This window comes from Micromonospora sp. NPDC049274 (assembly GCF_040678875.1).
Taxonomy (GTDB): Bacteria; Actinomycetota; Actinomycetes; order Mycobacteriales; family Micromonosporaceae; genus Micromonospora.
Genome location: NZ_JBFAQS010000002.1, coordinates 242,073 through 298,329, shown reverse-complemented (window position 1 = coordinate 298,329; position 56,257 = coordinate 242,073). Strand labels below are relative to the sequence as shown.

Here is a 56,257-nt window from a genome sequence, read left to right as displayed (position 1 = left end):
GGCTTCGCCGCGCCGGCGACCTCGATCCGCAGTCCGGGGGCCACCGCCGTCGCCGTGCGCAGGGCGCTCGGTGGGGCTGCCGCCGCGAGGCGTACGGCGCCGCCGATACCGATGTCGTCGGCGGCGACCGCCTGGCGGAGCGCGTCGACCAGGGGGCCGCCGGCCGGGGTCAGTTGCCCGAGCCAGGGCCGGCCCCGGCAGCACTGGGCCAGATCGCCGTGCTCGTGGCTGTCGTCCGGGTGGTCACGGATGAAGTCGGCGAGCGCGACCAGGTGGGACAGGTCGCCGTCGCGTAGGTGCCGCAGCCGGTGCGCGGTGTGTACCGCGCAGTCGAACGACGGATCCCGGGCCAGCGCCCGCTCGGTCCACTCCAGCGCCTCGTCGAGTCGGCCGATGTCGGCGAGGGTGCCGGCGATGTCGGCGTAGACGGCCAGGTCGTCGGGGTCCAGGTCGACGGCCCGGCCGAGCGCCGCGAGGGCGTCGCGGGTCCGACCCGCGCTGCGGTACGCGTACCCGAGCCAGACCTCGCCCATCTTCGACGGCTGGCACCGTACTCCCCGGCTGGCCCAGCGGATCGCCAGCGCGACCTCGCCGAGCCGCCGGGCCAGCGCGGACGCCGCGCCCAGCAGGAGGCCGTGCTCGGGGTGCACGGTGGCGGCGTTGCGGGCCAGCGTGAGGTACGGCGTGAGGGCCGCCCGGCCGGCCCGTGGCACCGGGTCGGTCAACGCCGCGCAGACCTGCATGAGGACGCGGGCGATGTGGTCCGGCGCCAGCCGTTCGACAAGCTCGGAGGCGGTCACCCACGGCACGCCCGCCCACTCGGTGCCGGGGGCGTGGCCGGTCGCCGCGGCCAGCAGCTCCAGCCCTTCGGCGGGGCGACCGGCGGCGGCCAGCAGGTGGGCGCGGGCGACGACCGCGCCCACGAAGGTGTGGTGGCTGATCGGGAAGAGGTCGAGCCCTCCGCCGTCGGCCGCGGCGAGGCGGGCCAGCGTCTCGTGCACCTCGGGCAGGGTGGGCGCCCGCGCCAGCGCGCCGGCGAGGTGGCCCGCGGCGTGGTGCAGGTCACCCTCGTCGAGTGCCAGCCGGGCGAGGGCCAGCTCCTCCGTCGCGGAGAGCGCGGGGTCGTCCCTTCCCTCGGGCACGGTGTCCTCTCGTCGCAGCTAGCAGACAGCGGGGCCAGCGTAGTTGATATTGAGATGATCAAGTGATCAACTGCGCACTCCTGCTCGAACAATTGCTGCTGCCGACTTTACCGTGCAAGACTGAGCAGGAAACGCGCGGCAATCGCGCACGAGGGGAGCGTTCGTGACACGTCCAGGGTCCGGAATGGCCGCCGACATCGACGAGCAGCCCGCCGGCTACGCGCGCCTGCTCGACAGCGCCAACGCCGCGGCGATCGCCCGGGTGGCGGCTGTCGTGGCCGAGCGTCGACCGCGACACGTGGTCTTCACCGCCCGGGGCACCTCCGACCACGCGGCCCTCTACGGGGCGTACCTGACCGAGATCCGGCTCGGCCTGCCCGCCGGGCTCGCCTCGCCGAGCGTGGTCACCCTGTTCGGTGCCCGCCCCGACCTGTCCGACGCGCTCGTCGTCGGGGTCAGCCAGAGCGGTGGCTCACCCGACCTGGCCGAGGTGCTGCGCTCCGCGCGGGCCTCCGGCGCGCTCACCCTCGCGGTGACAAACGCCCCCGGCTCCCCGCTGGCCGAGACTGCCGAGTTGAGCATCGACATCGCCGCCGGGCACGAGCGGGCGGTGGCGGCGACGAAGACGTACACCGCCGAACTGCTCGCCCTGCTCATGCTCGTCGAGGGCATCCGCGCCGGCGACGGCGTGCTGCCGGCGGGCGAGCGGGAGGCGCTCGCCGCGCTGCCCGACCTCGCCACCAGGACGCTCGCCGACGACACCCCGGCCCAGCTCGCGCCCCGCTACCGCTTCGCCCGCCAACTGGTCACCACCGGCCGTGGGTACGCCTACCCGACCGCCCGTGAGGCCGCGCTGAAGCTGATGGAGACCTCGTACCTGCCGGCGCTCGCCTTCTCCGGCGCCGACCTGCTGCACGGTCCGCTCGCGATGACCGACCCGGAGGTCCCGGTGCTCGCCGTGGTCGGCTCCGGCCCGGGTGGCCGCTCGATGGGCGAGGTGCTGCCCCGTCTCGGCGAGAGGCGCGCCGACGTGGTGGTCGTCGGCTCGGCCGACGTGCCGGGCGCCACCCGCCTCGCCGTCCCCGAGGTGGACGAGCGGTATGCGCCACTGCTGGACATCCTGCCGTTGCAGCGCCTCGCGCTCGCGTTGGCACTGACCCGTGGCGAGGACCCGGACGCGCCGCGCGGCCTGAAGAAGGTCACCGCGACGATGTGAGGCGCGGCGCGGCGTGGCACCCTGGTCACCGTGTCCACGCTGCGCGACCTCGCCGAGGAGCACACCCATCTCCGTCCGGCCGACATCGACCACCTGCACCGCATCGCCGGCGACTGGCAACTGCTCTCCGATCTGTCCTTCGCCGACCTGCTGCTCTGGGTGCCGGTCGACGCCGAGGGCACGTTCCTCTGTGTCGCCCAGGTCCGTCCGACGACCGCGCCCACCGCGTACCAGGACGATCAGGTGGGCCGGATCATCGGCGGCTCGGAGGTGGCCCACCTGGGGGTCGCCTACTCCCAGGGGCGGATCTGGCGGGAGGGCGACCCGGTCTGGTACGGCGACGTGCCGGCCCGACACGAGGCGATCCCGGTCCGGCTGCGCACCGCCGACGGCGAGGCCGGCGAGGTGATCGCCGTGGTCGGCAGGGACACCAACCTCTCCACGGCGCGTACGCCCAGCCAGCTGGAACTCAACTACCTGACCACCGCCGACGACCTCGCCCAGATGATCGCGGACGGCACCTTCCCGCCGCCCCGGCACCCGGGCGAGACCACCTCCGCCCCCCGCGTCGGTGACGGCCTGGTCCGGCTGGACGCCGGTGGCAAGGTCACCTACGCGAGCCCGAACGCGCAGTCCGCGTACCGACGGTTGGGCTACGCCTCCCACCTGGTGGGGGAGGATCTGGCCGCGCTGCACCGCCGGCTGGCGGGCGACCCGCTGGACGGCACCGAGGCGGCGAACGGCATCCTGGCGGCGTTGCGCGGCGAGGCGCCGCCTCGGCGGGAGATCGACGCACGGGGGGCCACGATGCTCACCCGGGCGCTGCCGCTGATGCCGGCCGGCGTGCCCATCGGCGCGCTGGTGCTGGTGCGGGACATCACCGAGGTGCGTCGCCGGGACCGGGCACTGATCACCAAGGACGCCACCATCCGGGAGATCCATCACCGGGTGAAGAACAACCTCCAGACGGTGGCCGCGCTGCTGCGGTTGCAGGCCCGCCGGGTCGCCATGCCGGAGGCCCGGGTCGCCCTGGAGGAGTCGGTCCGTCGAGTCGCCTCGATCGCCCTCGTCCACGAGACGCTGTCGATGTCCAGCGACGAGGCGGTCGAGTTCGACGGCATCGTCGACCGGGTCGCCAGCGCGGCCACCGAGGTCGCGGCAACCGAGGTGAGCGTCGGCATGCGCCGTCGGGGCAGCTTCGGCGTACTGCCGGCCGAGATCGCCACGTCGCTGGTCATGGTCCTCAACGAACTGCTGCTCAACGCCGTCGAACACGGCTTCCCGCCGGCCGACGAGACGGACGACGCACCCCCGCCCCCCAGCACGGGCGTGGTACCGGCCGCCGTTGCCGAGGTCGATCCGTCGGCGCGACCCGAGGTGGTGGTCTCGGCGCACCGGTTCCGCAAGATGCTGCACGTCTCGGTGACCGACAACGGGCGCGGGCTGCCGCCCGAGTTCGACGCCGAACGCGGCAGCCGGCTCGGTCTCCAGATCGTGCGGGCCCTGGTCACCGGCGAGCTGCGCGGCACCATCGAGCTGCGCGCGGGCGCCAAGGGCGGCACCGAGGCCTTGCTCGTCGTCCCGCTGGCCCGCAACGCCCCGGACGGCCGCTCACAAGGCTGACGGGCCGCTGTCGACCTCTCCCCGGCCACGCGCCCCTTGGCCGCCGACGGCCCGCGCGCCGGCTGCTTTTCGGGCCCGCCTGCCATCGCCCTGGCGTGTCTCCGTCCGGACGCACCTGCGCTGGTGAGCGGTATACCTGTGAGTCATAAATATGACTCACAGGTATACCGCTCACCACCGTGCATGGGTCGGGCGCGGTCGAGGGCGGTGCACCCGCGTCGGACCGCGCGGGTGTGGGGTCAGCGTCCGGGACGGCTGGTCAGCAGGGCAACCGTCAAGCCGGGGCGTTGCCAGACCTGGGCGACTGTGAAGTCTGCGCGCAGCGCATCGCCCTTGACGCCCGGCACGTCGGCCAGCGGCTCGGCGTGCCGGCCGGCGACGACCAACCACACCCGTGACGTTCCGACGAGGCACTGTGCCGGCTGCGGACACTCGGCTGCCCACAGGTCGCCCCGGCGGACCTCGTCCTCGGTGACCAGGACGTCCCGTGGTGGGGCGTCGAGGTGGTACTCGATGCCGAGGTCGAGGAAGAGCCAACTGTGCCGCGGTGAGTAGACCACCGCGTCGCCAGGCCGTTGGCCCGCGCCGATCACGTGAGCCGCGCCCGAGTAGTCCACAGGCGCGTTGCGCGGCCACTCGTGGGTCCGCCGCAGCGCGGCCTGGTCGGGCAGGCCGAGCAGCGCGGCCAGGACCACCACGACGACCGCGGCCGGCGCCGCGACCGCGGCCAGCGCCGCGCCCGCCAGCAGGCACGCGAACGGCACGACGAAGACCAGGTACCGAGCAACCCACAGGGGTACGACAGTGCCGGCGGCGAAGAGCAGCAGGACGGGCAGCAGCACCGCGCTCACCGGCAGCAGGGCACGCCGCCCGAGCCGGGCAGCGCCCAGCGCGGCGACCCCGACCAGCAGACCGCCCACCACGCTGCTCTGGGCCACGCCGCCGGGCAGCGCGCTCAGGTCGTCCAGCCGGGCCAGGCTGACCCAGTTGAGCTGTCGGGACTGTTGGGTCCGGGCCTTCAGCAGCAACGGACCGGCCAGCAGCGCCACCGGAATCACGGCGACCACCCACCACCACGCTCGCCGGTCCCGGTCGGCGGAACCGTGGTTCGGCATGGTGTCGTCGCCCGGCGTGGTGTCGGTGCCCGGCGATGCGACGCCCGCCGCTGCTGGGCCACGCCACCAGGTGACCAGCACGAGCAGCGCGTGCGCGGCCAGCACGGTGAGCGCGATCAGGTGCGTGAGCCCGAGCGCGGCCACGGCGGCGGCGTACCCGGCCCAACGGACCCACCCCGGTCGCCGCAGCGCCGTCACCAGCAGCAGGGTGGCGAGCACCGCGAGCGCGGTGGCCAGGGCGTACGGGCGAGCCTCCTGGCCATAGCGGGAGGTGCTCGGCAGCACCGCGAACAGCAGCCCGGCCAGGAGACCGGTGCGCCTGTCGACGAGCCGCGCCCCGAGCACGGCGAGCAGCCCCGCGGCGACGGTCATCGCCAGCACGGCCGGCGCGCGGAGGGCGATCGTGGAGTCCCCGAAGACCGTGGTCCAGACGTGCATCAGCAGGTAGTACGGCCCGGTGGCGGCGTCGATCGTGCCGGCCAGACGAGCCAGGTCGCCGGGTGAGCGGGTGGCGGCGCTCCAGGTCGCCAGCTCGTCGCGCCAGAGCTGCGCCGACCCGAGCCCGGTCAGGGTCACCGCCAGGGTCAGCAACGCCGGGGTGAGCCACACCGGCAGGCGACGCAGGTGCTCCCACGCCGCCCCGGTCGACTCGGACAATCCGCCCACAGTCCGAGCCTGTCACGGAGATGGTCGTCGCGGGTGTCAGCCCCTCGGCCCGTGATGTGGGATCCAGCACGTGTACATTGGCCGGCCCCCATGTGGTGTGGCAGCATGGCCCGTATGACCGCCGCAGTCGTCCGCCGCTTCGTGGCTCGTCGCCACGTCGATTACGGCCGCGTGCGCAGCGCGATCTGTCCGGCCTACTGACGACGCCCGACCAATCCGTCTCGGGCGCGCTCCGCGCCGGCTGTCTGAAGACACCGTTGTCCCGCCCGCTTCGCGGGCCGGCCGCCGCGCCCCGCGTAGCCCGAGGCACAGCAGACAACGGAGGACGCCGCGATGGCGGTCAGCAGCATCCCGGCCCGTTCCGAGGACCCGACGGCCCGCCCGGCCCGGGCGCCACGCCGGCCCCGGGGTGAGGGTCAGTGGGCGCTCGGCCACCGCGAGCCCCTCAATCCCAACGAGCGGATCAAGAAGGACGACGACCCGCTCAACGTCCGGGCCCGCATCGAGAACATCTACGCGCACCGCGGCTTCGCCTCCATCGACCCGCAGGATCTGCGCGGCCGTTTCCGCTGGTGGGGCCTCTACACCCAGCGCAAGGCGGGCATCGACGGCGGGCGCACCGCCGTGCTGGAGCCGCACGAGCTGGAGGACGAGTTCTTCATGCTCCGGGTCCGCATCGACGGCGGCCAGCTCAGCCTGGCCCAGCTGCGGGTGGTCGCGGACATCTCCCGGGAGTTCGCCCGGGACACCGCCGACATCACCGACCGGCAGAACATCCAGTACCACTGGATCCGCGTCGAGGACATGCCGGAGATCTGGCGTCGGCTGGAGTCGGTAGGCCTGCAGACGACCGAGGCGTGCGGCGACTGCCCGCGAATCGTGCTGGGCAGCCCGGTCGCCGGGGTGGCCCGCGACGAGCTGCTCGACCCGACCCCGGCGATCGACGAGATCGTCGCCCGGTACGTCGGTGACAAGCAGTTCTCCAACCTGCCCCGCAAGTTCAAGACGTCCATCTCCTGGCTCGTCGACACCCCGTACGAGTCGAACGACATCGCTCTGCTCGGCGTCGACCACCCCGAGCACGGCCCCGGCTTCGACCTCTGGGTCGGTGGCGGGCTCTCCACCAATCCGATGCTCGCTCAGCGGCTCGGCGTCTGGGTGCCGCTGGCCGAGATCCCCGACGTGTGGGCCGGCGTGGTCGGGATCTTCCGCGACTACGGCTACCGCCGGCTGCGTAACCGGGCCCGGCTGAAGTTCCTGGTGGCCGACTGGGGCGTGGAGCGCTTCCGGGAGGTCCTGGAGAAGGAGTACCTGGGCCGTACGCTGCTCGACGGCCCCGCGCCGACCCTGCCGGCGAAGCCTGTCGACCACGTGGGCGTGCACGAGCAGGCCGACGGGCGGCACTACGTCGGTGCCGCCCCGGTGGTCGGGCGGGTGTCCGGCGGGCAGCTCGCCCAACTGGCCGACGTGGTCGAGGCGCACGGCAGCGACCGGGTGCGGCTCACCCCGTACCAGAAGCTGCTGGTGCTCGACGTGCCGTCGGAGCGGACGGAGTCGCTTGTCGACGCGCTGCGCGGCATCGGTCTGGAGGCCCGGCCGTCGGCCTGGCGGCGCGGCACGATGGCGTGCACAGGCATCGAGTACTGCAAGCTAGCCATCGTCGAGACGAAGGCCCGCGGCGAGGAGCTGGTGGCCCGGCTGGAGCAGCGGCTGCGTGACTTCGACGCGGACATCTCCATTCACATCAACGGCTGCCCGAACGCCTGCGCCCGCACCCAGGTCGCCGACATCGGCCTCAAGGGTCAGTTGGTGGTCGGCCCGGACGGCCGGCAGGTGGAGGGCTTCCAGGTGCACCTGGGCGGCGGCCTGGGCATGGCCCAGGGCCAGACCGCCGGGTTCGGCCGCAAGCTGCGCGGCCTGAAGACCACCGCCGAGGAGCTTCCGGAGTACGTGGAACGGCTGGCCCGTCGCTACCTGGCCGGGCGGAGCGCGGGCGAGACGTTCGCCAACTGGGTGATCAGAGTCGACGAGGAGGAACTGCGGTGAGCAGCGAGAACCGAGCGGCACCCCTGTACTGCCCGTACTGCGGCGAGGAGGACCTGCGGCCGCACGAGGCGGGGCACGGCGCCTGGGAGTGCCACGCCTGCGCGCGGGTCTTCTCGGTGAAGTTCACCGGGCTGCTCTCCCGGGCGGTGACCCGATGAGCCTCGTCTCCGCCGCGAGCCTGCGCCTGGTCGGCCCGGGCGCGCAGACGTCGACCGACCCGGCCGGACGCAGCCCGGACGAGCTGCGGACGCTTGCCGAGCAGGCTGCTCGGGACCTGGAGGGCGCACCCGCCCTGGAGATCGCCCGCTGGGCGGCGCAGACCTTCGGCGACCGCTTCTGCGTGACCAGCTCGATGGCCGACGCCGTCCTGGCCCACCTGGTGTCCCGGGTGGCCCCGGGTGTGGACGTGGTCTTCCTCGACACCGGCCTGCACTTCCCGGAGACGCTGCGGGTCCGCGACGAGGTGGCCCGGACGCTGCCGGTGAACGTCCGGTCCATCCGGCCCCGGCTCACCGTCGGCCAGCAGGACGGCCAGTACGGCCCGCGACTGTTCAACAAGTCACCCGACGACTGCTGCCAGCTGCGCAAGGTGGAGCCGCTGGAGCGGGCGCTGTCCGGGTACGACGCCTGGGCCGCCGGCCTGCGCCGGGACGAGTCGCCGACCCGTGCCAACACGCCCGTTGTGACGTTCGACGCGCGACGCGGCAAGGTGAAGGTCAACCCGATCGCGGCCTGGTCGCAGAAGGACGTGGACGCCTACATCGCCCGCTTCAACGTCCCGGTCAACGAGCTGTTCAAGCAGGGCTACGGCTCGATCGGCTGCTGGCCGTGCACCCGACGGACGACTGCCGGCGAGGACCCGCGGGCCGGCCGGTGGGCCATGTTCGAGAAGACCGAGTGCGGACTGCACGTCTGACCCCGTCATCGACGACCCCGACCGGCCCTGAGGCGGCCGGCGGGGCGGCCCCGGTGGTGCTTGTCGCCCACGGCAGCCGGGATCCACGAGCGGCCGAGGCCACCCGTGCGCTGGCCCGGGCGGTGTCGGCCGTCCGGCCCGGCCTGTCGGTGTGGGCGAGCTGGCTGGACCACACCGAGCCGGGCCCGACCGACGTGCTGCGGATGCTGGCCGAGGCCGGGCATGCGCGTGCGGTGGTCGTGCCGCTGCTGCTGACTGCCGCGTACCACCATCGGGTGGACATTCCGGCGGCCGTCGCCGCCGCGACGGAGGCCGGCCCCCCACTGGCGGTACGCGTGACCGACGTGCTCGGCCCGGCGGACGGAACGGTGGCGCCGGCGTTGCTGGCGGGGCTGCGCCGTCGACTCGGCGAGGTCGACCCGGGGCGCTTCGACGCGCTGGTGCTGGCCGCCGCGGGCACCCGGGACGCCCGGGCTCGCGGATCGGTGGGCCGGGTGGCGGACGCGCTCGGCGCGGAGTTCGGCGTGCCCTGCCGGGTGTCGTACGCCTCGGCGGCCCCACCGACGACAGGTGTGGCGGTGACCCGGCTGCGGGCGGCCGGCGCACGCCGGGTGGCGGTGTCCGCGTACTTCCTCGCGCCGGGCCTGTTCCACGACGCGGCGGCCGACTCTGCTCGGGCGGCCGGTGCGGTGGCGGTGGCGGCCCCGTTGACCGATGCGCCCGAGCTGGCCGAGCTGGTGCTGCGCCGGGTCGACGACCGGGGCGCGCTGACACCGACGGGCTGACGGTTCGGGACAGCAGTACGCCCCGGCAGGCGAACCCGCCGGGGCGTGCAGCTGTGTCGTTGGGGGATCAGGCGGAGTGAGCGCGCAGCACCCGGAGGCCGCCGCGCCGCTTCACAGCGCGCCGCTCCTCCTCGCTCATCCCGCCCCAGACGCCGGCGTCCTGACCCGACTCGAGCGCCCACTGCAGGCACTGGTCGGTCACGGAGCAGCGCCTGCAGACGGCCTTGGCCTGCTCGACCTGCAGGAGAGCCGGTCCAGACGTCCCAATCGGGAAGAACAGCTCCGGGTCCTCGTCGCGGCAGACAGCATGGTGACGCCAGTCCATGGCGGCAACACTCCTCATTCTGGATGGGTGGCAAACAATTGCTAGTCGTGCTTTTCCTATATGCATCAGCAGTGCCGGTGGTGACCGTTAGCGTCCGACCATTCGGCAGTGCGTGAGCAGGCGGTTAGCCTCGGGACCTGCTGGAACAGCTCAACCTGACGAGCATATCCAGGCAATGTCCCGGTAACTCAAGTTCGCTTGTGAATACTTTCACGAACGCTCGTGATGTCAAGGGTGACGCTCGGAAAAACTCCGGGCGGTGAGCAAGCCCACAACCCATTTGTCCGGGTTCCAGTACGTTCCTGGTTACCCGCCGTGCCACAGCCGAGGATCAATATAGTACAGTCCGCGTGACATTGCTGACATTTCCGGCACCTGCCCCTCGGTGTGGCGGCACCCGTCGTTGCGGTTGCGGTGCCGCGTCGACCAAGGGCAGTACCCGAGACCTAGCAGATTACTCTGAGTGCGGCCGGAATGGATGCGAATCTGACTTTCTCCCGCTCGCCGAGATAGTCGCCATCCAACTGGAACGCCTGTGGACGGCTGGAGAGCAGGGTGAACTCCGCCGTGTCATGGAGTCGTAACACCTGACGTCCGCGTGGATCCGGCTTGCGCGATGCGAACTGCGTCACTGTCCGTGTTGTGCTAGCCACCCGGAGCTGACGCAACGCCAACACGTCGAGTCCGAGGTCGAACGACGCCGACGGGTTCGGGTTGATCTCACGGTCGCCCAGGTACGTCCACGGGGCGGTGTTCTGGATGATGACCGTGGCCAGCTCGTCCTCGACCGCCTCGCCCGGGCGCTCCAGGCTGATCGCCGGGTGCCGCCGGTCCGAGGCGAAGAAGTACTGGCCCATGATCGAGCGCAGGTAGAGCCCGGGAGTGGAGACCCGTCCCTTCCGCCGGGCCTGCTCCACCCGGTGGATCACCGCGGCGTCCAGGCCGAAGCCGGCGCAGAAGGTGAAGTAGCGGTCGTCCGCGCGGCCCAGCCCGACCGTGCGCTGCCGGCCCAGGCGCAGCCCTTCGAGGATCATGCTGGTCGCCTCCGGCCATTCCCGGGGCAGGCCGAGCGCGCGGGCGAACACGTTCGTCGAACCACCCGGAACGGTGGCCAGCGCGGGCAGGCGCTCCGCCATCGAGGCGCCCGCGACGCCGGCCGGCGGGTCGGCCGTCATCAGGCCGTTCACCACCTCGTTCACAGTCCCGTCACCACCCAGGGTGACGACGAGGTCGACCCCCTCGGCGGCGGCCTCCCGGGCCAGCGCCATGGCGTGCCCCCGGCGACGGGTGTAGCGCACACTGAGGTCGACTTCGCTGCGCAGCGCCCGGACAAGCACGTCTCGGCTGCGTTCGCTGGTGGTGGTGGCCTTCGGATTGACCACCAGGACGGCCCGCATGGGCGGCACTGTACCTCTCGGTAGCCCGGGTATCGTGGCGCGCGTGACCATCGACTCGGCCCCGATTCCCGTCACCCTCCGCTGGGCGGTACGCCTGCTGTGGGCGGAGGCGGTCGCCGTCGGGCTGATCGCGGTCTGGTTGGTCTGGGCCGACCTCACCGCCACGACCACCGACCTCGCGTCGGCGTTGCTGGTGACCGCGTTCGCCGTCGGGGCGGCCGTCGCGCTCTGGGCCCTGGGTCGTGCGCTGCTGCGCCGACAGGCAGGCGCGCGGGCACCCGCGATCGTCCTTCAGCTCATGCTGCTGCCGATCGGCTGGTTCATGATCCAGGGCGGTCTGGGCTGGCTTGGCGTACCGCTCATGGCGCTCGGTCTGGGCGTCGGCTGGCTGCTCGTCAGCCCGCCCACGACGAAGGCCCTCGGTTTCGAGTGACCCGAGCGGGTCAGTAGCCGCCGGAGCGGCGGGTGAGCAACGAGATCGTCGCCCGGCCCTCGACGGCCGTGGCGGACGCCGACGTGGTCAGTGCGGTGAGCACCTTCCAGGCGAAGGACGCCTCGGCGGGCAGCGTCGCCCCGCGCACGGTCGGCACTGTCACCTCGACGGTCAGCGCGTCGCTGGTGACCGAGAACCGGCACTCCAACTCGGCGTCACGGGTGGCGATGGCGAGCAGCATGGCGCACGCCTCGTCGACAGCGATCCGCAGATCCTCGATCTCGTCGAGCGCGAACTGCAACCGGGCCGCGAGACCGGCGGTGGCGGTGCGGAGCACGCCGAGGTAACCGCCGTCGGCGGGCACCGTGAGGTGCACCACGTCGTCGTCGGTCGCTGGCTGGCCGGTCAGTTGAGTCACGCCTCATCCCCCCGGTCGGGGACTCTACCCGGTCAGTCGTTCGGGCGCGTGTCGGCGGCCTCCGCCTGAGCGGCCAGGCCGCGCAACGCGTTACCGCTGAGCCGGTAGGGGACCCACTCGCTCATCTGCTCGGCGCCGATGGAGGCGTAGAAACCGGCTGCGGGATTCCAGTCGATCATCCACCACTCCAGCCGCCGGTAGCCTCGTCGTACGCAGATGTCGGCAAGCGTGGCGAGCAGCAGTCGGCCCGCGCCGGTGCCCCGGGCCGCCGGCGAGACGTAGAGGTCCTCCAGGTAGATGCCGTGCACGCCGGCCCAGGTGGAGAAGTTGAGAAACCACAGGGCGAAGCCGACCGGCTGGTCGCGTCCGTCGACAGCGACGTGGCCGAAGAGGGCCGGAGCGTTCGCGAACAGCGCCGTGGTGAGCTGCTCGGTGGTGAGATGGCACTGGTCGGGGGCGCGTTCGTACGCCGCCAACTCGTGCACCATGGCGACGACGGCCGGCACGTCCTCGGGACGTACCGGCCGGATCGTCGGTGTGACCGGGTTGGTCACGCCTTCTTGGTCTCCCAGAAGATCTTCGCGATCTCGTCGATCTTCGCGAGGAGCTTGTCGGCGGTGGCCGGGTCGAGGCTGCCCTTGACGCCACCGGCGCCGGCGAGCTTGGTGGCCTCGTTGAACAGGGTGTGCAGGTTCGGGTACTTCTCGAAGTGCGGCGCCTTGAAGTAGTCGGTCCAGAGCACCCACAGGTGGTGCTTGACCAGCTCGGCGCGCTGCTCCTTGATGATGACCGCCCGGGTACGGAATTCCGGGTCGGTGTTGGCCTGGTACTTCTCGCAGATCATTTTGACCGACTCGGCCTCGATCCGGGCCTGGGCCGGGTCGTAGACGCCGCACGGCAGGTCGCAGTGAGCGCTCGCGGTGACGCGGGGCGCAAGGATGCGCGGAAGTCGCATCGGGATCCTCCATGGGAAGTTTGCGATGATCAAAGGCGACATTACTCCTGGGAATGCTCCCCGAACCGGATGGAGGTGAAACCAGTGCGCGCCGATCATCCGGAGGAGGCACCCCGACTGCGGGGTCCGCTGACAGCAGTCCTCGTGACCGGTCCCTCCATGGCGCCGACGCTGCGCCACGGCGACGCGGTGCTGGTCCGCCCGGGCGGACGCCCGATCCGGCCCGGTGACGTGGTGGTCGCGGTGTTCCGGACGCGCCCCGAGCTGCTGGTCGTGAAGCGGGCGGTACGGCCGCAGGACGGCGGCTGGTGGCTGCGCGGCGACAACGGTCTGGTCACCGACGACTCCCGGGCGTACGGAGTGGCCGACGTGCGCGCAAGGGTGGTGTTCCGCTACTGGCCCCGCCTCGGACGGGTGCCCCGTCGGCCGTTATGACCCTGCTCACATCCGAGGGGCAGTGCCGACACTATGCTCGGAAAGTGCCCGGGTGACCCCCCGCACCGCGTGCCACCGCTCGCCGCCCACCTCGCGGCCGGCCCGGCCGCCTCACATCTGCTCGACAGATCCTGGAGTCACCGCCATGTCTTCGTCCATCGTGGACCCCGCTGATCCCGTCTTCCAACTGCACCGGGGCGGCAAGATGGCCGTCGCCTCGACGGTTCCGCTCACCAGCCGCGAGGACCTCTCCCTCGCGTACACCCCTGGTGTCGCCCGGGTGTGTGAGGCGATCGCCGCCGACCCCGACCTGGCCGACGACTACACCTGGGCGTCGCACGCCGTCGCCGTCGTCACCGACGGGTCGGCGGTGCTCGGGCTCGGCAACATCGGGCCGCGCGCGGCGCTGCCGGTGATGGAGGGCAAGGCGGTGCTGTTCAAGCAGTTCGCGGGGGTGGACGCGGTGCCGGTCTGCCTGGACACCCAGGACGTGGACGAGATCGTCGCGGTGGTGCGGGCGCTGGCCCCGTCGTTCGGCGGGATCAACCTGGAGGACATCAGCGCGCCGCGCTGCTTCGAGGTGGAGCGGCGACTCGACGAGGCGCTGGACATCCCGGTCTTCCACGACGACCAGCACGGCACCGCCATCGTGGTGCTCGCCGCGCTGCGCAACGCCGCCACCCTGCTCGACCGCAAGCTCGGTGACCTGCGGGTGGCGGTGAGCGGCGCGGGCGCGGCGGGCGTGGCCGTGACGAAGATGCTCATCGCCGGTGGGGTCAACCCCGACCAGGTGGTCGTGTGCGACTCCAAGGGGATCATCGGCCGGCACCGCGGCGAGCTGACCGGCACCAAGGCCGAGCTGGCGGCGAGCACCAACGCCGACGGCCGCCAGGGCGACATCACCGAGGCGCTGCGCGGCGCGGACGTGTTGATCGGGGTCTCCGGCGGGCAGATCCCCGAGGCGGCGGTGGCTCAGATGGCCCCGGGCGGGATCGTGTTCGCGCTGGCCAACCCGACCCCGGAGGTGCACCCCGAGGTGGCCGCCCGGCACGTCGCTGTGGTCGCCACCGGGCGCAGCGACTATCCCAACCAGATCAACAACGTGCTGGCCTTCCCCGGGGTGTTCCGGGGCGCGTTGGACGCCCGGGCCACCCGGATCACCGAGGGGATGAAGGTCGCCGCCGCCGACGCCATCGCCGGCGTGGTGGCCGAGTCGCTGACCGCCGACGCGATCGTCCCGTCACCGCTCGACCCGCGCGTCGCCCCGGCCGTCGCCGAGGCTGTCGCCGAAGCGGCCCGCCGGGACGGAGTCGCCCGCCGCTGAGACGCGTGGGCCGGGGGCGCTCGGGCGCAGCACGCGCCGCCGGCCTGTCGCGCCGGGGCCCTCTCAGCAGCAAGGGCCCTTCTTAACGGGCGCTCAGCTTGTTACCGTGCCGATCATGCGTGCCGCCTTCGCCTCCCGTTTCGACGACGCCGATCCACTCGCCGCTCTCACCGTCGGTGAGCGGCCCGAGCCGACCCACCCGGAGGACGACTGGGTGACCGTGCAGGTGCGGGCCACCTCGCTCAACCACCACGACCTCTGGTCGCTGCGCGGGGTGGGCCTCACCGAGGCCCAGTTGCCGATGGTCCTCGGCTGTGACGCGGTGGGCGTGGACGTCGACGGCAACGAGATGGTCGTCTACCCGGTCGTCGTGACGCCTGGTGACCCGCGCGGGGTCTCCATCCTGTCCGAGCACTTCGCCGGGACGCTCGCCGAGCGGGTCGCCGTACCCCGGTCGAACCTGATCCCGCTGCCCGACGGCATGGCGGCGACCGACGCGGCGTGCCTGCCCACGGCCTGGCTGACCGCGTGGCGGATGCTGACCACCAAGGGCCGCGTCGCGGACGCCGACAGCGTGCTGGTGCAGGGCGCGGGCGGCGGCGTCGCCACCGCGGCCGTCGCGCTCGCCCTCGCGATGGGCAAGCGGGTGTACGCGACCAGCCGGGACGCCGCCAAGCGGGAACGGATCACAGCGCTCGGGGCGAACGCCCTGGAGTCCGGTGCCCGGCTGCCGGAGCGGGTCGATGTGGTGATCGAGACGGTGGGCGCGGCGACGTTCGACCACTCGTTGAAGTCGGCCGCGCCGATGGCCCGGATCGTGGTCTCCGGCGCCACCGCCGGCCACCAGCCGTCGGTCAACCTCCGCCGGGTCTTCGCCATGCAGCTGGAGATCCTCGGCACCTCGATGGGCACGCCGGGGGAGCTGTACGAGCTGCTGGCGTTCTGCGCCGAGAACGAGGTCCGCCCGGTGATCGACACCGTGGTTCCGTTCAGTCGGGTCGAAGACGCCTTCGCCCGCCTGCACTCCGGCGACGCCTTCGGCAAGATCGTCATCGACCACACCGCCTGACGCCCCGCGAAGATCCGCGCCACGTCGGGGAAACTGCTGTCTCCTGGCGCGCTGAGGCAGCACCATCCCTGATGTTGCGCGGATCGTGGGGATGCGGGTCAGAGGTGGTTGTCGAAGGTGGCGATGTCGCCCCGCGTCGCGTCGGTGGGGATCCGCTTCTTGGCCTCCGCGTCGCCGTACAGCGACCAGCGCAGGAACTCGATGGACGTGTCCGACACCACCCGCAGCGCGGCCTTGTCCTTGAGCATCGTCCGTCCGTGGTCACCCTTCGGCAGGCTCAGCATCGCCTTGGGCCAGGGCACCTTGTCGTACGCGGCCTTGCCCGCCGCGTACTCGACCACCTCGTCCAGCTCACCGTGCACGAACAGTTGCGGGGCGGCCGTCCCGGCGAACGCGGTACCCACGCCGAGCGCCGTGCCCGCGAACACCACACCCGCGTCCAGCCGTTCGTCCCGATTGGTGGTGAACAGCCCGATGGTGGTCACCCCGCCGGCCGAGTGCCCGGCCGCGGCCACCCGGTCGGCGTCCAACCGGCCCTGCAACGGGTCGTCGGCCCTGGTGTCCAGCGCGAGCACCTGGTCCAACGCGTACGACACGTCGGCCGGCTGGTTGAGCACGTCGAGGACGTTGTTGTCCGCGCCCGTCGAGGTGTGCGGGAACGTCGGCGCGGCCACCACGAAACCCGCCCGCGCCCACCGGGTCAGCAGCGTGGCGTAGTCGGCCGGCCGGCCGCCCAGGCCGTGGCTGAACATCACCACCGGAAACCGGCCGTGCGCCGGCAGCAACCCCGGCGTGACCGGGCCGTTCTCGCCGAGCGCCGGATACCAGATCCGCACCGGCAGCGGCCGGCCGTCGCGGTTCAGCTTGAGGTCGCGTACGCCGACGGGGTAGGGATTTTCCGGGGCGTGCCCGGCGGGGACCTGCGGCGTTGCCAGGGCGGTGGGCTCCGGCTCGGCAGGCGCCCGCCGCCCCGGGACGTCCGTGGAGCACCCGGCCAGACCGGCCAGAAACAGGGCAGAGATCAGCATGGTGAGGCTGACGCGACGCGGCATGAATCCGATTGTGCCCTGCCCGGCGGACCCGCCCGGTGGGCTTCGGCGCGCCGTGCCCCCCGATCACCCGACGCCGCGTACCGGTGCCTGACTCGTTCAGGCCGCGGCGCGGTCGGCGAGCGGGCGTCGCCGCAGCGCCGTGTCGGTCAGGGAGAGTGGCGGAAAGGCGGCGTTGGGGTCGTACCGGTTGACGCCGGGCGGCACAATTTCGTCGATCCGGTCGAGGGTCGCGTCGTCCAGGATCAGCGTGGCGCCCTTGAGCAGGTCCTCCAGGTGCGCCATGGTCCGTGGTCCGATGATCGCCGAGGTGACCGCCGGATGGGCCACGGTGAAGGCGATGGCGAGCTGCGGGAGGGTGCAGCCGATCGTCGCCGCGAGGTCGACGAGCTGCTCGACGGCGTCGAGCTTGGCGGTGTTCTCGGCGATCGTGGGATCGAACTGCGCCGGCCGCAGAGCGGCACGCCCGGTCGACAGGTCGACGGGTCGGTCCCTGCGGTACTTCCCGCTGAGGAATCCGAAGGCGAGCGGGCTCCAGACCAGCACCCCCATGCCGTAGCGCTGGCAGACCGGCAGGATCGACGCCTCGACCCCGCGGGCCAGGATCGAGTACGGCGGCTGCTCGGTGCGCAGGCGTGCGAGGCCGCGACGCTCGGAGACCTGGTGCGCCTCGACGATCTCCTCGGCGGGAAACGTCGAACAGCCGAAGGCGCGGATCTTCCCCACGCGGACGAGGTCGGTGAGCACCGAGAGCGTCTCCTCGATGTCGGTCGAGGGATCGGGGCGGTGGACCTGGTAGAGGTCGATCCAGTCGGTGCGCAGACGCCGCAGGCTCCCCTCGACCGCCTTGAGGATCCAGCGCCGGGAGTTGCCACCCTGGTTGGGCCCCTCGCTCATCGGAAAGTGCACCTTGGTGGCGAGGATGACGTCGTCCCGGCGCCCCCGCAGCGCCTTGCCCACGATCTCTTCGGACTCGCCCCGGCCGTACATGTCGGCGGTGTCGACGACGTTGATGCCCTGGTCCAGGGCCGCGTGGACGATGCGGGCGCAGTCGTCGTGGTCCGGGTTTCCGACGGCACCGAACATCATGGTCCCGAGGCAGTGGGTGCTCACCTCGATGCCGGTGCCGCCAAGTGTGCGATAGCGCATGCCGATGCTCCCTTGGTGATCTCGTAACGATCACCGAGGACCCTAGGAGCTTGAGTCGGCTCTAGGTCAAGCCTCGTTACCCTGCTCGGCATGGACGGGGACACCGTGAGTCTGAGCATCGGGCAGGTCGCCGAACGCACCGGCTTGAGCGTGCACGCCCTGCGCTTCTACGAGCAGGAGGGCGTCTTCGTCGAACCCGTACGCCGTGGCCCCGGCGGGCGTCGCGTCTACAGCCAGGACGACGTGGACTGGCTGACCGTCTGCATCATCCTGCGCGCCTCTGGCATGCCGTTGCCCGCGCTCCGCCGGTACGCCGACCTCGTCCGGGAGGGCGCCGGCAACGAGGAGGAACGGCTCGCCGTCCTGCGCGAGCACCAGGAGCGCGTCACCGGTCAGATCGGCAGGCTCACCCAGTGCCTGGACCTGATCGGCTTCAAGGTCGGGGTGTACGAGGATCTGCTCGACGAGGCCCAGCGCGCAGTCGAGCAAGATCGTCCGCGTCCTTCGGGCGGCGGGCCCGCTCCGGCATCCACACCGGGAACATCTGCTTGAACTCGATCTGGGCCGGCACCGAGATCGTCGGCACGGTCAACGCGCCGATCCGACCGGGTGGCGCGTCCAGCATCCCGGCCGGCAGCGGCGTGCCGACCCAGTGCCCGGCGCCCACTGTCGGTCGACAGGCGTCGTCCCGACCCAGGTACGCGACGCTCACCTCCACGTCGTCGGCGAACAGGTCGAGCTGCAACTCCGCCGGCATCCGGGGATCGGGGCGCCAACCCCGGGCCAGCAGGAGGGCGGCCAGCCGGTCCGCGTCCTCGCGCCAGCAGTACCAGTCGACGTCGACGTGCGGTCGGGACACCTCGCCGAGCTGGAAGTCCATCGCCCAGCCGCCCCGCAACCACACCGGGACGCCGGCCGACCCGGCCACCTCGACGACTTCGGCGATGCTCGCCAACTGGCGGCGCGCGAGGTCGTCCACCGGGCCACCCTAGCGGCATTTCCGGGTGCGCGGGGGAGGGCGACACACGCCCTAGGCGGGCGGGCGGGACTCGTAGTGGGCGTCGGGCGTGCGGGCGTCGGTGGGCAGGCGGGCGCCGGCCGTCCGGTCGCCGTAGAGGGTCCAGCGCAGGAAGTCGGTGGTGGTGGCGAGGACTGCGGCGAAGCCGGCATTGCCCGGCGTGAGGTACTCGCCGTGGCCCTGGCCGAGCACGCTGAGGAACGCGGCCGGCCCCGGCGTACGCGCATAGGCGGCCCGGCCGACCGTCACCGGCACCACCGGGTCGGCCGTGCCGTGCACGAAGAGCACCGGTGCGGTCGGTCCGGCGAAGCTGCCGGGCAGCCCGCCGCCGGCGATCACGATGCCCCCGCGCAGCCGGGCCGGGTGGCCCTCGGTGAACATGCCGGAGGTGGTGAAGCCGCCCGCCGAGTGACCGGCGGCGGCGATCGACGTGAGATCCAGGTGGCCGGCGAGTGGATCACCCGGGTCGTTGTCGAGGCGGCCCAGGTGCCGGACCACCCGCCAAGCGTCGGCGGGTTGGTTGCGCACGTCGGCCCTGCTGAACTGCGGAGCACCCGCGCGGGTGTGCGGGTAGGCGGGCGCGGCCACCACGAAACCGGCAGCCGCCCAGCGGGTGGTCAACTCGGCGTGCAGCTCGGGCCGGCTGTACAGCCCGTGGCTGTAGATCACCACCGGGAACCGCCCGGCGGCCACCCCGGCGGTCCCGGTCGGATACCAGATGGTGACCGGCAGGGGGCGCGCCGAGCGCGGATCGAGGGTGAGCGTACGCACGCCGACGACGTACGACCCCTCGGGCGCTCGGCGCGCGATCTGCGGTCCGGTGGACCCGACCGCCACGGCGCCGGCCGGTGCGCAACCGGCGAGCAGCGCTGTCACCAGTACGGCGACCAGCCGTCCCGCCCCCACCGTTTCACCGTAGGTGCCCGGGCACGTCCAGCGACCCCGCCGTCCGGCCCGGCTCTGGTCGCCACCCGGTCGGGTCACCTCCGCCGGCCGGCTCGACCCCGTCTGCCGGCGGAGGCGGGGGCGGTGCGCCGCGACGGGCTTCGCTAGGGTCACCGACATGGCTGAGAACTACACCGACCCCAGCGGCAACACCGAGGCGTTCCGCGCCTTCACCCAGACGCCGGAGGCCGCCGGTCCGGCCGACGCGCCGTCCCGCCTGCCGCTCATCGTCGGTGTGGCGGTGGTGGTCGTCCTGCTGGTGGCAGTCGTCGCCTGGTTGGCGATGCGCTGAGCGGGCGCAGGCACACGAGTCGGGGCTGAGCCGGGCGCGCGCCCGCACCCCGGGCGGCGTCAGGCCGCCCCGACCACGTCCCGGGTCTGCCGGGCGATCTCCCGTTCCTCGTCGGTGCGGATGACGCAGACGCTCACCTCGGCGCCGTCCGGCGAGATCAGCCGGTCGCCGTCGCCGTTGTTGCGCGCCTCGTCGACAGTGATGCCGAGGCGGGTCAGCCCGGCCAGCGCGGCGGCCCGGACGGGCGCGGCATGCTCACCCACACCAGCGGTGAACGCGATCGCGTCCACGTGGCCGAGCAGCGCGTAGTACGCGCCCACGTACTCGGTGATCCGCCGGCAGTACACGTCGAACGCCAGCGCGGCGGCCGGGTCCCCGGCCGCCCTGCGCTGGAGCACCTCGCGCATGTCGTTGGCGCCGGTCAACCCGAGCAGGCCGCTGCGGTGGTTGAGCAGGTCGTCGATGTCGTCGACCGACAGGCCACCCTCGCGGCGCAGGTGAAAGATCACCGTCGGGTCGAGGTCGCCGCTGCGGGTGCCCATCACCAGCCCTTCGAGGGGAGACATCCCCATCGAGGTGGCGACGCTGCGGCCGTTCGCGACCGCGCAGGCGCTGGCCCCGTTGCCCAGGTGCAGGGTGATGGTGTGAAGCTGGTCGTACGGGCGGCCCAGCAGCTCGGCGGTACGCCGGGAGACGTACGCGTGCGAGGTGCCGTGGAAGCCGTACCGGCGGATGTCGTAGCGCTGCGCGGTTTCCCGGTCGATCGCGTAGGTCGCGGCTGCCTCCGGCAGCGTGTGGTGGAACGCCGTGTCGAAGACGGCGACCTGCGCGACGTCCGGCAGGGCGGCCCGCGCCACCTCGATTCCGGCCAGGTTGGCCGGGTTGTGCAGCGGGGCGAGCGGGACCAGATCCTTGATGGCGGCCAGCACCGCGTCGTCGATAAGCGCCGGTGCGCTGAACGTCCGGCCGCCGTGCACCACCCGGTGACCCACCGCCGCCAGGCCGGTCAGGTCCAGCCCGGCCAGGATCTGCCGGACGGCGCTGGCGTGGTCCGCAGGGCCGCCGCCCGGCTCACCGACCCGCTCGACGGTGCCCTGGTCGACGATCCGGTCCCCGTCGTAGTGTCGCCACTTCACCGACGACGATCCGCAGTTGAGCACCAGCACCCGACTCATGACGCCTCCTCGGCGGCCGCCTGGATGGCGGTGATCGCCACCGTGTTGACGATGTCCGGCACTGTCGCGCCGCGGGACAGGTCGTTGACCGGCCGTCGGAGGCCCTGCATGACCGGGCCGACGGCGACCGCCCCGGCCGAGCGCTGCACCGCCTTGTACGTGTTGTTGCCCGTGTTCAGGTCCGGGAAGATGAAGACCGTGGCCTGACCGGCGACCGGGCTGTCGGGCAGCTTCGTCGCCGCCACCGCGGGGTCGATCGCCGCGTCGTACTGGATCGGCCCCTCGACCAGCAGGTCGGGCCGACGCTCCCGGACCAGCGCGGTGGCCGCGGCGACCTTCTCCACGTCGGCGCCCGCGCCGGAGCTGCCGGTGGAGTACGACAGCATGGCCACCCGGGGTTCGATGCCGAAGCGGGCGGCGGTGTCGGCCGACGAGATCGCGATGTCGGCGAGCTGCGGGGCGTCCGGGTCGCGGTTGACAGCGCAGTCGCCGTACACCAGCACCCGGTCGGCGAGCAGCATGAAGAAGACGCTGGAGGCCACCGAGACCTCCGGCACGGTACGGATGATCTCGAACGCGGGTCGGATGGTGGCGGCAGTGGTGTGCGTGGCGCCGGAGACCATGCCGTCGGCGTACCCGGCGGCCACCATGAGCGTCCCGAAGTAGTTCGGCTGGGCCACGATGTCGTGCGCCAACTCGGCGGTGACGCCCCGGTGGGCACGCAGCCGCGCGTACTCGGCCGTGAACTCGTCGCGCCACCGGCTGGTGGCCGGGTCGACGATCCGCGCGTCGCCGAGGTCGATGCCCAGCTCGCGGGTGCGCCGGGCGATGTCGTCCGGGCGGCCGAGCAGCGTCAGGTCCGCCACGCCCCGGCGCAGCAGGATCTCCGCCGCCCGCAGGATGCGCTCCTCGGCGCCCTCCGGCAGCACGAGGTGCCGGGGCTTCGAACGGGCCCGGTCGATCAGCTCGTTCTCGAACATCAGCGGGGTGACCCGCGTCGAGCGGCTGACCCGCAGCCGGCGGGCCAGGTCGTCGGTGTCCACGCAGCGCTCGAACGCGCCGAGCGCGGCCTCCACCTTGCGCGGGTTGGCGATGCTGGGCCGCCCCTCGATCCGGCTGGACGCGGCCACCGTGTCGTAGCTGTCGCTGCCCACGGAGAGCACCGCCAGGCCCGTGTTCAGGCCCTCCACCAGCCGCATCACCCGCGGGTCGGGCTGCTCCCCGAGGGTGAGCACGAGCCCGGCCACCGACACCTGCCCGGCGACGTGCGCCGCGCTGGCGGCGACGAGCAGGTCGGCCCGGTCCCCGGGGGTGATCACCAGAGCGCCCTCGGTGAGGTGGTCCAGCAGGGTCGGCACGTGCGCCGCGCCGACCACGAAGTCCAGCACGTCCCGCCCGAGCGCGGCGTCGTCCCCGGCCAGCAGGGTCGCGCCGAGCGCCGCCGCCACCTCGGCCACCGTCGGCGCCGACACGGTCGGCACCTCCGGGATGGCGTACGCCGGAACGGGCAGCTCCGGCAACGTCATCGGTTCGGACACCCGGTTGGCGATCACCGCGAGCACCGTCGCGCCCAGGTCGGCCACATCGTGGTACGCCCCCCGCATGGCCGCCGCGACGGCGGCCGGCTGCTGCTCGTAGCCGTCCACCACCGGCACCACCACACTGCCGAACTCGGTGGCCAGCCGGGCGTTGAAGGCCAGCTCGCTGGGGTGTGCCGGGTCACCCGGCTCGTCGAAGTCACTACCCACCACGACGACTGCCGGGCACTGCCGCTCCACCGCCCGGTAGCGCTCCACCACGATGGAGATCAACTCTTCGCGGCGGCCGTCGGCCACCAGCGCGGCTGCCTCGGCGTACGTCGCTCCGGCCAGCTCTGACAGCGGTAGCTCGACCCGGTACCGCTCGCTGAGCAGGGCCAGGATCGAATCCGGTACGGCGTCGGCGACCAGCGGCCGAAACACGCCGATCCGCCCCACCTGTCGCGACAGCAACTCGGCCAGCCCGAGGGCGATTGTCGACTTACCCCCGCCCGATCCCACGCTCGTCAGATACACACTTCGGGCCACAGCCCCACCCTAGAAGATCGCAAGGCCTCCCACCCGGCCCCTCCGTCCCTGCGGACCCGCGACCGCCGCCCCGGCGGCCCCCTCCGGCCCTCTCCGGCCCCCTCCGGCCCCCTTCGGCCCCCTTCGGCCTGGTGATCATGGAGTTATCGCTCGACACGCCGACGACACGCGCGGACAACTTCATGATCAACGCGTCCGGGTGGGGGTGGGGGGGTGGGGTGGGGGGTGGGGTGGGGTGGGGTGGGTTAGGCGTCTTCGTCGTCCGGGTCGTCCAGGCGGGCCAGGTAGGTGGCCAGGCGTTCGATGGGGGTCTCGAAGTCGGGGTTGAGGTCGACGAAGTCGCGCAGGCGCTCGCCCAGCCACTCCAGGGTCACCTGCTCGTCGCCCCGGCGCTCGACCAGCTCCTCGATGCCACGGTCGGTGAAGTACACGGCGTACGTCCTCGTTCTCGGCCCGGCGCGGGCCGGGTGGGTAGGTGATTCGGATGGACCGACGCGAGCCGGGGCAGGACCGTGGTGAACGGCCCTGCCCCGGCTCGCGTGGCGCTGTCAGGTCACGGGCGGGGGAGTGCCGCCTCGATGAGCGCGGTCTGCTCGACCTCGTGGGTCTTGGCCGAGCCGACCGCCGGTGCCGCCGCGGCCGGGCGGGAGATCCGCCGCAGCCGGACGTCGGTGAGGTGCTCCAGCAGGTTGAGCGCGACGAACGACCAGGCGCCCTGGTTGGCCGGCTCCTCCTGCACCCAGGCGAAGTCCTCCGCGTTCGGGAACTGCGCGAGGGCGGCACGGATCTCCTCCACCGGCAGCGGGTACAGCTGCTCGAGGCGGATGATCGCGGTGTCGGTGACGCCGCGCTCCTGCCGGGCCTGGAACAGGTCGTAGTAGACCTTCCCGGAGCAGAGCAGCACCCGCTTCACCGACTCGGGCGCCGGGGCGGCGGTGTCGCGCAGCACCGGCTGGAAGGTGCCGGTGGTGAAGTCCTCCACCGAGGAGACGCAGAGCTTGTGTCGCAGCAGCGACTTCGGCGTGAACACCACGAGCGGCTTGCGCTTCGGCGACAGGGCCTGGCGACGCAGCAGGTGGAAGTAGTTCGCCGGCGTCGTCGGGATGGACACCCGCATGTTGTCCTCGGCGCACATCTGCAGGAACCGCTCCGGGCGACCGGAGGTGTGGTCCGGGCCCTGGCCCTCGTGGCCGTGCGGGAGCAGCAGGGTCACCGCGGAGCGCTGACCCCACTTCACCTCGCCCGAGGAGATGAACTCGTCGATCACCGACTGGGCGCCGTTGACGAAGTCACCGAACTGGGCCTCCCAGGCGACGAGCGCGTTGACGTTCTCCACCGAGTAGCCGTACTCGAAGCCCATCGCCGCGTACTCGCTGAGCAGCGAGTCGTGCACGAAGAACCGGGAGCGCTCGCCGTCACCGGTGAGCGACTTCAGCGGCAGGTAGTCGTCGCCGGTGCGGGAGTCGACCACCGACGCGTGCCGCTGGACGAAGGTGCCGCGCCGCGAGTCCTGCCCGGCGAGCCGGACGGTGACCCCGTCGTGCAGCAGCGCCCCGAACGCGATGATCTCGCCGAAGCCCCAGTCGATGTTGCCCTCGACGGACATCTTGGCCCGGCGGTCGAGCAGCTGCTGGATCCGCTTGTGCGGAGTAAAGCCCTCCGGCAGGTTGGTGTGCGCCTCGCCGATCGCCTTCACCACGGAGGCGTCGGTGGCGGTGTCGACAGCCGGCTCCGGCTCCTCCTCGCGGCGGGGGCGGTTGAGCTGGCGCGGCGCTGCGGCGGCGTCCCGGGTGGCCTTGAAGACCTTCTCCAGCTGCGCCTGGTAGTCGCGCAGCAGCTCCTCCGCGTCCTCCACGGTGATGTCGCCGCGACCGATCAGCTCCTCGGTGTAGAGCTTGCGCACCGAACGCTTCGAGTCAATGATCTTGTACATCTGAGGGTTGGACATCGACGGGTCGTCGCCCTCGTTGTGGCCGCGCCGGCGGTAGCAGACCATGTCGATCACGACATCCTTGTTGAACGCCTGCCGGTATTCGAAAGCCAGCCGGGCGACCCGGACCACGGCCTCCGGGTCGTCGCCGTTCACGTGGAAGATCGGCGCCTGGATCATCCGGGCCACGTCGGTGCTGTAGAGGCTGGACCGGCTGTACTCCGGGGCGGTGGTGAAGCCGACCTGGTTGTTGACCACCACGTGCACGGTGCCGCCGGTGCGGTAGCCGCGCAGCTGCGACAGGTTGAGCGTCTCGGCGACCACACCCTGCCCGGCGAACGCGGCGTCACCGTGCACCGCCAGCGGCAGCACGGTGTAACCCTCCAGCTTGAGGTCGATCCGGTCCTGCTTGGCCCGGACGATGCCCTCCAGCACGGGGTCGACGGCCTCCAGGTGCGACGGGTTCGCCACCAGCGACACCTTGACGACGTGCTCGCCGTCCGGGGTGGTGAACTTGCCGTTCTGACCCAGGTGGTACTTCACGTCGCCGGAGCCCTGCGTCGAGCGCGGGTCGAGGTGACCCTCGAACTCCGAGAAGATCTTCTCGTACGGCTTGCCGACGATGTTGGCCAGCACGTTGAGCCGGCCCCGGTGAGCCATGCCGATGACGACCTCGTCCAGCCCGCTCTCGGCGGAGGACTCCAGCACCTCGCCCAGCAGCGGGATCAGCGACTCGCCACCCTCCAGCGAGAAGCGCTTCTGGCCGACGTACTTGGTCTGCAGGAAGGTCTCGAACGCCTCGGCGGCGTTGAGCCGGTTGAGCACGTGCTTCTGCTCGTCGGCGGACGGCTTCTCGTACTTGCGCTCGATCCGCTCCTGGATCCAGCGCCGCTCCTCCGGGTCCTGGATGTGCATGTACTCGATGCCGACGCGGCGGCAGTACGAGTCGCGCAGCACGCCGAGGATCTCGCGCAGCTTCATCCGCTGGCGGCCGGCGAAGCCGTTGACCGGGAACTCGCGGTCCAGGTCCCACAGGGTCAGCCCGTGCTGGAGGACGTCCAGGTCGGGGTGCTTGCGGATGGTGAATTCCAGCGGGTCGGTGTCGGCCATCAGGTGACCGCGCACGCGGTACGCGTGGATCAGCTCGTGCACCCGGGCGGTCTTGTTGATCTGACCCTCGGAGTTGACCGCGACGTCGCGCACCCAGCGCACCGGCTCGTACGGGATGCGCAGCGAGGTGAAGATCTGGTCGTAGAAGTTGTGCTCGCCCAGGATCAGCTCGTGCATGACCTTGAGGAACTCGCCGGACTGCGCGCCCTGGATGATCCGGTGGTCGTACGTGCTGGTGAGCGTGATGATCTTGCTGACGGCCAGCTCGGCGAGGGTGGCCTCGGACATGCCCTGGTAGGGCGCCGGGTACTCCATCGCGCCGACGCCGATGATCGCGCTCTGCCCCTGCATGAGCCGCGGCATGGAGTGCACCGTGCCGATGCCGCCCGGGTTGGTAAGCGAGATCGTGGTGCCGGAGTAGTCCTCCATGGTCAGCTCGTTGCGCCGCGCCCGCCGGACCACGTCCTCGTACGCCTGCCAGAACTGCCGGAAGTCCATCTGCTCGCAGCCCTTGATGGAGGGGACCACCAGGTTGCGGGTGCCGTCCGGCTTGGCCAGGTCGATGGCGATGCCGAGGTTGACGTGCGCCGGGCGGACCACTGCCGGCTTGCCGTTGGCCTCGGCGAAGGAGTTGTTCATCTCGGGGTGCTGGACCAGCGCCCGGACCATCGCGTAGCCGACCAGGTGGGTGAAGCTGACCTTGCCACCGCGCCCCCGGGCGAGGTGGTTGTTGATCACGATGCGGTTGTCGACAAGCAGCTTCGCAGGGACCGCGCGGACGCTTGTCGCGGTGGGCACGCTCAGCGAGGCGTCCATGTTCTGGACGATCTTCGCGGCGACACCCCGCAGCGGGGTGGTCTGCGGGCCGTCGGCGGTGGGCGCGGCGGCCTTCGCGGCCGGCTTGGCCGGTGCGGCCTTCTCCGGGGTGGCCTTCGCGGGCGCGGCCTTGGCCGGAGCCGGCGGGGCGGCGGCCGGCTTGCTGGCGGCGCTCGGCTTCGCCGGAGCGCTCGGCTGGCTGACCGTGGCCGCCGCCTCGGGCTGGCCGTCCGGCTCGGGCGCGGCGGCGGGCTTGCCCGACGTCCCCGCTCCACGCGGTGTGCCGGCGCCGGGCGCCGGCCGGTAGTCGGCGAAGAAGTCGTGCCAGGCCGAATCGACGCTCGTTGGGTCGGCGAGGTACCGCTGGTACATCTCCTCGACGATCCACTCGTTCGGGCCGAAACCCGCCAGTGGGTTCTCCTGCGAAGTCTGCTGGGTCGACACGGCCGGTAATCGCCTCTTTCACGCGGGTTTGTGTGTCACGCGGTGTCCGTCGCGTCCAGTTGATGGACCACGGACAGGACGACTCCCAGGCTACGCCGTACAGATCCCCCAGGCATTTCCGCCTCGGTCGGGTGGCCGGTTTCACAGAAGATGCCAGAAGTTCAGCAACCCCTGCGCGGCCCGTCACCGGCTGGTACGGCGGGACTGAGTATCTCTACGGTTGTCCGGGCCGCCGTCGATCGCCAGGATCGGGCGCATGGATCAACACGGGGTACGGGGGCGCTACGGCCGGAGCATGGCGGTGGCGTCCGGTTGGTACGTCACCGCGACAGCGGCCATGGCGGTGGGCACGACGAGTGTGCCGAGCGCACCGCGGGACGACTGCGGGGCCTGGTTCAGTTGCCTGTCGCCGGGCGAGTCGCTGGTGTTCGTCGGGCTGGTGTGGGGTGCGCCGGTGCTCCTCGGGCTGTTGGGCGTGACGGCGCTGGTGGCCGCGCTTGTCGTCCGCGTCATCCCCTCGGCGGTGCTCGCCGGCACCACCTCCGCGGCGCTGAGCGTCGGGCTCTGCGCCGCCGCGTACCTGGGTCGCTCGTGAAGCGGGCCGGCCTCGGCGGGCTCTTCTTCGCCTGGCTCTACGGGGTGCCGTTCCTGCTGCTGGTGGGCCTGATCCGGCGCGTGTCCAGGCCGTACACGCCGAGCGCCGACGACGCGCAGGCGTTCGGCGCGACCACGGACGCCGTGCTGACGACCGGGCTCCTGCTCAACGCGGTGCTTCCGGTGCTCGGCCTGCTGCTTGCCGTACTGGCCGGGGAGGTGATCTGGCGTCGGCACTTCGCCGGGGCGCTCGGCGGGATGGTGCTGCTCTACGTGGCGGTCGCGGTGGTCGCCAGCATGACCACCACCGGGTTGACCGGGCACATCCCCGCCGACCAGGAGTCCGACCCGCCTGTCACCCACTGCGTACCGATCAGCGGTGGCCGGGGCTGCCCGGGCGGGTGACGGGCGATCCGGGGTGGCGGCCGTGCCGCCGCCACCCCGGATCTCCGTCGATCAGGAAATGTCGCGCCGGCGCAGCAGCAGGCTGCCGACGAGGCCGGTGACCACCGCGTACCCGATGAGCACGGCGGCGCCCGCCCAGCGCGGCGGGTTACCGGGGATGTCGGTCCCGGTGACCATCAGCGACGAGGCGAGCGACGGCACCAGCAGTTGCAGGTTGTTGATCCAGTCGCCCCAGCGGTCGGCCAGGATGGCGATCACGAAGATGGCACCGATCGAGCCGCCCAGGTAGAGCAGGATGCCGGTCACGGTGGCGCCGATCTGGCTGCGGATCAGCACGCCGATGCCGACGCCGAACACCGCCCAGAGCAGGTACGCGAGCAGGTTCAACCCGATCGCCCGCCAGGCGGCGTCGTTGCCCAACTGGGAGTCCACCCCGACGGCGCTGAGCACCGCCGAGCCGGCGATCAGGTTGAACACGGTGGTGACCAGCCAGAACAGCAGCGCCAGCACACCCGCCGCGACCAGCTTGGCGATCATGACGGCGGTGCGGTGCGGGTTGGTCAGGAACGTGGTGGTGACCGTCTGGTGGAAGAACTCGCTTGTCACCACGATGATGCCGAGCAGCATGATGATCAGCAGGCCGAAGAACTGCCCGGTGGTGAAGAGGTTCGACGAGAGCGCGTCCGGAGTGGCCGCGGCCTCGAACTGGGCGGCCTGGTCGCCCACGTCGGCGGGGCTGGTGCTGGTCAGGGCATCGGCCTGCAGCCAGTTGATCAGCAGCGTGAGCGCCCACAGCGGCAGGCTGATCAGCGCGAAGATCCACCAGGTGTTGGTGGTACGGATCTTGAGCAACTCGGATCGGACCAGGTTCATCGGATGCCCGCCTTTCCGGCCGTCAGCTCCAGGAAGACCCGTTCCAGGTCGGGCCGTTCGGTGGTCAGTTCGTGCAGCTCGACGCCGGCGGCCAGGGCGGCCTTGCCGATCGTCGGGGCGTCCACCCCGGAGACCAGCAGCACGCCGTGCTCGTCGGTGGCGACGGTGGCCGACTGCGCCTTCAGCGCGGTGGTCAACGCCTCGGCCTGCGGGGTGCGGACCCGCACCTGTGCGCCCTGCGCCATCGAACCGAGCACCTGCTCGACCGGACCCTGCCGGACGAGCTGCCCGGCCGCGATGATCACCACGTCGTCGGCGAGCAACTGCATCTCCGACAGCAGGTGGCTGGAGACCAGCACCGTACGGCCCTCGTGGGCGAGGTTCTTGAGGAACCCGCGCATCCACCGGATGCCCTCCGGGTCCAGCCCGTTGGCCGGCTCGTCGAGGATCAGCACGCGGGGGTCACCGAGCATCGCGGCGGCGATACCGAGCCGCTGCTTCATGCCCAGCGAGTAGCCCTTGAACTTGCGCTTCGCCGCCGGGGTCAACCCGACCAGCTCCAGCGCCTCGTCGGCCCGCGAACGGGGCAGACCGGCAGCCGCGCAGATCACCCGCAGGTGGTTGATGCCGGTGCGGCCCTTGTGCGCGCTGGACGCCTCCAGGATCGCGCCGACGTGCCGCAGCGGGTCGGTGAGGTCGGCGTAGCGCTGGCCGCTGATGGTGGCCGTGCCCCCGGTCGGCGTGACCAGGTTCAGCAGCATGCGCAGCGTGGTGGTCTTGCCGGCGCCGTTCGGGCCGAGGAAGCCGGTCACCCGCCCCGGTGCCACGGTGAAGGACAGGTTGTTCACCGCCCGCACGTTCTTGTATTGCTTCGTCAGACCGGACACCACGATCTGACCGTCGCTGGTGGGGCTTCGCTGCCCGTCAGTCATCATTCTCCTCCCGTGTGGCGTCGAGGTACGCCGTGGCACAGCGTGACGGTCCCGAGCAACAAGGTCAATCAGGCCCGGCTCCTACGGCGTGGTCATCCGCGGGGCGGAGGGGTCTCATGCCTGGGGATGACGGCGGGGACCTCAGCGGGCGATCCAGGTGGCACGGGCCGCGCCGAGCAGCGCTCCGCCAGGGCCGTACAGGCTGGTGTGCACAAGCGCCTTGCGGCCGTCGACGCCGATCAGCGCGCCGGTCACCACGCACTCGTCGCCCGGCGCCGGCCGGGCGTCGACCACCGCGGCGATCCGGCCGAGCAGGTACGGGCGGCCCGGCGCGAGCACCGTCCAGCCGCCGGGGCAGTCCAACGCGGCCCAGACCGTGGCGTCGCTGACCTGCTCCGGGGCGCGGAACGGCGCGGCGGTCCGACCGTCCGGCAATCGGCCGGGGAAGATCCGCAACCCGTCGGTCCGGCTCGGACCGCAGACGAAACAGCCGGGGTACGGATGCGCGACGAAGCCGGGGTAGCGGGTCGACGCCTCCACCGCCGTCTCCCGGTCGACCGGGGGCACGACGGCGTCCACGACGCCGGCCGGGCGGACCTCGGCCACCAGTTCGCCGGCCGGGTCCCGGACCTCGCCGTCGACGAGGCTCAGCGCCGTCTCCAGCGGCGGTGGCCGACGCAGCGTCACCTCCACCGGTCCGGGTCCCGCCTCGGCGGCGAAGAGGCCGGCGCTCCAACCGCCGTTGCCGGAGTCGGTGGGCCCGTTGTAGCGGGACTCGATGTGCATGGGTCGCCTCCGCGGTGCGTGGGTGGCGTCGTCGCCGACCCGCCGGCAGCCTCGCACGGACGTGTTCGGAGGCATCCGCCGGCCGGCGTTCATCCGGGCGACACCAGTGGTGCCCGCCGATGGCAACCCGGGGCATTTACACAGGTCCCATGGCCGTTCTGCATGTCGCTGGCGCACCCCTGACGACCAGCGGATACACCCTGCTGATCGCCGACGACCCCACCCAGGTCGCGGCCGCGCAACGCCTGCGCCACGAGGTGTTCGCCACCGAGTTGGGCGCCACCCTCCGCCCCGGCGGCGCCGGGCTGGACGTGGACCCCTTCGACGCCCACTGCGACCACCTCATCGTCCGCGAGGACAACACCGGGCAGGTGGTCGGCACGTACCGGCTGCTGCCGCCCGGTCGCACCGATCGGCGGTACGCCGAGGACGAGTTCGACCTCGGCGCGCTGGACCCGCTCCGCGACGACCTGGTCGAGGCGGGCCGGTCCTGCGTGCACCCGGACCACCGCTCGGGTGCGGTGATCAACCTGATGTGGGCGGGCATCACCCGCTACCTGCACCTGCGCGGCTCCCGCTGGCTCGGCGGCTGCGCCTCCGTACCGGTCGCCGACGGCGGTCGGACGGTCGCCGGGGTGTGGGCCCAGGCGCAGGCCCGGCACCTGTCGCCGCCGCCGCTGCGGGTCCGACCCCTGCGCCCGTGGTTCGCCGAGTCGGCCGCCGCCCCGGCTGCCCCGGCCTCCGCCACGGACCCGGCCGCCCGCGTGGCGGTGCCTCCGCTGCTGCGTGGTTACCTGCGGCTCGGCGCGTGGATCTGCGGTGAGCCGGCGTACGACCCCGACTTCGGGTGCGCGGACTTCTACGTGCTCTTCTCCCTGGACCGGATGAACCCGCGCTACCTGCGGCACTTCCTGGGCGGGGGCGAGCGGTGAGCGTCGGGGCGCGCGACCTGTGGCGGCCCCTCTCGGGCTGCGACGACGACTGCCTGCCGGCCGCCGGCGAGGTGCCCACCGTGCCGGTGGCTCGCCGGGTGCTCCGGTTGGTGGCGGCGAGCGGGATGCTGCTGGCCGGGGTGGCCGTGGCGGTGCTGCTGCCCGTGCTGCCGGCGCGCGAGCGGCAGGCGGTGCTGCGCGGCTGGGCCCGGGGCACCGCGCGCGCGTTCGGCGTCCGGCTGGTGATCAAAGGTCGGCTGCCCCGGCGGCGCGCGCTGCTGGTCGCCAACCACGTCTCGTGGCTGGACGTCCTCGCCGTCCTGGCGGTCGCGCCCACCCGGATGGTGGCGAAGCGGGAGGTCCGGTCCTGGCCGCTGGTCGGGCTGCTGGCGGCAGCGGCGGGCACGGTCTTCGTGGACCGGTCCCGGCCGCGGGCGCTGCCGGCCACCGTGCGAAGGCTCGCCGACACACTGCGCGCCGGCCGGTCGGTCACGGTCTTTCCCGAGGGTACGACCTGGTGTGCCGGGGACGGAGCGGCCGAGTGCCGCCCCGGGGGCGGCTTCCGGCCCGCGATGTTCCAGGCCGCCATCGACGCGGGCAGCCCGGTGGTGCCGCTGCGGCTCGGATACCGGTGCGAGGCCACGGGGGCGGTCACGACTGCCGCTGCCTTCCTCGGCGCGGACACCCTGCTGCGCTCGGTGGGCCGGGTGGTGGCGGCGCGGCATCTGGTGGTCACGGTGACGATCGCCGCCGCGCTGCACCCGGCCCGCGACGCCGACCGGCGGTTGCTGGCCCGGGCCGCCGAGTCGGCCGTACACCTGGTGCCTCCGGCGGGTGCCGCGACGCGGGCCCGGCTGCGGCCGGTGCCCACCCCGACCCCGGCGGACCCCGTGCTGTCGCCGACCGCCGGCCGGGATCTGGACCTGGCGGCCTGAGCGGGCGGGAGGGGGACTCGCGATAGTCTTGTGTGTCGCGATGTATCGCGTTACTGTCTCCTTGTCGGCGCGCGTGGGCGCGTCGTCGAGGGGAGGACGCCATGGCCGGATGGACTGTCGACAGCCCGCAGCGGCTCACCGTGGACGGCCCGGTCACCCGGCTGGACGTCCGCCTGATCAGTGGACGGCTCAACGTGGTCGCCACCGACGCCCCAACCCGGGTCGACGTCACCCAGGTCGGCCGCCGGCCGGTCCTGATCGACCACTCCGACGGTCGGCTCAGCATCCGTCAGGAGCGCGGCCACGGCTGGTCGGAGGTCCTGCGGTGGTTCCAGATGATCCACCGCTACCCACGGGTGGACGTCTCCGTCGCCGTGCCCGCCGACGTCCTCGCCGACCTGGAGCTGGTGTCCGGGTCGCTTGTCGCCTCCGGCCTGCGCCGGCAGACCAGGGCCCACGTCGTCGCCGGTCAGATCACCCTGATGGGCCTGCGCGGCGACACCTCCGCGAAGATCACCTCCGGCCCGGTGGAGGCGCTCGGCGTGCGCGGCGACCTCACCCTGGAGACCGTCTCGGGGGAGGTGATCCTCGCCGACAGCGCCGCCGACCGGGTGCGGGCGCAGACCGTCTCCGGGGCGATAACCTGCGACCTGGACAACCCACGACGCAGCGAGATCCAGCTCACCACCATCTCGGGCAGCATCACCGTCCGGGTCCGCGAGGACAGCGACCTCGCCGTCCGGCTCAACACCGCCTCCGGCCGGATCACCAGTGGCTTCCCGCAGGTGCGCAACTCGCGATTCCCGCTGCCCAGCAGCGAGGGAGTGCTCGGCGCCGGCGAAGGTAAGCTCTGGGCCTCCGCGACGTCGGGGAGCATCTCGCTCCTCGCCCGGCCGGTGGCCGCCGACGAGGAGGAGTTGCCGTGACCGCCGTGTTCAGCCACGGGCGGCTCCGGCTCTACCTGCTCAAGCTCCTCGACGACGGCCCGAAGCACGGCTACGAGCTGATCCGCCTCCTGGAGGACCGGTTCCTCGGGCTCTACGCGCCGAGCGCCGGCACCATCTACCCCCGCCTGCAACGGCTGGAGGCCGAGGGGCTGGTCAGCCACACCGCCGCCGGGGGGCGCAAGACGTACGCCATCACCGACGCCGGCCTCGCCGAGCTGCGCCAGCGCGCCGGTGAGCTGGCCGCGTTGGAGGCGGACATCGCTTCCTCGGTGGCTGATCTCTCCACCCTGGCCGGCGAGATCCGCAGCGAGGTGCGCGGCTCGACGCGCGACCTCAAGCGGGAGCTGAGCGAGGCCACCCGGCAGACCCGGCGTACGAGGTGGGAGCCGCCCGCGTCGTCGTACCCGCCCCCGTCGGGCGACGGGTCGCGCGCCGCCCTGCTTGAGGAGTTCGACAAGCGTCTGGCCTCGTTCACCGCCGAGGTGAGCCGTCTGGCGCGGGCACGGCAGTTCAGCGACACTCAACTGAGCACGGCGATCCGGCTGCTCGACGGTGCCCTCGACGGGCTGCGCCGACTGCTGCGCTGACACCTGCCGGCACCCCCGACGACTCACAGGGTTTTTCCAGGAAGCGTCCAGCGCCGGTGCAGTGAGTTCACCGATGATTGGGCCCATGCCCGCTACCCAGACCGAGGCGCGACTTCTCGTCGTCGAGGACGACCCCAACATCCTCGAACTGCTCTCCGCGAGCCTGCGCTTCGCGGGCTTCGACGTGGCCACCGCGACCAGCGGCAGCGCGGCGCTGCACGCCGCCAAGGACCACCGGCCCGACCTGGTCGTGCTCGACGTGATGCTGCCGGACCTGGACGGCTTCGAGGTCATCCGGATGCTCCGCGAGGGCGGTACGCGTACTCCTGTGGTGTTCCTGACCGCCCGGGACGCCACCGACGACAAGATCCGCGGGCTCACCCTGGGCGGCGACGACTACGTCACGAAGCCGTTCAGCCTGGAGGAGTTGACCGCCCGGATCCGCGCCGTTCTGCGCCGCACCACCACCGGCGAGCAGGCCCCGTCCCGGCTCACCTTCGCCGACCTGGAGTTGGACGAGGAGACCCACGAGGTGCACCGGGCCGGGCAGCGGGTGCAGCTCTCGCCGACCGAGTTCAAGCTGCTGCGCTACCTGATGCTCAACGCCAACCGGGTGCTGTCCAAGGCGCAGATCCTCGACCACGTCTGGAACTACGACTTCCGCGGCGACGACAACATCGTCGAGTCCTACATCTCCTACCTGCGGCGCAAGGTCGACACCACCCAGCCCCGGCTGATCCACACCCTTCGCGGCGTGGGGTACGTGCTGCGCAAGCCGGCGGCGTGAACGCCGTCCAGGAGGCGAAGGGGCGACTGCGGGGCGTACCGCTGCGGGTGAAGCTGGTCGCGTCGGTGCTCACGCTTGTCGCCGTCGCGCTGCTGGTGATCAGCTCACTGACGGCCTACTTCCTCCGCAACTACCTGGAGGGCCAGGTCGACGGGCAGGTCCGGTCGACAGCCCAGGGCCTCGGACAGCTGCTTCCGATGCTACGCAGCCGTGAGGTCGGCGCGATACTGCCAAGCGACTACGTCGTGATCGTGGCCGACGAGCAGCAGGTGTACGAGCCCAAGTACGACAAGCGGAACTTCGACCCCGACCAGCTGCCCGCGTTTCCCGCCAGCCGTAAGGACTTCCAGGCGGCGGAGGGCGAGCCGCACACGGTCCTCTCACACAATCGCCTCACCCGGTGGCGCGTCTATTACGCGCCCCAACCGGACGGCTCGGTGCTGGCCGTGGGCCAGCCGCTGACCGAGGTCGACCGCGCGGTCAAGCAGCTCGTCTGGATCGACCTGCTGGTCGGCGGCGCGGTACTGATCATGCTGGCCTCGGTGGGCGCGGCGATCGTGCGGACCAGCCTCAAACCCCTCGTCGAGATCGAACGGACGGCCGCCGCCATCGCCGGTGGCGACCTGACCCGCCGGGTGCCCGACCCGGAGGAGGGGCACGAGGAGCCCACCTCCGAGCTGGGCCGGCTCTCCCGCGCGCTGAACGCGATGCTCACCCAGATCGAGGCGGCGTTCACCGCTCGCGCGGCGTCGGAGACGGCCGCCCGCTCGGCGGAGAGCACCGCCCGGGACGCGGCCGCGGCGGCCCAGGCGTCCGAGGCGCGGGCCCGACGCTCCGAGGAGCGGATGCGGCGGTTCGTCGCGGACGCCTCGCACGAGCTGCGGACCCCGCTGACCACCATCCGTGGCTTCGCCGAGCTGTACCGGCAGGGTGCGGCCCGTGCGCCGGAGCAGACCGCCGGGCTGCTGCGCCGGATCGAGGACGAGGCGGCCCGAATGGGTCTGCTGGTGGAGGATCTGCTGCTGCTCGCGCGGCTGGACCAGGAACGACCGCTCTCGCTGGCCCCGGTGGAGCTGCCCGTGCTCGCCTCCGAAGCCGTCCAGGCAGCGCGGGCCGTCGCCCCGGACCGGCGGATCGAGCTGGAGATCGAGCCCGGTTCCGGCCCGCTCGTCGTCTATGCCGACGACGCGCGGTTGCGGCAGATCATCGGCAACCTGGTGACAAACGCGCTGACCCACACCCCACCGGACGCCGACGTCAGCCTGCGCCTGCGGGCCGAGCCGGGCAATCTCGCGGTGGTGGAGGTGGTCGACACCGGCCCCGGTCTCACCCGGGAGCAGTCGGAGCGGGTCTTCGAGCGGTTCTACCGGGCGGACGCGGCCCGGACCCGACGGGCCGACGGCAACACCGGCACCGGTCTCGGCCTGGCCATCGTGGCGGCGCTGGTGGCCGCTCACCACGGCTCGGTCGAGGTGCTCGAGACGCCCGGCGGCGGGGCCACGTTCCGGGTCCGGCTGCCGCAGGTGCCCAAGGTCGACGATCTGGGCGAGTGACTTTCAGCCAACTTCCAGGACGGTTCCAGGTTGATTGCAGTGCCCGGGGAGAAGGTAGTCCCATGACCGAGTTCGAGTCCGACCCGCAGCGCCGGCCGGCCCCCACCGACGCCGAGCCGTCGCACCCCACCGCCGAGCTGCCGCGCGACGAGCGCGCGCAGTCCGACTCTCCGACCACCCCCGTTCCGGTCGTCTCGACCGACGGGGACAACGCGCCCACCGCCGCCACCCCGGCCGTGCCCGCCGCTTCCGACGGACCGACGGCGTCCGCCCCGCACCCCGGGCAGCCGACCGGGTACGAGCCGCCCACCGCCGGCCAGCCCACGGGGTACGAGCCGCCGACCGCCGCCGGCGCGTCCGCGCCGCCGTACCCGGTCTCCGGCCACCCGGCGCCCGGCCAGCCGGGCTACTCCGGCCAGCCTGCTCAGCCCGGCCAGCCGGGCTACTCGGGCCAGCCCGGCTACTCCGGTTACCCGCAGCCCGCCGCCGGCCAGTACCCCGGCACCGGCTGGCACGCGGGCCAGCAGTCCGGCTGGGCCGGCGGGGGCCAGCCGGGCGCGGCCTACCCGCAGCACCCACTGCACGCCCAGCACCAGCAGCACCACCCGGGGCAGCCCGTGCCGCCCTGGGGGCCGCAGGCCACAGCGCCCGGCTCCGGGCCTCGGCCGAGCCGGATCGCCAAGTTCGCCGGCGCCGGCGTCGCGGTGTTCGCCCTGATGCTCGGCTCCGGCGTCGCCGGTGGCGCGCTCGCGCTCGCCCTCGACGGCGACAACGGCGGCGTCACCCGCACCTACACGGCGGCCCCCGTGCTCAACAGCGCCGACCTGCCGAAGATCGCCGCTTCCGTCCAGGACAGCGTCGTCTCCATCGCCACCGACAGCGGCGAGGGCTCCGGTGTCGTGCTCACCGCCGACGGCTACGTGCTCACCAACAACCACGTGGTCGCCTCCGCCAGCGGGGACACCGTGCAGGTCGTCTTCGCCGACGGCAACAAGGCCCAGGCGAAGATCGTCGGCACCGATCCGAAGACCGACCTGGCCGTGGTGAAGGCCGACGGGGTGAGCAACCTCAAGCCGGCGAAGTTCGGCGACAGCGACGCGATGCAGGTCGGCGACCAGGTGCTCGCCCTGGGCAGCCCGCTGGGCCTGCAGGGCTCGGTGACCGCGGGCATCCTCAGCGCCCGGGACCGCACCATCCGGGCCGGCGAGGGCGGCCAGCAGCAGGACCCGAACCAGCAGAGCCAGGCGGTCAGCTCGATCTCCGGCCTGCTGCAGACCGACGCCCCGATCAACCCCGGCAACTCCGGTGGCGCGCTTGTCAACACGCGCGGTGAGGTGATCGGCGTCAACACCGCCATCGCCACCTCCGGACAGAGCACCGGCAACATCGGCGTCGGCTTCGCCATCCCCAGCAACAAGGCCAAGGACGTCGCGGGCAAGCTCCAGCGCGGCGAGAAGGTCAGCCACCCCTCGCTCGGGGTCGGCGTCAACCAGGCCGAGGGTGGCGGCGCGCTGGTCGCCTCGATCACCACGGGCAGCCCCGCCGAGAAGGCCGGCCTCCAGCGCGGCGACGTGGTCACCCGCTTCGGCGACAAGGTGATCAACGACTCCGACGACCTGGTCGGCGCGGTGCAGGCCGGCAAGGTCGGCGACCGGGTCGAGGTGCACTTCAAGCGCGACGGCGCCGAGAAGACCGTGACCGTGACGCTCGCCGAGACGTCCTGACCGACAACTGAACCTGCCTCCTCCCTCCGGCGGCGGGTGGCGGGGCCGAGGGGGTCGGCTCCGTCACCCGCCGCTCTTTTCCGCCCGGACGCCGGTTCACCCACTTCGGGTGAACCGCCGTCACCCGTACACCCGGCAGGTTCGGTGGACGAGGCGAGACGGGGGTGGGGGCCGGTGGACGTCCGCGACGACGAGCTGATCCAGCGTGCGGTCCTGGCCGAACTGGCCTGGGATCCGCGGGTGCGCCCCAACGAGATCGGGGTGGCCGTCGACCAGGGAGTGGTCACCCTGAGCGGTTTCGTGGACGGGGCGGCCCGTGCCTGGGCGGCGACCCGCTGCGCCCAGCGGGTGCGCGGGGTGCGCGTGGTGGCCGACGAGATCGAGGTACGGCTGCCGGGGACACCGGGGCGCACCGACGGCGATGTCGCCCTCGCCGCGGCCCGGGCCCTGGAGTGGGACAGTTTCGTGCCGTCCGAACGGCTGGACGTCACAGTGGCCAACGGCTGGTTGATGCTGCGCGGCGAGGTCGAGTTCGGGTGGCAGCGCCGAGCCGCCGAGGGGGAGTTGCGGCGGCTGGACGGCGTACGGGGTATCACGAACCTGGTCGAGGTACGACCGTCCGCGCCTCCGGCCGGCGAGCGGCTGCGACAGGACGTCCGGCGTGCCCTGGCGCGCACGCTCGGCGCCGAGCGCGTGACGGTGGAGGTGGACGGCGACACGCTGGTCCTCGCCGGCGTGGTCCGCTCGTGGTGGGAACGGGACCAGGTGGAACGGGTGGCGTGGTCGGCGCCGGGCGTACGAGAGGTGCACGACCAACTCCTGGTCGGCGGGTAAGCGTCCGTCTTGTCCGGTTTACCAGGGGCCGGGTGGGGAAACCGGCGCGGACCATGCCGACCGACGGCGATACCCGATCGGGGATCAACGGGGAGGACTCGTGGCCGTGAACCACCCGCCCGCCGACCGCTCGCCGGAGCGGTCGTTGCGCATCGCGATGGTGGTCCCGCCATGGCTGTCCGTGCCGCCGCCCGGCTACGGCGGTCTGGAGCAGGTGGTGGCCTGCCTGGTCGACGCGTTGACCGCGCACGGTCACGCGGTGACGCTGTTCGGGGCCGGCGAGCAGCACGGCACCGCCGCCAGCGGATTCGTCTCCACTGTCGCCGAGGTCCAGTACGAGCGGCTCGGCGAGTCACTGCCCGAGCTGGCGCACCTGGCCCGGGTCAGACACATGATCACGCCGGCCGACTTCGACGTGATCCACGACCACACCACCATCGGCCCGCTCGTGGCCGGCCGGCGGTCCGTGCCGACGGTGGCGACGGTGCACGGCAACCCGGTGGGGGAGTACGGCGACGTGCTCGGCGACGCCGACGAGGATGTCGCCCTGGTGGCCATCTCGCACGCCCAGCGCCGACTCAACCCGGGCCTGCCCTGGGCCGGCACCGTGCACAACGCGCTTGACCTGCGTGGCTTCCCGCGCAAGACGGTGCCCGGCCCCGGGCCGGTGCTGTGGCTGGCCCGGTTCAGCCCGGACAAGGGCCCGGACATCGCCATCCGCGCCTGCCGGGAGGCCGGGTTGCCGCTGCTGTTGGCCGGCAAGTGCAACGAGCCGGCCGAACGGCGCTACTACGAGCAGGTCGTCGCGCCGCTTGTCGACGAGGACGTGACGGTCGTGCTCAACGCCGATCGCGCCGAGACCCTGCGGATGCTCGTCGACGCCCGTTGCCTGATCATGCCGATCCAGTGGGAGGAGCCGTTCGGCATGGTGATGTTGGAGGCGATGGCGACAGGTACGCCCGTGGTCGCGCTCGACCGGGGTGCGGTGCCCGAGCTGGTGCGGCCCGGACTCACCGGGCTGGTCTGCCAACGGCCCGACGAGCTGCCCGCCGCGCTGCTGGCCGCCCGGGAGCTGGACCCGCAGGACTGCGTGGCGCACGTCGCCGAGAACTTCTCGGTCGAGCGGATGGCGTACGGCTACGAGGACGTCTACCGGCGCTTCGCCCTCGGGCGGCCCGCCGTCCGGGAGGCGGCCCCCGTCGCGGTCCGCTGACGGCGTCGCACCGGATCAGACCCGTGCCGCGCCCAGCTCGGCGATGGCGGCGTCCAGCCGCTGCGCGTACGCCGGACTGATCGCCCCCTCGCCGAGGCGGACCGCAACCTTCTCGCGCAGCCGGGCCACCGGTGGGGCCAGCTCGTCCCGGCCGGAGCGGACGGCGGCCAGCAGGTTGCGCAGCTCGTTGCGCAGGTCGAGGGCGACGTCGTCGCGGATCTCCCCGTCGCGCAGGCCGGCGCCGATCAGCCCGTCGACACGGTTGGCGGCCTCCACCAGGGTGCTCGGCCCGCCGGTGGGCGCGCGGGTGGCCGGTGGCGACGACGGCGCCGGGCTCGGTCGGAACGGCTCGGTGGCCGGAGGGCCGGTCGGCGGGTCGGTCGGTGGGTCGGTGGGCACGGGCGTCACGGGGCCGGCCGACGGCTGCGCCCGGCGATCCGGCTGCTGGTCGGGCAGCAGGGCCGCACCGGCCAGCGCCACCCCGACGGCAAGCACCACCGGGATCAGGAGCAGCGCCCGCCGCCGAGACCGGCCGGGCGCCTCCACCACGTCGTCGTCCAGCGGCGGCACTGTCGCGTCGCCCGTGTGCGGCGCCGTCGCCACCGTCGCGACTCCGGTGTGCGTCGCCCCCGCGGCGCTCGTCGGCGAACCCGCCGGCGGCAGGGCCAGGGTGGGCACCCGGATCGTGGCTGTCGGTGGTTCGGGTGGCAGGCGGTGGTCGCGCAGCGCGGTGGCGAGCTGCCGGGCGGTCGGCCGGTCCGCCGGGTCCCGGGAGAGGCTCCGCAGGCAGATTCGGGCCACCGCCGCCGGCAGCTCCGGCAGGTCGGCCAGGGTCGGCGCCGGACCGCCGGCCAGCGCGGCACTGAGCTGTTCCCAGGTGTCCGCCGGGTACGGCACCCGGCCGGTCAACGCCTCGTGCAGCAGGACGCCGAGCGAGTAGACGTCGGTGGCCGGCTGGGCGGGTGCGCCGTCGAGCCGTTCCGGGGCCACGTACGCCGGGGTGCCGAAGGTGCCGCCGTCCTCGTCCTCGTCCGGCGCGCCGATCCGGGTGGCGATGCCGAAGTCGAGGACCTTCACCCCCATCGCGGTCATCATGACGTTGGCCGGGGTGATGTCGCGGTGCACGATGCCCAGCCGGTGCGCGGCGGCCAACGCGTCCGCGACCTGGGCGCCCACCTCGACCGCCTCCGGCCACGGCAGCGGGCCCTCGGTGAGCCGCAGCTCCAACTCCTCGCCGCTGAGCAGCTCCATCACCACGAACGACGTGATGGACCCGTCCGGGTCGACCGTCTCGCCGTAGTCGTGCACCGACGTCACGTGCGGGTGCACCAACTGGGCCGCGGCTCGCGCCTCCTCCCGCACCATGTCGCGGAACCGCGCGTCGGCGGCGAGCGACGGCGCGAGCACCTTGAGCGCCACGACGCGGTCGAGCACCTCGTCCCGTGCGCGCCAGATCACCGACATGCCGCCGGCACCGATCTGGTCGATGAGTCGGTACCTGCGAGCCAGCAATCGGCCCGGATGCAGCGCTGCCTTCACCTATCGCACCTGCCCTCTGGGGTGGGAGCGGTATCAGGTTGCGCGAATGTGTCCGACCTGTCAACGGCGATGTGGTGGATCGTCGGCGGACGGCGACCGGGCCGCGCCCACCGCCGCGCGGCGGCGGCCCGTCGGTCGGCGGCGGGCGCGTGCCAGGATGAGGACATGGCGGCGGGACCGGTGGCGTTCGTGCTCGGTGGTGGCGGGGTGCTCGGCGCCGTCGAGGTGGGCATGCTGCGGGCACTGTTCCGCGCCGGCATCCAACCCGACATGGTGCTCGGCACCTCGATCGGCGCGGTCAACGGCGCGCTTGTCGCCGCCGACCCGTCCGAAGCGGTGACCGACCGGCTGGTCCGGCTCTGGGCCTCACCCGAGGCCAGCGAGGTGTACGGCGACTCGGTCGCCCGGCAACTGCGCCGCTTCGCCGCCCGCACCCACCTGCACTCGCCCCGGCCTCTGCGGCGGCTGCTGGAATCCGAACTGGGCGTCGACACCACATTCGCCGACCTGCGGGTGCCGTTCCGCTGCTGCGCCGCGCACATCGAGCGGGCCGCCGAGCACTGGTTCTCCAGTGGCCCGGTGGTGCCGGCCGTGCTGGCGTCGGCCTCGGTGCCGGGCCTGCTCCCGCCCACCGAGATCGACGGCGCGCACTACGTCGACGGCGGCATCGTGAACTCCATCCCGATCGGCGAGGCGGTGGCCGCGGGCGCCGGCCAGATCTTCGTCCTCCAGGTGGGCCGGATCGAACGGGAGCTGACGCCACCCCGGCGGCCGTGGGAGATCGCGCAGGTCGCGTTCGAGATATCCCGCCGGCACCGCTTCTTCCGCGAAATGGCCGCGCTGCCCGAGGGGGTGGAGGTGCACGTCCTGCCGACAGGTGGGCTGAACCCACGCGACGACACCCCGTGGGCGTACCGGGACATGGCGGCGGTGGGACGGCGGATCAGCCGGGCGTACACCGCGTCGCGCCGCTACCTCGCCACCAACGTGGAGCGCTGATGCCGCTGCCCCCCAGGTGGCTGCGGCGGCTGCTGATCGCCCCCGGCGTGGTGCTGCTCGCGATCGCCGTGGTGACGACGCTGCCGGTCTGGGCGCTGCTCGCGGCGGCCGCCTCACCGCTGGTCCCGGGCCGGTTACGCCCCCTGCGGCTGCTCTGGATCGGCTGCGTCTACCTGGTCTGGGACGCTGCCGCGCTGCTCGCGCTGTTCGTCCTGTGGCTGGCGTCCGGCTTCGGTTGGCGTAGCCGGTCTCCGGCCTTCCAGCGCGCGCACTACGTGTTGGCCGGCTGGTTCCTGCGGGTGCTGTTCTGGCAGGCGCGCTGGTCGCTGCGGCTGCACATCGACGTGGTCGGCACGGACCCGGACACGGCGCTGCCCGGCCGGCCCGAGCTGGTGCTCTGCCGGCACGCCGGGCCGGGCGACTCGTTCATCCTGATCCACGGGCTGGTCAACTGGTTCCACCGGGAGCCGCGGATCGTGCTGAAGGACAGCCTCCAGTGGGACCCGGCGATCGATGTGCTGCTCAACCGCCTGCCCAACCGGTTCATCGCGCCCACGCCGGAGCGCGGCGAGGAGACGGTACGCCAGGTCGGTCACCTGGCCACCGGCCTGGACGACAACGACGCCTTCGTGATCTTCCCGGAGGGCGGCAACTTCACCCCCAACCGACGGCTGCGGGCCATCGCCCGGCTGCGGTCCCTCGGCCTGGAACGCATGGCGCAGCGCGCCGAACGGATGCGCCACGTGCTAGCCCCGCAGCCCGGCGGGGTGCTCGCCGCGTTGGACGCCGCCCCGGACGCCGGTGTCATCTTCGTCGCCCACACCGGACTGGACCGGATGCTCACCGTCGCCGATGTGTGGCGGGAACTGCCCATGGACAAGCGGATCGTGATGCGGTTCTGGTCGGTGCCCCCGGAGGAGGTACCTACCGAACGGCAGCAGCGCATCGACTGGCTCTTCGACTGGTGGGCACAGATTGACACGTGGATCGCGGCCAATCGGGATGCCGCCGCGTAGGGTGCGCTCGTGGACCAGATCAGCGTGGTGACGACGGTGGTGGATGCGCGTTCGGTTGCGGACGTGCTGGCGGCCGCGGCCGTCGCCGGGCGGCTCGCCGCCTGTGCCCAGGTCGGCGGTCAGGTGGACAGCACCTACTGGTGGCGTTCCGGGGTGGAGACGAGCACCGAGTGGTCCGTGCAGTTCAAGACCGCACCGGATCGGTTGGCCGCGCTTGTGGACCAGATCCGGGCCAGCCACCCGTACGAGGTTCCGGAGATCCTGGTGTCGCGTGTGGACAGTGGTGATCCCGCGTACGCCGCCTGGGTGCACGACCACACCCGACCCTAGGTACGCGCACTCTGTGCCGTTGCCGGCCGGAATCTCGATGATGAGCGGGTGGACGACACCCGCTATCCCTGCCCCGCCTGCGGCGCCCCGGCCGATCTGAGCGCCGGATGCGCCGGCTGCCGCCGCCCACCGGACCCGGTCGCGGCCGAGGTGGTCCGACTGGGGCGGGAGGTGGCTCGGCTCGAGCCCGAGGTGGAGCGGGCTCGTCTGGCGTACACCGAGTTGGCCGGGCTGTTGGCGGCCACCTCGCGGCGGCGTTCTGAGCTGGCGGCGGTCGTCCGCGCGGGGTTGGCGGCGGGGGTCCCGGTCGTCGGGCCGCCGTCGGTCGCGGCGTCGCCGTCGGTCGTCGCGTCCACCGCGCCCGGTGGCTCGGTGCAGCACGCCCGGCCGGGGGCGGCGGAGACGTCGACCCGGACGGTGCAGGGCCTGCTGTTCGTCCTCGGTGGACTCCTGCTCGGCACGGCGGCCGTCGTCTTCACGGCGGTGGCCTGGGCGGCCGTGGGGGTCGGTGGCCGGGCGCTGATCCTGGCTGCGGTCACGGCGCTCGTCCTGGCCGCCCCGCTGCTGGCGGTCCGCCGGGGGTTGCGGGGCACGGCGGAGACGTTCGCCGCCGTGGGGCTGCTGCTGGTGGTGCTGGACGGGTACGCCGCCTGGTCGGTGAACCTGGCCGGCGTGGCCGGTTGGCCGGACACCCGGTACGCCGCGCTGGTCGGGGGGGCCAGCGCGGCGGTCGCCGTGGCGTACGGCCGGTCGAGCGGGTTGACCGGGCCCTGGTTCGCCGGCCTGCTGGCGGCGCAGCCGGTGCTGCCGCTGCTCGCGGCGGACGCCGAGCCCGGCGCGGCCGGCTGGGCGCTGGTGCTGCTCGGGGTGGCGCTGCTGGACCTGGCGGTGCTGGCCGCCCTGCGCGGTGGGGAGGGGGCGGGCCGCGTCGCCGGTCGGGTGCTCGCCGGGGTGGGTCACGTCGGCGCGCTTGTCGGTGCCGCCGCGTGTGCCCTGGTGCCGTTGCTGCTGGGGCGGGCGGCGGGGTCGACGCTGCTGGCCGGGGTGCCGCTGCTGCTGGTCGCGGTGACAGGTCTCGGCGCGGCACTGCTGGTCGGTGGCGTGGCGCTGCGGGCGGTGGCCGGGGGGCTGCTGGTTCCGGTGCTCGCCGCCGCAGTGCTGCGTCCGGTGGGTGAGCTGCGCCCGTCGCTGCTGTTGCTCGCGGCAGCCACGGTGGCGCTCGTCCTGGCCGGGGCGGTGCGGCTGCTGCCGACCGGTTGGCGGGCCGGGCCGCGCGTCGGGTCGCTGCTGGTCGCGGCGGGGATGGCACAGATCGCCGTTGTGATCACGGGTGTGCTGGCGGTCGCCGCGGCCGGCCGGTCGCTGCCGCCGTGGCACGGAGCCGGGTGGGGGCCGGACCTGAGCTGGGGCTGGCAGGTGGCACCCTGCGTCGCTCTGGCGCTCGGCGCGACGGCGTTGCTGCTGCCCCGCAGCGGGTGGCCGTTGCTCACCTCGGCCGGTGCGGTGGTGGTGCTGCTCGCCGTGCCGGCCGGCTGGACGGCGTCGTGGGCGACTGTGGTGGCCGTCGACCTGGCGGGTGGGGTCGCGCTCGTGCTCGCCGTGCTGGCTCGCCCGGCGATCCGCCCGGCCACCCTGCTCGGCGGAGCGCTCGGCGGGGCCGTCCTGGTCGGGCACGCGCTGCTGGTGGCCCTGGCCGATCCGGTCGGCGTCGTGGTGGCGTTGGGCACGAGCGCCGTACTCGGGGTGGCGGCGGCGTCGCGTCGTGGTGGGGCGTACCGCCGGGTGGCGGGCGCGGGTCTGCTGATCGCGCAGCTCACGTTGCCCGGCATCGCCGCGGTGGCGCTGTTCGCGGCCGGCGCGCCGCCGTGGTGGCAGGCCCGGCTCGCCCTGTGCGCCGCCGGGCTGGCGCTGGTCACGGTGCTCGCGGTGCGTCGCCAGCGGGTCGACCTGCTCGGGTACGCGGTCACGGGCGCCGTGGTCGCGGTGCTCGCGGCCGGGGTCGCGCCGCTGGTGGCGGCGGGAAACGAGCCCGTTACGCTGTACGCCGCGTTGGCGGCGCTGAGCGTCGCGCTCGTCGCCCGCCGGGGCCTGCCGGGGACCGGCGACGAGTCGGGCGGGCCGGGGGAGCGCCCGGCTGTCGGGGGGCTGCTGACGAACGGGCCGTCGGGCGTGCTGGTGGTGGCGGGTGTCGTGCTGGCGGGGGTCGCGGTGCTGGCCGCGCTGCCGGCGGTGCTCGTGGCGTTGATCGCCCCGTACGGCCGGTGGGCGGTCTGGTCGGGTGCGCCGACGGCCGTCGCCGACCGGGGGATGGTCCCCGTCGGGCTGGCGCTCGTCGCGGTGGCGGCGGCGGCGGTGCTGACCGGTCGGCGGGTGCGCCCGCCGCTGCTGGCCGCCCTGCCGTTCGCCGCCGCCGCCCTGCCGGTGCTGCTGGTCGCGGTGGGCGCGCCGTGGCCGGTGCTGCCGGTCGCCACCCTGCTCGTCGGGGTGTCCACGCTGCTCGTCGCCGCCCTGGTGGTGCCGCGTCCGGCGTTGAAGCCGATCGCCGTACCCGTGGGGGTGGTGCTGGTCGCGACCGGCGTGACCGGGCTCCTGGCGACCCGGGCCGGCACGCTCGCGGCCGAGGGCGCGCTCGTGGTGGCGGCGGTGGTCGTCGCGGTCGGGGGGCGGGCGGTCGGGGCGCGCGTCGTCGGGACCGTCGCGGCGGTGGGGGCGGCGTGCGCGCTGGCGGTGACCGCTCCGCTCGCCGGCGGGCTACCGGTGCGGGTTGCGGCGTACCCGTTGCTGGGAGTGGCCGTGCTGATCCTGGCCGCCGCCGCCGCGACCAGGGGGCGGCCAACCGTGCTGGCGCCGGTCGGGCGGGTGCTGGACGCCGCCGCGCAGGCGGTGGCGGTGGTGGCGGCGGTGCTCACCGTCGAGGCGGCGCGGCACCTCGCGACCGTCTGTGTGCTGTGGGGCGCGGCCGTAGCGCTACGGCTGCTGCGGCGGGGCGAGCCGACCGGCCGACGGTGGCGGTTGACCGCCATCGCCGGGACCAGCGAGCTGCTCGGAGCGTGGGTGCTGCTCGCCGCCGGTGGGGTGACAGTGCTGGAGGCGTACACGCTGCCGGCCGCGGCGCTCGCCCTCGGCGCGGGCCTGCTGGCGTTGCGGGCCCGGCCGGGACTGACCAGCTGGCCGGCGCTCGGCCCGGGGCTCGTCGCGGCGCTGCTGCCGAGCCTGGCGTCGGTGCTGGCCGGGCCGGACCCGCAGCCGTGGCGGCGGTTGCTGCTCGGCGGAGCGGCTTTGGGCGTGGTGCTCACCGGCGCCACCCGCCGCTGGCAGGCACCGGTGCTGCTCGGCGGCGGGGTGCTGGCGGTCCTGGCGCTGCACGAACTGGTCCGTGGCTGGGACCTGCTGCCGCGGTGGATCTACCTGGGTGCCGGCGGGCTGGCGCTGATCGGGCTGGCCGCCAGCTACGAGCGGCGGCGTCGTGACCTGGCGCGACTACGCGCCGTGGTGGCCCGGCTGGGCTGAACCGAAGCTGGGGGGTAGGGCTCGCCCTACCCCCCATTCGGGGGTTGCCAGGGTTACTCAGCGCAACAAATGCGGGGAAACTGGCATTGACCCCGAACCATCCCGGTTCGGGCGCAAGCGGAACGGGAGCAGTAATGGCGCTCGGAGCGGTGGCGGAACCGCCGGTACGACGGCGGGGTAGCGATTACGCACAGTTGTCCCGACGGATCAGTCAGGCCGGTCTGCTGGAGCGGCGCCCTGCCTCGTACGTCGCCCGCCTCGTGCTCACCCTCGGCGCCTTCGTGGCCGGCTGGGTCGCCGTGTTCCTGGTCGGCGACTCCTGGTGGCAGGTGGCGCTCGCGGCCGTGATGGCGGTGGCCACCACCCAGGTCGCGTTCCTCGGTCACGATGCCGGGCACCGCCAGATGTTCCGTCGACGCTTTCCCAGCGAGGTCGTGGGGCTGGTCGCCGGCAACGCGGCGGTGGGGATCAGCTACGGCTGGTGGGTCGACAAGCACAATCGGCACCACGCCAACCCGAACCACGAGGACGAGGACCCGGACGTCGGCGCGGGCGCTCTGGTGTGGACTCCCGAACAGGCGCTGGAAACCCGGGGCGCGCACCGCTGGATGGCGAGCCGGCAGGCGTACCTCTTCTTCCCGCTGCTCTTCCTGGAGGGCCTGAGCCTGCACGTGGCGAGCATCCGGGCGATCATCGGCCGGGAGCAGAGCGGCAGGTACGCGACCCCGATGCGGCACCGCGCGGTCGAGGCCGGGCTGCTCCTCGCCCACACCGCCGGCTACGTGGCGCTGCTGCTGACGGTCATGTCGCCGGCCAAGGCGCTGGTCTTCGCCGCCGTGCACCAGGGGCTGTGGGGCCTCTACATGGGCTGCGCGTTCGCGCCGAACCACAAGGGCATGCCGATGCCGACCGCCGAGGACGAGCTGGACTTCCTGCGCAAGCAGGTGCTGACCTCCCGCAACGTGCGGGGCAGCCGGCTGGTCGACACGGCGTTGGGCGGGCTCAACTACCAGATCGAGCACCACCTGTTCCCGAACATGCCCCGGGCGAACCTGCGTCGGGCGCAGCCGATCGTCCGCGCCTACTGCGTCGAGCAGGGCATCTCGTACGCGGAGACCGGGCTGATCGAGTCGTACCGGCAGGCGCTCGGCCACCTGCACGACGTGGGCCGGCCGCTGCGCGGCTGAACGGCACGGCCGCTGCGCGGCTGAACGGCACGGCCGCTGCGCGGCTGAACGGATTGAGCGGTGGGGCGGCGTCTGATGATGCCGCCCCACCGCCGTGTGTGCGCCGGGCTGGTGACGGTGGTCGGGACGAGCGCCATGCGTGGAAACTCGGCAAGCGTGAATGTGCCGAAATTTCGGACATGTTGCACCCGCTCCGGCCCGGCGAGGTCCGATCATGGATTCGGTCCGGCAAGCCACCGAGCGTGGGGTGAGTGGTCAAGTGGTCGTTCCCAGGCTGTTGATAGGTGGCTTCGTGCTCCCTGCCGAACTTGTGCAGGTCATGGAGAGCGGCCGTTGGAAGCCACCCGACATGCAGGTGCTGAGGGAGGTGTTCGACGATGATCCGGACGACCCCCGCTTCTACGATCTCCCATCGATGGCGCGCCAGAACGAGCTGCTCCGGGCGCAGTCGCCGGAGGTTTACCGGGACCTTGTCGGCCCGGAATGCGACATCGATCCGAGTCGGTGTCTCGTCGTCGGCGACCTCGGCGTGGACATGTCGATAGCACTGCACTACGGCGCCGATGGCGGCGATCCTCGCGTGATCTACCTGGGACTGAGCGGTTGGCGTGAGGTGGCGCCCAACTTCAGGGTGCTGGTGGAGCGCCTGCGGCTGTAGGACAGTGCGCCCGTACGAGCTGCTCCATGCCTCCACCTCGGGCTGGGCGGTTCGGCATGCGGTGGCCCACCGGTAGGGTCTGGTCATGGCAGACCTGCTCACCGCGGACGCGGTGCGGAAAGAGCTGGGCGGGTTGGCCGATTGGTCGGGTGACCCGACCGGCATCGGCCGTACCGTCCAGCTCGGCAGTTTCCCGGACGCCATCGCGGTGGTGGACCGGGTGGCGGCGGTGGCCGAGGAGCTCGACCACCATCCCGACATCGACATCCGATGGCGGACCCTGACCTTCCGCTGTGTCACGCACTCGGCCGGTGGGGTCACCCACCGGGACGTCGAGCTGGCCCGGCGGATCGACGACATCGTCCGGAGTGCGGCATGAGATTCGAGATCAGCAAGGTTCTGGACGCCATCGAGGGGCGGGTCTGCACCGACCCGTCACTGGCCCGCGCGGTGCTCGACCTGGCCGAGATCATCCGCTACCAGGACATCGACGGAGGTCGGCCGGCGAGCCTGCTGCGCCTCGGCATGGTCATCGACGCGCTCTCCCGCGAGCTGGAGGAGGACAGCGTCCAGGTGTACGCCGTGGTGCACCGAGCGCTGCTCTCGGACGCCGACCTGACCTCGAACGAGCGGATGGTCGTTCGCCGCTGGGCCGACGACGGGCTCGTCGAGGTGCTCGACAACCCGGGTGACCGGATGCTGGAGGTCGCCGACCTGCTCGGTCTGCCGGTGCTCACCCGGGTGCGCTTCGACGGGCTGCGCGGGCGGTTCCCGTGGCTGGTCGAGCAGCCCGGCCGGGTTGTCGCCCCGGTGCCGGGCGCCGGCGGGCCGGTGTTCATCGCGCACGTCGGCGGCGGCCACGCCCCGGTGAGCGGCACGCGTTCGCCGACCGGGGCGAAGCTGCTGGCCCGGCAGTGGCGCTGCCCGGAGTCGGGCTGCGCGTTGTTCGGCAGCGGTGGTGGAGGCGGCGCGTTCGCCGACCTGGCCGGCGGAGCGGACCGCAGCCCGGCCGCGCAGCCGCCGCCCTCGCTGCGCAACGGCGTACCAACCTGCCCCCGACACGGCGCGCGTCTCGGTGACGGCGGTCCACGGCCGCGTACGGAGGTGCTCGCGGTGCGCGTGGGTGGCCTGGTCCGGCGGCGGTTCGTGCTGAGCGAGGAGCAGCCGGTGGTGGCCGGCCGGGCACCCGAGCAGGACGGCGGGATCATGCTCGGGCAGTGGCTCAACGACGAGGCCCGGCGCTGGATCAGCCGTGGTCACGTCCGCTTCGAGCTGCGGGTCGGCGAGGTCATCGTGACCGACGTCAGCACCAACGGGTCCGGCATCCGGCCGTCCGGGTCGATGAACGAGGCGGATCGCATCCCGCTGGCCCCGCAGCAGTCCCGGGTGCTGGGCGAGAACGACATGATCGAGCTGTACCCGGGGGTGCAGATCGGCCGTGCCGAGGAGTTGCCGACCGGCGCCCCGTTCACCCCCACCTCGGTGATGGCCGAGGCCCCGACGATGGCCATGCGCCTACCCCGCCCCTGACCCCCCCCGCCCCCGGCCCCGCGCGCGCCCGCGCCCCCGCGCTCGCCCGCCCCGCGCCCCGGCCCGCCCGGCGCCCCGGCCCGCCAACCCCGGTTGATCATGAAGTTATTGCCACGACACGCCGCGGCAGAGGGCAATAACTTCATGATCAACGCGAGCGGTGCCGGCGCCAGCGCGGGGGACGGGGACGGGGAGGGGGAGGCGGGGGTGGGGGTGGGGGTGGGGACGGGGAGGGGGAGGTGGGGGTGGGGCACTGTTAGGTGGTTAGCACCCCTGCCAGTTGCGCCACCGCGAGGTCGATCTCCTCTTCGGTGATCACCAGCGGCGGGGCGAGCCGGATGGTCGAGCCGTGGGTGTCCTTGGCGAGCACGCCGCGCTCGGCGAGCCGCTCGCACGCCTCCCGCCCGCTCATCAGCGCCGGGTCGATGTCCAGACCGGCCCACAGGCCACGGACGCGTACCCCGACGAGGCCCTTGCCGACCAGCGCCTCCAGGCCGGCCCGCAGCCGCTCGCCCAGCTCGGCCGAGCGGCGCTGGAACTCGCCGGTGGCCAGCAGCCGGACGACCTCGATGGCCACCGCGCACGCCAGGGGGTTGCCGCCGAAGGTGGAGCCGTGCTGGCCGGGCTTGAGCACGCCGAGCACGTCGGCGTTCGCGGCCACCGCGGACACCGGCACGATGCCGCCGCCGAGCGCCTTGCCCAGCAGGTACATGTCCGGCACGACGCCCTCGTGGTCACAGGCGAACGTCCGACCGGTACGCCCCAGACCGGACTGGATCTCGTCGGCGATGAACAGCACGTTCCGCTCGGTGCAGACCCGGCGTACGCCCGGCAGGTAGCCCTCCGGCGGCACCACCACGCCCTGCTCGCCCTGGATCGGCTCCAGCAGCACGGCCACCGTGTTCTCGTCGATCGCGGCGGTCAGCGCGTCCAGGTCGCCGTACGGCACGACGGTGAAGCCCGGGGTGTACGGCCCGAAGTCGGCGCGGGCGTCCTCGTCGGTGGAGAAGCTGACGATCGTGGTCGTCCGGCCGTGGAAGTTGCCCTCGGCGACCACGATGTTGGCCTGGCCCGGGGTGACGCCCTTGACCTGGTAGCCCCACTTGCGGGCCACCTTGATCCCGGTCTCCACCGCCTCCGCGCCGGTGTTCATCGGCAGCACGAGGTCCTTGCCGCACAGCTCGGCCAGCTCCCGGCAGAAGTCGGCGAACTGGTCGTGGATGAACGCGCGGCTGGTCAGCGTGAGCCGGTCCAGTTGCGCGTGCGCGGCGGCGATGAGCTGCGGGTGCCGGTGGCCGAAGTTCAGCGCCGAGTAGCCGGCCAGGCAGTCCAGGTAGCGCTTGCCGTCCACGTCGGTGAGCCACGCGCCCTCGGCGGACGAGATCACCACCGGCAGCGGGTGGTAGTTGTGCGCGGTGTACTTCTCCGCGTCCCGGACGGCGGACGGGGTCCGCAGCATGTCCTCGATCACTTGCTTGCCTTTCCCTGACGGAGTCGCAGCGTGCAGCACTTCGGTCCGCCGCCGGCCTTACGTAGCTCGGACAGGTCGACCCCGATGGTCTCGTAGCCCCGGTCGCGCAGCTTGGCGGCCAGGTCGGTGGCCTGCGCGGGCAGCACGACGTGCCGGCCGTCGCTTACCGCGTTCAGGCCGAGCACCTCGGCGTCGGCCATGGTGGCGTGCACCGCGTCGGGGAAGAGCCGGCGCAGCACGGCCTGGCTGCCGGGGGAGAACGCCTCCGGCAGGTACGCCACGGTCCGCTCGTCGAGCACGGTCAGCGCCGTGTCCAGGTGGTAGAAGCGCGGGTCGACGAGCTGCATGGTGATCACCGGGTAGCCGAAGACCTCCTGCAACTGGGCGTGCGCGGCGTGGGCGGTGCGGAAGCCGGTGCCGGCCAGCAGGTGGTCACCGGCGAGCAGGACGTCGCCCTCGCCCTCGTTGACGTGCTTGGGGTCGTACATCTCGAAGCCGGCGGCCTCGAACCAGGCCCGGTAGGCCGGCGCCTCGTCGGCGCGCTGCGGGTCGCGGAACTGCACGGCCATCGCCTTGCCGTCGATCACGGTGCCGCCGTTGGCGGCGAAGACCATGTCGGGCAGGCCGGGCACCGGAGTGATCTCCTCGACGGTGTGGCCCAGGTCAAGGTACGTCTGGCGTAGCTGCTCCCACTGGCGGACGGCGAGCGCGGCGTCGACCGGCGCGCTCGGGTCCATCCAGGGGTTGATCGCGTAGTCGACGGCGAAGTACGTCGGCCGGCACATCAACAGGCGCTGGCTGGTGGCGTCCATCGTCATTGTCCTGCTCCCAGGGGTCGGGCGCGCCCGGCCTCCGTGGCCCACGGGCTGGCGCCGTGGCTCAACGCTATGCGGCCCGGACGGCAGGATCCACCACCGAGAGTTGCGCAGACCGAAGATTCGTTGCGTCTGAGCGATCTGCGGCTGCGATTCGTTGCGTAGAGGGCCAGGGGAGTCGTGAAAACGCTTCGGGGCCCGGCGAACCGGGCCCCGGAAACACTTCAGGGGCGGCGAATCGCCGCCCCTGAAAGGGTGTGCCCGGCCGGTGAACCACCGGGTGGTCGGGCTGCCGGCGAACCGCCGGGTCTTTCGCCGGTGCACCACCGGCGAGCGGAACAGTGCCCGCTAGAAACGGTCCACAAACTGTGAGTCAAGCCACTCCCGGAAGCGCGGCACCCAGTCGCCGTCGGTGCTCGGCCAGTCGAACTGCCCGGTCATCGCCAGCACACCGATCACCACCGCCGCGAGCCCGATGAGCACGCCGAACAGCGCGTCGGTCTTGCCGGCGACGTGCCGGCGGCGGGTGGCCATGAGCCCGAGCACCGAGAGCACCGCGCCGAACGCGCCGAGCCCGATGCCGTACCCGGCCAGGGTGCCGGTCAGCACGAACAGCGCGCCGGCGACGGAGACGATCAGGCCGAGGGTGGCGAGCAGGCTGGCCCGTGGCTTCGGGCCGCGCGTCACCGGCGGTTCCGGCTCGGTGTGACCTGGGGTCGGGTCGACCGGGCGGTCGGTCACGACGCGGTCGGTCGGGTCGGGTCGCCCGGTCGTCCGGTCGAGGTCCGTGTCGCGCTCCGGCCGCCGGGTCGTCCGGTCGAGGTCGGTGTCGCGGTCGACGGTGCGGTCGATGGTCGGGGCAGTCGCCGCGGCACTGGCCGGCCGGGTGGCGCCGGGCCGGGAGTCGCCCTCCAGCGGGCGGGCGGTGGCGGCTCGGGCCACGGCCGCGCGCTCCGCGGCACGTCGTTCGGCCGCGCCGACCTGCTCGTCGGTCGCTGTCGTGCTGCGGTACGTCGTCTGGTCGGCGTCCCGGTCGGTGACCACCGGTCGGCCGGTGACGTCGTCGGAGCGGCCCGTGTCGGTGACCGCCGTGCTGCTGTCCCGGTCGGCGACCGGGGTGTCACGGCCGTCGACGCGGCCGTCGAGGTTCTCGTCCCGCGTCGGCGCCGGCTCGGACCGGCGGGACAGCGAAGGAATCCTGACCACTACACACCTCCTATTGAATGCGTGGTGGCCGACGAAACGGGTGGCACCCACGCGGTACGACCCGGAAATACCCACCTGGACGTTTCCTGACACCAATCCCGGGTACGGCCGACCGACTCGCCTTCCTGTAAACCGGGGTGTCCCGTCCATCGCGACACCCCGTTTTCCAGAAACCCGAGTCGACCAACGCGCCCCGCTCGCCGCGCTGGCTATCCTTGGCACCCGTGCCAGAGGGACACACGATTCATCGCCTGGCGGCCCGGCACGCCGAGCTGTTCGCCGGGGACAAGCTGCACGCCGCCAGTCCGCAGGGCCGCTTCGCCGAGGGGGCGGCCCGACTCTCCGGCACCGTCCTGGAGGGCACCGAGGCGTACGGCAAGCACCTCCTGCACCACTACGCCGATGAGCTGACCCTGCACGTGCACCTCGGCCTGTACGGGAAGTTCACCGACGGGCCGGGGACGCCGCCCGATCCCGTCGGTCAGGTGCGGCTGCGGCTGGCCAGTGACAGGCACTGGCTCGACCTGCGCGGGCCGACCGCCTGCGAGCTGTTCACCCCGCCCGAGGTCACCGCCCTGCGCGAGCGCCTCGGGCCGGATCCGCTGCGCGCCGACGCCGACCCCGAGCGGGCGTACGCCCGGATCTCCCGCAGCCCGACGCCCCTCGCGGCGCTGCTGCTGGACCAGTCGGTGGTGGCCGGCACCGGGCTGATCTTCGTGACCGAGGCGCTGTTCCGGGCCGGGCTGTCGCCGACGATGCCCGGCCGAGGGCTGACCCGGACCGGCTGGGACGCCCTCTGGACCGATCTGGTCGAGTTGATGCGCCTCGCCCTGCGGCAGGGGCGGATCGACACGGTCCGCGACGTGCACCTGCCGGAGGCGATGGGTCGCCCACCGCGCGTCGACCGCCACGGTGGCGAGGTGTACGTCTACCGCCGCGCCGGGGGCCTCTGCCACGTCTGCGGCGCCGAGGTCAGCCGGAGCGAGCTGGCCGGCCGCAACCTCTACTGGTGCCGCACCTGCCAGCCCGACCGGA

The 56,257-nt window shown here is 72.8% G+C and carries 54 protein-coding genes (2 of these 54 only partly in view); 32 read left to right on the top strand and 22 right to left on the bottom strand.

The genetic code is table 11. From position 1 onward, the window contains the following. On the bottom strand, positions 1-1,142 hold the 5' portion of the coding sequence (locus AB0K10_RS04910; protein WP_363680036.1) for a tetratricopeptide repeat protein. It extends 688 nt beyond the left edge of the window; the window shows 1,142 of its 1,830 coding nt (coding positions 1-1,142); it begins with the start codon at positions 1,140-1,142; its stop codon lies beyond the left edge, outside the window. Between the two features lie 184 nt (positions 1,143-1,326). On the opposite strand from AB0K10_RS04910, the gene AB0K10_RS04905 reads away from it, so the two are divergent. Together AB0K10_RS04905 and AB0K10_RS04900 are read left to right on the top strand one after the other, a co-directional pair. Next, positions 1,327-2,358, top strand: coding sequence for an SIS domain-containing protein (locus tag AB0K10_RS04905; protein WP_363680508.1), 1,032 nt, complete (start codon positions 1,327-1,329; stop codon positions 2,356-2,358). 30 nt (positions 2,359-2,388) lie between these two features. After that, a complete protein-coding gene (locus tag AB0K10_RS04900; protein ID WP_363680034.1) occupies positions 2,389-3,981 on the top strand; it encodes a histidine kinase N-terminal domain-containing protein in 1,593 nt (530 codons plus the stop codon). Positions 3,982-4,220: 239 nt separating this feature from the next. On the opposite strand, the gene AB0K10_RS04895 is transcribed toward AB0K10_RS04900, so the two are convergent. Then, positions 4,221-5,762 carry a glycosyltransferase family 39 protein gene (locus tag AB0K10_RS04895; RefSeq protein ID WP_363680032.1) on the bottom strand — a complete coding sequence of 514 codons (1,542 nt, stop codon included), beginning with the start codon at positions 5,760-5,762 and terminating at the stop codon, positions 4,221-4,223. 333 nt (positions 5,763-6,095) lie between these two features. Here AB0K10_RS04895 and AB0K10_RS04890 point away from each other — a divergent pair, with 333 nt between their 5' ends. The 4 genes from AB0K10_RS04890 to AB0K10_RS04875 are packed head-to-tail and all read left to right on the top strand — an operon-like array spanning position 6,096 to position 9,509. Next, the gene (locus AB0K10_RS04890) at positions 6,096-7,808 is read left to right on the top strand and encodes a nitrite/sulfite reductase (protein ID WP_363680030.1); all 1,713 of its coding nucleotides are present in this window, start codon (positions 6,096-6,098) and stop codon (positions 7,806-7,808) included. After that, positions 7,805-7,966, top strand: a complete 162-nt coding sequence (locus AB0K10_RS04885) for a hypothetical protein (protein ID WP_167517323.1) — start codon at positions 7,805-7,807, stop codon at positions 7,964-7,966. The genes AB0K10_RS04890 and AB0K10_RS04885 overlap by 4 nt, the downstream gene beginning before the upstream one ends. After that, the gene (locus AB0K10_RS04880; protein WP_363680028.1) at positions 7,963-8,724 is read left to right on the top strand and encodes a phosphoadenylyl-sulfate reductase; all 762 of its coding nucleotides are present in this window, start codon (positions 7,963-7,965) and stop codon (positions 8,722-8,724) included. The genes AB0K10_RS04885 and AB0K10_RS04880 overlap by 4 nt, the downstream gene beginning before the upstream one ends. Further along, on the top strand, positions 8,721-9,509 hold the full coding sequence (locus tag AB0K10_RS04875) for a CbiX/SirB N-terminal domain-containing protein (protein ID WP_363680506.1): 789 nt from the start codon (positions 8,721-8,723) through the stop codon (positions 9,507-9,509). The genes AB0K10_RS04880 and AB0K10_RS04875 overlap by 4 nt, the downstream gene beginning before the upstream one ends. 67 nt (positions 9,510-9,576) lie before the next feature. Here the strand turns inward: AB0K10_RS04875 and AB0K10_RS04870 are convergent, their stop codons facing one another. After that, entirely contained in the window at positions 9,577-9,834 is a 258-nt protein-coding gene (locus AB0K10_RS04870) for a WhiB family transcriptional regulator (protein ID WP_007072794.1), read from the bottom strand. A 446-nt stretch (positions 9,835-10,280) separates the two neighbouring features. Further along, entirely contained in the window at positions 10,281-11,231 is a 951-nt protein-coding gene (locus AB0K10_RS04865) for a diacylglycerol kinase family protein (protein WP_363680026.1), read from the bottom strand. A 43-nt stretch (positions 11,232-11,274) separates the two neighbouring features. Between AB0K10_RS04865 and AB0K10_RS04860 the strand changes: the two genes are divergently transcribed. Further along, positions 11,275-11,664 (top strand): hypothetical protein, encoded by a 390-nt coding sequence (locus AB0K10_RS04860; RefSeq protein WP_344358009.1) that lies wholly within the window; start codon positions 11,275-11,277, stop codon positions 11,662-11,664. A 10-nt stretch (positions 11,665-11,674) separates the two neighbouring features. Here the strand turns inward: AB0K10_RS04860 and AB0K10_RS04855 are convergent, their stop codons facing one another. From AB0K10_RS04855 to sodN, 3 genes are read right to left on the bottom strand one after another with little or no spacing between them, the layout of a single operon-like run. Continuing rightward, entirely contained in the window at positions 11,675-12,082 is a 408-nt protein-coding gene (locus AB0K10_RS04855) for an ATP-binding protein (RefSeq protein WP_363680024.1), read from the bottom strand. A 32-nt stretch (positions 12,083-12,114) separates the two neighbouring features. After that, positions 12,115-12,636 carry a GNAT family N-acetyltransferase gene (locus AB0K10_RS04850; protein WP_363680022.1) on the bottom strand — a complete coding sequence of 174 codons (522 nt, stop codon included), beginning with the start codon at positions 12,634-12,636 and terminating at the stop codon, positions 12,115-12,117. Continuing rightward, positions 12,633-13,037, bottom strand: a complete 405-nt coding sequence (sodN, locus tag AB0K10_RS04845) for a superoxide dismutase, Ni (protein ID WP_007464694.1) — start codon at positions 13,035-13,037, stop codon at positions 12,633-12,635. The genes AB0K10_RS04850 and sodN overlap by 4 nt, the downstream gene beginning before the upstream one ends. Positions 13,038-13,106: 69 nt before the next feature. Here sodN and AB0K10_RS04840 point away from each other — a divergent pair, with 69 nt between their 5' ends. The 3 genes from AB0K10_RS04840 (at position 13,107) to AB0K10_RS04830 (ending at position 15,865) form a co-directional block, all read left to right on the top strand. Then, a complete protein-coding gene (locus AB0K10_RS04840) occupies positions 13,107-13,472 on the top strand; it encodes a S24/S26 family peptidase (RefSeq protein WP_363680020.1) in 366 nt (121 codons plus the stop codon). Positions 13,473-13,617: 145 nt separating this feature from the next. After that, positions 13,618-14,796, top strand: a complete 1,179-nt coding sequence (locus tag AB0K10_RS04835; protein ID WP_363680018.1) for an NADP-dependent malic enzyme — start codon at positions 13,618-13,620, stop codon at positions 14,794-14,796. A 106-nt stretch (positions 14,797-14,902) separates the two neighbouring features. Further along, positions 14,903-15,865: a zinc-binding dehydrogenase gene (locus AB0K10_RS04830; RefSeq protein ID WP_363680016.1), complete on the top strand. Its 963-nt coding sequence runs from the start codon at positions 14,903-14,905 to the stop codon at positions 15,863-15,865. Positions 15,866-15,963: 98 nt separating this feature from the next. Here the strand turns inward: AB0K10_RS04830 and AB0K10_RS04825 are convergent, their stop codons facing one another. Together AB0K10_RS04825 and AB0K10_RS04820 are read right to left on the bottom strand one after the other, a co-directional pair. Beyond that, a complete protein-coding gene (locus tag AB0K10_RS04825; protein WP_363680014.1) occupies positions 15,964-16,917 on the bottom strand; it encodes a chlorophyllase in 954 nt (317 codons plus the stop codon). Positions 16,918-17,013: 96 nt separating this feature from the next. Further along, positions 17,014-18,063 (bottom strand): aldo/keto reductase, encoded by a 1,050-nt coding sequence (locus AB0K10_RS04820; protein WP_363680012.1) that lies wholly within the window; start codon positions 18,061-18,063, stop codon positions 17,014-17,016. Between the two features lie 90 nt (positions 18,064-18,153). Here AB0K10_RS04820 and AB0K10_RS04815 point away from each other — a divergent pair, with 90 nt between their 5' ends. Continuing rightward, positions 18,154-18,615, top strand: coding sequence for a MerR family transcriptional regulator (locus AB0K10_RS04815; RefSeq protein ID WP_363680010.1), 462 nt, complete (start codon positions 18,154-18,156; stop codon positions 18,613-18,615). Here the strand turns inward: AB0K10_RS04815 and AB0K10_RS04810 are convergent. Both AB0K10_RS04810 and AB0K10_RS04805 read right to left on the bottom strand, forming a co-directional pair. After that, the gene (locus tag AB0K10_RS04810; protein ID WP_363680008.1) at positions 18,497-19,042 is read right to left on the bottom strand and encodes an aminoglycoside adenylyltransferase; all 546 of its coding nucleotides are present in this window, start codon (positions 19,040-19,042) and stop codon (positions 18,497-18,499) included. The genes AB0K10_RS04815 and AB0K10_RS04810 overlap by 119 nt on opposite strands. Before the next feature lie 51 nt (positions 19,043-19,093). Next, positions 19,094-19,987 carry an alpha/beta hydrolase gene (locus tag AB0K10_RS04805; protein WP_363680006.1) on the bottom strand — a complete coding sequence of 298 codons (894 nt, stop codon included), beginning with the start codon at positions 19,985-19,987 and terminating at the stop codon, positions 19,094-19,096. Between the two features lie 157 nt (positions 19,988-20,144). Between AB0K10_RS04805 and AB0K10_RS04800 the strand changes: the two genes are divergently transcribed. Further along, positions 20,145-20,318, top strand: a complete 174-nt coding sequence (locus AB0K10_RS04800) for a hypothetical protein (protein ID WP_363680004.1) — start codon at positions 20,145-20,147, stop codon at positions 20,316-20,318. Between the two features lie 59 nt (positions 20,319-20,377). On the opposite strand, the gene AB0K10_RS04795 is transcribed toward AB0K10_RS04800, so the two are convergent. The 4 genes from AB0K10_RS04795 to AB0K10_RS04780 all read right to left on the bottom strand — a co-directional run bounded on the left by AB0K10_RS04795 (position 20,378) and on the right by AB0K10_RS04780 (position 27,859). Then, positions 20,378-21,493 (bottom strand): acetate kinase, encoded by a 1,116-nt coding sequence (locus AB0K10_RS04795; protein ID WP_363680002.1) that lies wholly within the window; start codon positions 21,491-21,493, stop codon positions 20,378-20,380. Continuing rightward, on the bottom strand, positions 21,490-23,559 hold the full coding sequence (pta, locus tag AB0K10_RS04790) for a phosphate acetyltransferase (RefSeq protein ID WP_363680000.1): 2,070 nt from the start codon (positions 23,557-23,559) through the stop codon (positions 21,490-21,492). Before pta ends, AB0K10_RS04795 begins: the two co-directional genes overlap by 4 nt. Positions 23,560-23,804: 245 nt before the next feature. After that, complete coding sequence (locus tag AB0K10_RS04785; RefSeq protein ID WP_007464679.1) at positions 23,805-23,990, bottom strand: DUF6104 family protein; 186 nt, start codon at positions 23,988-23,990, stop codon at positions 23,805-23,807. Positions 23,991-24,112: 122 nt separating this feature from the next. Beyond that, entirely contained in the window at positions 24,113-27,859 is a 3,747-nt protein-coding gene (locus AB0K10_RS04780) for a multifunctional oxoglutarate decarboxylase/oxoglutarate dehydrogenase thiamine pyrophosphate-binding subunit/dihydrolipoyllysine-residue succinyltransferase subunit (protein ID WP_363679998.1), read from the bottom strand. A 256-nt stretch (positions 27,860-28,115) separates the two neighbouring features. Here AB0K10_RS04780 and AB0K10_RS04775 point away from each other — a divergent pair, with 256 nt between their 5' ends. Further along, the gene (locus AB0K10_RS04775) at positions 28,116-28,454 is read left to right on the top strand and encodes a hypothetical protein (RefSeq protein WP_363679996.1); all 339 of its coding nucleotides are present in this window, start codon (positions 28,116-28,118) and stop codon (positions 28,452-28,454) included. Beyond that, positions 28,451-28,858, top strand: coding sequence for a hypothetical protein (locus AB0K10_RS04770; protein WP_363679994.1), 408 nt, complete (start codon positions 28,451-28,453; stop codon positions 28,856-28,858). The genes AB0K10_RS04775 and AB0K10_RS04770 overlap by 4 nt, the downstream gene beginning before the upstream one ends. Before the next feature lie 51 nt (positions 28,859-28,909). Here AB0K10_RS04770 and AB0K10_RS04765 read toward each other — a convergent pair whose 3' ends face one another. The 3 genes from AB0K10_RS04765 to AB0K10_RS04755 form a co-directional block, all read right to left on the bottom strand. Then, a complete protein-coding gene (locus AB0K10_RS04765) occupies positions 28,910-29,731 on the bottom strand; it encodes an ABC transporter permease (protein WP_266245826.1) in 822 nt (273 codons plus the stop codon). Continuing rightward, positions 29,728-30,663: an ABC transporter ATP-binding protein gene (locus tag AB0K10_RS04760; RefSeq protein WP_363679992.1), complete on the bottom strand. Its 936-nt coding sequence runs from the start codon at positions 30,661-30,663 to the stop codon at positions 29,728-29,730. Before AB0K10_RS04760 ends, AB0K10_RS04765 begins: the two co-directional genes overlap by 4 nt. A gap of 141 nt (positions 30,664-30,804) precedes the next feature. Next, a complete protein-coding gene (locus AB0K10_RS04755) occupies positions 30,805-31,449 on the bottom strand; it encodes a hypothetical protein (protein ID WP_363679991.1) in 645 nt (214 codons plus the stop codon). Between the two features lie 149 nt (positions 31,450-31,598). On the opposite strand from AB0K10_RS04755, the gene AB0K10_RS04750 reads away from it, so the two are divergent. The 9 genes from AB0K10_RS04750 (at position 31,599) to AB0K10_RS04710 (ending at position 40,961) form a co-directional block, all read left to right on the top strand. Beyond that, complete coding sequence (locus AB0K10_RS04750) at positions 31,599-32,381, top strand: GNAT family N-acyltransferase (RefSeq protein WP_363679990.1); 783 nt, start codon at positions 31,599-31,601, stop codon at positions 32,379-32,381. Then, entirely contained in the window at positions 32,378-33,316 is a 939-nt protein-coding gene (locus tag AB0K10_RS04745; protein WP_363679989.1) for a lysophospholipid acyltransferase family protein, read from the top strand. The genes AB0K10_RS04750 and AB0K10_RS04745 overlap by 4 nt, the downstream gene beginning before the upstream one ends. A gap of 101 nt (positions 33,317-33,417) precedes the next feature. Continuing rightward, positions 33,418-34,242 (top strand): DUF4097 family beta strand repeat-containing protein, encoded by an 825-nt coding sequence (locus AB0K10_RS04740; RefSeq protein ID WP_363679988.1) that lies wholly within the window; start codon positions 33,418-33,420, stop codon positions 34,240-34,242. Beyond that, the gene (locus AB0K10_RS04735; protein WP_363679987.1) at positions 34,239-34,850 is read left to right on the top strand and encodes a PadR family transcriptional regulator; all 612 of its coding nucleotides are present in this window, start codon (positions 34,239-34,241) and stop codon (positions 34,848-34,850) included. Before AB0K10_RS04740 ends, AB0K10_RS04735 begins: the two co-directional genes overlap by 4 nt. Positions 34,851-34,935: 85 nt before the next feature. Further along, positions 34,936-35,637: a response regulator transcription factor gene (locus tag AB0K10_RS04730; RefSeq protein ID WP_110561683.1), complete on the top strand. Its 702-nt coding sequence runs from the start codon at positions 34,936-34,938 to the stop codon at positions 35,635-35,637. Further along, positions 35,634-37,190, top strand: a complete 1,557-nt coding sequence (locus AB0K10_RS04725) for an ATP-binding protein (protein WP_363679986.1) — start codon at positions 35,634-35,636, stop codon at positions 37,188-37,190. The genes AB0K10_RS04730 and AB0K10_RS04725 overlap by 4 nt, the downstream gene beginning before the upstream one ends. A 62-nt stretch (positions 37,191-37,252) precedes the next feature. Beyond that, positions 37,253-38,914, top strand: a complete 1,662-nt coding sequence (locus AB0K10_RS04720; RefSeq protein ID WP_363679985.1) for a trypsin-like peptidase domain-containing protein — start codon at positions 37,253-37,255, stop codon at positions 38,912-38,914. Between the two features lie 174 nt (positions 38,915-39,088). After that, the gene (locus AB0K10_RS04715; RefSeq protein WP_363680504.1) at positions 39,089-39,748 is read left to right on the top strand and encodes a BON domain-containing protein; all 660 of its coding nucleotides are present in this window, start codon (positions 39,089-39,091) and stop codon (positions 39,746-39,748) included. A gap of 157 nt (positions 39,749-39,905) precedes the next feature. Further along, positions 39,906-40,961, top strand: coding sequence for a glycosyltransferase family 4 protein (locus AB0K10_RS04710; protein ID WP_363680502.1), 1,056 nt, complete (start codon positions 39,906-39,908; stop codon positions 40,959-40,961). 15 nt (positions 40,962-40,976) lie between these two features. On the opposite strand, the gene AB0K10_RS04705 is transcribed toward AB0K10_RS04710, so the two are convergent. Continuing rightward, a complete protein-coding gene (locus tag AB0K10_RS04705; protein ID WP_363679984.1) occupies positions 40,977-42,500 on the bottom strand; it encodes a serine/threonine-protein kinase in 1,524 nt (507 codons plus the stop codon). Positions 42,501-42,665: 165 nt separating this feature from the next. On the opposite strand from AB0K10_RS04705, the gene AB0K10_RS04700 reads away from it, so the two are divergent. From AB0K10_RS04700 to AB0K10_RS04665, 8 genes are all read left to right on the top strand, one after another. Beyond that, positions 42,666-43,499, top strand: a complete 834-nt coding sequence (locus tag AB0K10_RS04700; protein ID WP_363679983.1) for a patatin-like phospholipase family protein — start codon at positions 42,666-42,668, stop codon at positions 43,497-43,499. Beyond that, the gene (locus AB0K10_RS04695) at positions 43,499-44,515 is read left to right on the top strand and encodes a 1-acyl-sn-glycerol-3-phosphate acyltransferase (RefSeq protein ID WP_363679982.1); all 1,017 of its coding nucleotides are present in this window, start codon (positions 43,499-43,501) and stop codon (positions 44,513-44,515) included. Before AB0K10_RS04700 ends, AB0K10_RS04695 begins: the two co-directional genes overlap by 1 nt. Positions 44,516-44,524: 9 nt before the next feature. Further along, on the top strand, positions 44,525-44,845 hold the full coding sequence (gene cutA / locus AB0K10_RS04690) for a divalent-cation tolerance protein CutA (RefSeq protein WP_363679981.1): 321 nt from the start codon (positions 44,525-44,527) through the stop codon (positions 44,843-44,845). Positions 44,846-44,893: 48 nt separating this feature from the next. Then, the gene (locus tag AB0K10_RS04685) at positions 44,894-48,355 is read left to right on the top strand and encodes a hypothetical protein (RefSeq protein WP_363679980.1); all 3,462 of its coding nucleotides are present in this window, start codon (positions 44,894-44,896) and stop codon (positions 48,353-48,355) included. Between the two features lie 134 nt (positions 48,356-48,489). Further along, positions 48,490-49,542, top strand: coding sequence for an acyl-CoA desaturase (locus AB0K10_RS04680; protein ID WP_363679979.1), 1,053 nt, complete (start codon positions 48,490-48,492; stop codon positions 49,540-49,542). 214 nt (positions 49,543-49,756) lie between these two features. Beyond that, the gene (locus tag AB0K10_RS04675; protein WP_363679978.1) at positions 49,757-50,200 is read left to right on the top strand and encodes a hypothetical protein; all 444 of its coding nucleotides are present in this window, start codon (positions 49,757-49,759) and stop codon (positions 50,198-50,200) included. An 85-nt stretch (positions 50,201-50,285) separates the two neighbouring features. Continuing rightward, positions 50,286-50,579 carry a 4a-hydroxytetrahydrobiopterin dehydratase gene (locus tag AB0K10_RS04670; RefSeq protein WP_363679977.1) on the top strand — a complete coding sequence of 98 codons (294 nt, stop codon included), beginning with the start codon at positions 50,286-50,288 and terminating at the stop codon, positions 50,577-50,579. Continuing rightward, positions 50,576-51,730: an FHA domain-containing protein gene (locus AB0K10_RS04665; RefSeq protein WP_363679976.1), complete on the top strand. Its 1,155-nt coding sequence runs from the start codon at positions 50,576-50,578 to the stop codon at positions 51,728-51,730. Before AB0K10_RS04670 ends, AB0K10_RS04665 begins: the two co-directional genes overlap by 4 nt. Positions 51,731-51,986: 256 nt before the next feature. Here AB0K10_RS04665 and rocD read toward each other — a convergent pair whose 3' ends face one another. The 3 genes from rocD to AB0K10_RS04650 all read right to left on the bottom strand — a co-directional run bounded on the left by rocD (position 51,987) and on the right by AB0K10_RS04650 (position 55,222). Further along, positions 51,987-53,201, bottom strand: coding sequence for an ornithine--oxo-acid transaminase (rocD, locus tag AB0K10_RS04660; RefSeq protein ID WP_363679974.1), 1,215 nt, complete (start codon positions 53,199-53,201; stop codon positions 51,987-51,989). Continuing rightward, positions 53,198-54,013 (bottom strand): dimethylargininase, encoded by an 816-nt coding sequence (gene ddaH / locus AB0K10_RS04655; RefSeq protein ID WP_181518433.1) that lies wholly within the window; start codon positions 54,011-54,013, stop codon positions 53,198-53,200. Before ddaH ends, rocD begins: the two co-directional genes overlap by 4 nt. A 351-nt stretch (positions 54,014-54,364) precedes the next feature. Further along, positions 54,365-55,222 carry a thrombospondin gene (locus AB0K10_RS04650; RefSeq protein WP_363679972.1) on the bottom strand — a complete coding sequence of 286 codons (858 nt, stop codon included), beginning with the start codon at positions 55,220-55,222 and terminating at the stop codon, positions 54,365-54,367. Positions 55,223-55,446: 224 nt separating this feature from the next. Between AB0K10_RS04650 and AB0K10_RS04645 the strand changes: the two genes are divergently transcribed. Then, on the top strand, positions 55,447-56,257 hold the 5' portion of the coding sequence (locus AB0K10_RS04645) for a DNA-formamidopyrimidine glycosylase family protein (RefSeq protein ID WP_363679970.1). It continues 32 nt past the right edge of the window; the window shows 811 of its 843 coding nt (coding positions 1-811); its start codon is at positions 55,447-55,449; its stop codon lies beyond the right edge, outside the window.

Bases quoted from the DNA above. Each gene is read 5' to 3' on its own strand.
- AB0K10_RS04905 (WP_363680508.1), top strand. From the start codon at position 1,327: ATGGCCGCCGACATCGACGAGCAGCCCGCCGGCTACGCGCGCCTGCTC.
- AB0K10_RS04890 (WP_363680030.1), top strand. From the start codon at position 6,096: ATGGCGGTCAGCAGCATCCCGGCCCGTTCCGAGGACCCGACGGCCCGC.
- AB0K10_RS04880 (WP_363680028.1), top strand. From the start codon at position 7,963: ATGAGCCTCGTCTCCGCCGCGAGCCTGCGCCTGGTCGGCCCGGGCGCG.
- AB0K10_RS04870 (WP_007072794.1), bottom strand. From the start codon at position 9,834: ATGGACTGGCGTCACCATGCTGTCTGCCGCGACGAGGACCCGGAGCTG.
- AB0K10_RS04865 (WP_363680026.1), bottom strand. From the start codon at position 11,231: ATGCGGGCCGTCCTGGTGGTCAATCCGAAGGCCACCACCACCAGCGAA.
- sodN (WP_007464694.1), bottom strand. From the start codon at position 13,037: ATGCGACTTCCGCGCATCCTTGCGCCCCGCGTCACCGCGAGCGCTCAC.
- AB0K10_RS04840 (WP_363680020.1), top strand. From the start codon at position 13,107: ATGGAGGTGAAACCAGTGCGCGCCGATCATCCGGAGGAGGCACCCCGA.
- AB0K10_RS04835 (WP_363680018.1), top strand. From the start codon at position 13,618: ATGTCTTCGTCCATCGTGGACCCCGCTGATCCCGTCTTCCAACTGCAC.
- AB0K10_RS04825 (WP_363680014.1), bottom strand. From the start codon at position 16,917: ATGCCGCGTCGCGTCAGCCTCACCATGCTGATCTCTGCCCTGTTTCTG.
- AB0K10_RS04820 (WP_363680012.1), bottom strand. From the start codon at position 18,063: ATGCGCTATCGCACACTTGGCGGCACCGGCATCGAGGTGAGCACCCAC.
- AB0K10_RS04815 (WP_363680010.1), top strand. From the start codon at position 18,154: ATGGACGGGGACACCGTGAGTCTGAGCATCGGGCAGGTCGCCGAACGC.
- AB0K10_RS04800 (WP_363680004.1), top strand. From the start codon at position 20,145: ATGGCTGAGAACTACACCGACCCCAGCGGCAACACCGAGGCGTTCCGC.
- AB0K10_RS04795 (WP_363680002.1), bottom strand. From the start codon at position 21,493: ATGAGTCGGGTGCTGGTGCTCAACTGCGGATCGTCGTCGGTGAAGTGG.
- AB0K10_RS04775 (WP_363679996.1), top strand. From the start codon at position 28,116: ATGGATCAACACGGGGTACGGGGGCGCTACGGCCGGAGCATGGCGGTG.
- AB0K10_RS04765 (WP_266245826.1), bottom strand. From the start codon at position 29,731: ATGAACCTGGTCCGATCCGAGTTGCTCAAGATCCGTACCACCAACACC.
- AB0K10_RS04760 (WP_363679992.1), bottom strand. From the start codon at position 30,663: ATGACTGACGGGCAGCGAAGCCCCACCAGCGACGGTCAGATCGTGGTG.
- AB0K10_RS04755 (WP_363679991.1), bottom strand. From the start codon at position 31,449: ATGCACATCGAGTCCCGCTACAACGGGCCCACCGACTCCGGCAACGGC.
- AB0K10_RS04750 (WP_363679990.1), top strand. From the start codon at position 31,599: ATGGCCGTTCTGCATGTCGCTGGCGCACCCCTGACGACCAGCGGATAC.
- AB0K10_RS04740 (WP_363679988.1), top strand. From the start codon at position 33,418: ATGGCCGGATGGACTGTCGACAGCCCGCAGCGGCTCACCGTGGACGGC.
- AB0K10_RS04730 (WP_110561683.1), top strand. From the start codon at position 34,936: ATGCCCGCTACCCAGACCGAGGCGCGACTTCTCGTCGTCGAGGACGAC.
- AB0K10_RS04720 (WP_363679985.1), top strand. From the start codon at position 37,253: ATGACCGAGTTCGAGTCCGACCCGCAGCGCCGGCCGGCCCCCACCGAC.
- AB0K10_RS04710 (WP_363680502.1), top strand. From the start codon at position 39,906: ATGGTGGTCCCGCCATGGCTGTCCGTGCCGCCGCCCGGCTACGGCGGT.
- AB0K10_RS04700 (WP_363679983.1), top strand. From the start codon at position 42,666: ATGGCGGCGGGACCGGTGGCGTTCGTGCTCGGTGGTGGCGGGGTGCTC.
- AB0K10_RS04695 (WP_363679982.1), top strand. From the start codon at position 43,499: ATGCCGCTGCCCCCCAGGTGGCTGCGGCGGCTGCTGATCGCCCCCGGC.
- AB0K10_RS04680 (WP_363679979.1), top strand. From the start codon at position 48,490: ATGGCGCTCGGAGCGGTGGCGGAACCGCCGGTACGACGGCGGGGTAGC.
- AB0K10_RS04675 (WP_363679978.1), top strand. From the start codon at position 49,757: ATGGATTCGGTCCGGCAAGCCACCGAGCGTGGGGTGAGTGGTCAAGTG.
- AB0K10_RS04670 (WP_363679977.1), top strand. From the start codon at position 50,286: ATGGCAGACCTGCTCACCGCGGACGCGGTGCGGAAAGAGCTGGGCGGG.
- AB0K10_RS04665 (WP_363679976.1), top strand. From the start codon at position 50,576: ATGAGATTCGAGATCAGCAAGGTTCTGGACGCCATCGAGGGGCGGGTC.
- ddaH (WP_181518433.1), bottom strand. From the start codon at position 54,013: ATGGACGCCACCAGCCAGCGCCTGTTGATGTGCCGGCCGACGTACTTC.